This window comes from Rhizobium sp. BK313, assembly GCF_014193655.1.
Taxonomy (GTDB): Bacteria; Pseudomonadota; Alphaproteobacteria; order Rhizobiales; family Rhizobiaceae; genus Rhizobium.
On record NZ_JACHZQ010000003.1, the window covers coordinates 563,617 to 620,535 of the forward strand.

Annotated in this window: 58 protein-coding genes (2 of these 58 cut by a window edge); 45 read left to right on the forward strand and 13 right to left on the reverse strand. The window is 59.3% G+C overall.

The window, feature by feature from the left end; genetic code table 11:
• The 3 genes from secD to ybaL form a co-directional block, all read right to left on the reverse strand.
• Window positions 1-329, reverse strand: the 5' portion of a protein-coding gene (gene secD, locus FHT86_RS19145) for a protein translocase subunit SecD (protein ID WP_133708401.1). It extends 2,230 nt beyond the left edge of the window; 329 of the gene's 2,559 nt are visible here — the first part of the coding sequence; the start codon lies at window positions 327-329; the stop codon falls past the left edge of the window.
• Window positions 330-422: 93 nt separating this feature from the next.
• On the reverse strand, window positions 423-842 hold the full coding sequence (locus tag FHT86_RS19150; RefSeq protein WP_133708402.1) for a hypothetical protein: 420 nt from the start codon (window positions 840-842) through the stop codon (window positions 423-425).
• A gap of 15 nt (window positions 843-857) precedes the next feature.
• Window positions 858-2,705, reverse strand: a complete 1,848-nt coding sequence (gene ybaL, locus FHT86_RS19155) for a YbaL family putative K(+) efflux transporter (protein ID WP_133708403.1) — start codon at window positions 2,703-2,705, stop codon at window positions 858-860.
• A 102-nt stretch (window positions 2,706-2,807) separates the two neighbouring features.
• Between ybaL and FHT86_RS19160 the strand changes: the two genes are divergently transcribed.
• On the forward strand, window positions 2,808-3,053 hold the full coding sequence (locus tag FHT86_RS19160) for a helix-turn-helix transcriptional regulator (RefSeq protein ID WP_133708404.1): 246 nt from the start codon (window positions 2,808-2,810) through the stop codon (window positions 3,051-3,053).
• Here FHT86_RS19160 and FHT86_RS19165 read toward each other — a convergent pair.
• Window positions 3,050-4,546, reverse strand: a complete 1,497-nt coding sequence (locus FHT86_RS19165) for an ArnT family glycosyltransferase (RefSeq protein ID WP_133708405.1) — start codon at window positions 4,544-4,546, stop codon at window positions 3,050-3,052. The genes FHT86_RS19160 and FHT86_RS19165 overlap by 4 nt on opposite strands.
• Window positions 4,547-5,276: 730 nt before the next feature.
• Here FHT86_RS19165 and FHT86_RS19170 point away from each other — a divergent pair.
• The 13 genes from FHT86_RS19170 (at window position 5,277) to visR (ending at window position 17,613) form a co-directional block, all read left to right on the forward strand.
• Window positions 5,277-6,920, forward strand: coding sequence for a globin-coupled sensor protein (locus FHT86_RS19170; protein WP_133708406.1), 1,644 nt, complete (start codon window positions 5,277-5,279; stop codon window positions 6,918-6,920).
• A 62-nt stretch (window positions 6,921-6,982) separates the two neighbouring features.
• Complete coding sequence (locus FHT86_RS19175; protein ID WP_133708407.1) at window positions 6,983-7,279, forward strand: STAS domain-containing protein; 297 nt, start codon at window positions 6,983-6,985, stop codon at window positions 7,277-7,279.
• Window positions 7,276-7,641, forward strand: a complete 366-nt coding sequence (cheY1, locus tag FHT86_RS19180) for a chemotaxis response regulator CheY1 (protein WP_028751177.1) — start codon at window positions 7,276-7,278, stop codon at window positions 7,639-7,641. The genes FHT86_RS19175 and cheY1 overlap by 4 nt, the downstream gene beginning before the upstream one ends.
• Before the next feature lie 15 nt (window positions 7,642-7,656).
• Window positions 7,657-9,975: a chemotaxis protein CheA gene (locus FHT86_RS19185; RefSeq protein WP_133708408.1), complete on the forward strand. Its 2,319-nt coding sequence runs from the start codon at window positions 7,657-7,659 to the stop codon at window positions 9,973-9,975.
• A 4-nt stretch (window positions 9,976-9,979) separates the two neighbouring features.
• Window positions 9,980-10,447: a chemotaxis protein CheW gene (locus tag FHT86_RS19190; protein WP_133708409.1), complete on the forward strand. Its 468-nt coding sequence runs from the start codon at window positions 9,980-9,982 to the stop codon at window positions 10,445-10,447.
• Entirely contained in the window at window positions 10,444-11,352 is a 909-nt protein-coding gene (cheR, locus tag FHT86_RS19195) for a protein-glutamate O-methyltransferase CheR (RefSeq protein WP_133708410.1), read from the forward strand. The genes FHT86_RS19190 and cheR overlap by 4 nt, the downstream gene beginning before the upstream one ends.
• Window positions 11,349-12,392: a protein-glutamate O-methylesterase CheB gene (cheB, locus tag FHT86_RS19200; RefSeq protein WP_133708411.1), complete on the forward strand. Its 1,044-nt coding sequence runs from the start codon at window positions 11,349-11,351 to the stop codon at window positions 12,390-12,392. The genes cheR and cheB overlap by 4 nt, the downstream gene beginning before the upstream one ends.
• A complete protein-coding gene (locus FHT86_RS19205; protein ID WP_004128537.1) occupies window positions 12,392-12,781 on the forward strand; it encodes a response regulator in 390 nt (129 codons plus the stop codon). Before cheB ends, FHT86_RS19205 begins: the two co-directional genes overlap by 1 nt.
• Window positions 12,778-13,332, forward strand: a complete 555-nt coding sequence (gene cheD / locus FHT86_RS19210; RefSeq protein WP_133708412.1) for a chemoreceptor glutamine deamidase CheD — start codon at window positions 12,778-12,780, stop codon at window positions 13,330-13,332. Before FHT86_RS19205 ends, cheD begins: the two co-directional genes overlap by 4 nt.
• Before the next feature lie 17 nt (window positions 13,333-13,349).
• Window positions 13,350-13,739, forward strand: a complete 390-nt coding sequence (locus FHT86_RS19215) for a hypothetical protein (protein WP_133708413.1) — start codon at window positions 13,350-13,352, stop codon at window positions 13,737-13,739.
• 165 nt (window positions 13,740-13,904) lie between these two features.
• Complete coding sequence (gene fliF / locus FHT86_RS19220; RefSeq protein WP_133708414.1) at window positions 13,905-15,584, forward strand: flagellar basal-body MS-ring/collar protein FliF; 1,680 nt, start codon at window positions 13,905-13,907, stop codon at window positions 15,582-15,584.
• A gap of 533 nt (window positions 15,585-16,117) precedes the next feature.
• Window positions 16,118-16,855 carry a transcriptional regulator VisN gene (visN, locus tag FHT86_RS19225; protein ID WP_133708415.1) on the forward strand — a complete coding sequence of 246 codons (738 nt, stop codon included), beginning with the start codon at window positions 16,118-16,120 and terminating at the stop codon, window positions 16,853-16,855.
• A gap of 11 nt (window positions 16,856-16,866) precedes the next feature.
• A complete protein-coding gene (gene visR, locus FHT86_RS19230) occupies window positions 16,867-17,613 on the forward strand; it encodes a transcriptional regulator VisR (protein WP_133708416.1) in 747 nt (248 codons plus the stop codon).
• A gap of 158 nt (window positions 17,614-17,771) precedes the next feature.
• Here visR and FHT86_RS19235 read toward each other — a convergent pair whose 3' ends face one another.
• The 6 genes from FHT86_RS19235 to motA form a co-directional block, all read right to left on the reverse strand.
• Window positions 17,772-18,209, reverse strand: a complete 438-nt coding sequence (locus FHT86_RS19235; RefSeq protein ID WP_133708417.1) for a hypothetical protein — start codon at window positions 18,207-18,209, stop codon at window positions 17,772-17,774.
• A 5-nt stretch (window positions 18,210-18,214) separates the two neighbouring features.
• A complete protein-coding gene (gene flhB / locus FHT86_RS19240) occupies window positions 18,215-19,294 on the reverse strand; it encodes a flagellar biosynthesis protein FlhB (protein WP_133708418.1) in 1,080 nt (359 codons plus the stop codon).
• A gap of 93 nt (window positions 19,295-19,387) precedes the next feature.
• Window positions 19,388-20,431, reverse strand: coding sequence for a flagellar motor switch protein FliG (fliG, locus tag FHT86_RS19245; protein ID WP_133708419.1), 1,044 nt, complete (start codon window positions 20,429-20,431; stop codon window positions 19,388-19,390).
• Between the two features lie 49 nt (window positions 20,432-20,480).
• On the reverse strand, window positions 20,481-21,002 hold the full coding sequence (fliN, locus tag FHT86_RS19250; protein WP_133708420.1) for a flagellar motor switch protein FliN: 522 nt from the start codon (window positions 21,000-21,002) through the stop codon (window positions 20,481-20,483).
• Between the two features lie 66 nt (window positions 21,003-21,068).
• The gene (locus FHT86_RS19255) at window positions 21,069-22,010 is read right to left on the reverse strand and encodes a FliM/FliN family flagellar motor switch protein (protein ID WP_133708421.1); all 942 of its coding nucleotides are present in this window, start codon (window positions 22,008-22,010) and stop codon (window positions 21,069-21,071) included.
• A 5-nt stretch (window positions 22,011-22,015) separates the two neighbouring features.
• Window positions 22,016-22,888 (reverse strand): flagellar motor stator protein MotA, encoded by an 873-nt coding sequence (gene motA, locus FHT86_RS19260; RefSeq protein ID WP_133708422.1) that lies wholly within the window; start codon window positions 22,886-22,888, stop codon window positions 22,016-22,018.
• 229 nt (window positions 22,889-23,117) lie between these two features.
• Between motA and flgF the strand changes: the two genes are divergently transcribed.
• The 13 genes from flgF to fliP all read left to right on the forward strand — a co-directional run bounded on the left by flgF (window position 23,118) and on the right by fliP (window position 32,277).
• The gene (gene flgF, locus FHT86_RS19265) at window positions 23,118-23,852 is read left to right on the forward strand and encodes a flagellar basal-body rod protein FlgF (protein WP_133708423.1); all 735 of its coding nucleotides are present in this window, start codon (window positions 23,118-23,120) and stop codon (window positions 23,850-23,852) included.
• A 12-nt stretch (window positions 23,853-23,864) separates the two neighbouring features.
• Window positions 23,865-25,253, forward strand: coding sequence for a flagellar protein export ATPase FliI (gene fliI, locus FHT86_RS19270; protein WP_133708424.1), 1,389 nt, complete (start codon window positions 23,865-23,867; stop codon window positions 25,251-25,253).
• Window positions 25,254-25,354: 101 nt separating this feature from the next.
• Window positions 25,355-25,900: a flagellar protein gene (locus FHT86_RS19275; RefSeq protein WP_133708425.1), complete on the forward strand. Its 546-nt coding sequence runs from the start codon at window positions 25,355-25,357 to the stop codon at window positions 25,898-25,900.
• A gap of 118 nt (window positions 25,901-26,018) precedes the next feature.
• Window positions 26,019-26,411: a flagellar basal body rod protein FlgB gene (gene flgB / locus FHT86_RS19280; protein ID WP_133708426.1), complete on the forward strand. Its 393-nt coding sequence runs from the start codon at window positions 26,019-26,021 to the stop codon at window positions 26,409-26,411.
• A gap of 16 nt (window positions 26,412-26,427) precedes the next feature.
• Window positions 26,428-26,847, forward strand: coding sequence for a flagellar basal body rod protein FlgC (gene flgC, locus FHT86_RS19285; protein WP_133708427.1), 420 nt, complete (start codon window positions 26,428-26,430; stop codon window positions 26,845-26,847).
• Entirely contained in the window at window positions 26,844-27,194 is a 351-nt protein-coding gene (locus FHT86_RS19290) for a flagellar hook-basal body complex protein FliE (RefSeq protein ID WP_133708428.1), read from the forward strand. The genes flgC and FHT86_RS19290 overlap by 4 nt, the downstream gene beginning before the upstream one ends.
• Before the next feature lie 104 nt (window positions 27,195-27,298).
• The gene (gene flgG / locus FHT86_RS19295) at window positions 27,299-28,087 is read left to right on the forward strand and encodes a flagellar basal-body rod protein FlgG (protein WP_133708429.1); all 789 of its coding nucleotides are present in this window, start codon (window positions 27,299-27,301) and stop codon (window positions 28,085-28,087) included.
• 33 nt (window positions 28,088-28,120) lie between these two features.
• A complete protein-coding gene (flgA, locus tag FHT86_RS19300) occupies window positions 28,121-28,606 on the forward strand; it encodes a flagellar basal body P-ring formation chaperone FlgA (RefSeq protein WP_409527601.1) in 486 nt (161 codons plus the stop codon).
• Window positions 28,603-29,721 (forward strand): flagellar basal body P-ring protein FlgI, encoded by a 1,119-nt coding sequence (locus FHT86_RS19305; RefSeq protein ID WP_133708431.1) that lies wholly within the window; start codon window positions 28,603-28,605, stop codon window positions 29,719-29,721. The genes flgA and FHT86_RS19305 overlap by 4 nt, the downstream gene beginning before the upstream one ends.
• Window positions 29,718-30,269, forward strand: a complete 552-nt coding sequence (locus FHT86_RS19310; protein ID WP_133708432.1) for a MotE family protein — start codon at window positions 29,718-29,720, stop codon at window positions 30,267-30,269. Before FHT86_RS19305 ends, FHT86_RS19310 begins: the two co-directional genes overlap by 4 nt.
• Entirely contained in the window at window positions 30,266-30,979 is a 714-nt protein-coding gene (gene flgH, locus FHT86_RS19315) for a flagellar basal body L-ring protein FlgH (protein ID WP_133708433.1), read from the forward strand. Before FHT86_RS19310 ends, flgH begins: the two co-directional genes overlap by 4 nt.
• Window positions 30,980-31,024: 45 nt before the next feature.
• Window positions 31,025-31,522 (forward strand): flagellar basal body-associated FliL family protein, encoded by a 498-nt coding sequence (locus FHT86_RS19320; protein ID WP_133708434.1) that lies wholly within the window; start codon window positions 31,025-31,027, stop codon window positions 31,520-31,522.
• Entirely contained in the window at window positions 31,519-32,277 is a 759-nt protein-coding gene (fliP, locus tag FHT86_RS19325) for a flagellar type III secretion system pore protein FliP (RefSeq protein WP_133708435.1), read from the forward strand. Before FHT86_RS19320 ends, fliP begins: the two co-directional genes overlap by 4 nt.
• 57 nt (window positions 32,278-32,334) lie before the next feature.
• On the opposite strand, the gene FHT86_RS19330 is transcribed toward fliP, so the two are convergent.
• Entirely contained in the window at window positions 32,335-34,278 is a 1,944-nt protein-coding gene (locus FHT86_RS19330) for a CDC27 family protein (protein WP_133708436.1), read from the reverse strand.
• A gap of 333 nt (window positions 34,279-34,611) precedes the next feature.
• Between FHT86_RS19330 and FHT86_RS19335 the strand changes: the two genes are divergently transcribed.
• A complete protein-coding gene (locus FHT86_RS19335; RefSeq protein WP_133708437.1) occupies window positions 34,612-35,526 on the forward strand; it encodes a flagellin in 915 nt (304 codons plus the stop codon).
• 259 nt (window positions 35,527-35,785) lie between these two features.
• The gene (locus tag FHT86_RS19340; RefSeq protein ID WP_133708438.1) at window positions 35,786-36,694 is read left to right on the forward strand and encodes a flagellin; all 909 of its coding nucleotides are present in this window, start codon (window positions 35,786-35,788) and stop codon (window positions 36,692-36,694) included.
• Between the two features lie 139 nt (window positions 36,695-36,833).
• On the opposite strand, the gene FHT86_RS19345 is transcribed toward FHT86_RS19340, so the two are convergent.
• Together FHT86_RS19345 and FHT86_RS19350 are read right to left on the reverse strand one after the other, a co-directional pair.
• Window positions 36,834-38,081: a RimK family alpha-L-glutamate ligase gene (locus FHT86_RS19345; protein ID WP_133708439.1), complete on the reverse strand. Its 1,248-nt coding sequence runs from the start codon at window positions 38,079-38,081 to the stop codon at window positions 36,834-36,836.
• On the reverse strand, window positions 38,075-39,562 hold the full coding sequence (locus FHT86_RS19350; RefSeq protein WP_133708440.1) for a pyridoxal-dependent decarboxylase: 1,488 nt from the start codon (window positions 39,560-39,562) through the stop codon (window positions 38,075-38,077). Before FHT86_RS19350 ends, FHT86_RS19345 begins: the two co-directional genes overlap by 7 nt.
• Window positions 39,563-39,972: 410 nt before the next feature.
• On the opposite strand from FHT86_RS19350, the gene FHT86_RS19355 reads away from it, so the two are divergent.
• From FHT86_RS19355 to flhA, 16 genes are all read left to right on the forward strand, one after another.
• Window positions 39,973-40,893: a flagellin gene (locus tag FHT86_RS19355; protein ID WP_133708441.1), complete on the forward strand. Its 921-nt coding sequence runs from the start codon at window positions 39,973-39,975 to the stop codon at window positions 40,891-40,893.
• Window positions 40,894-41,157: 264 nt separating this feature from the next.
• Window positions 41,158-42,135 (forward strand): flagellin, encoded by a 978-nt coding sequence (locus FHT86_RS19360; RefSeq protein WP_133708442.1) that lies wholly within the window; start codon window positions 41,158-41,160, stop codon window positions 42,133-42,135.
• Window positions 42,136-42,384: 249 nt separating this feature from the next.
• Window positions 42,385-43,017: a hypothetical protein gene (locus FHT86_RS19365; RefSeq protein WP_133708443.1), complete on the forward strand. Its 633-nt coding sequence runs from the start codon at window positions 42,385-42,387 to the stop codon at window positions 43,015-43,017.
• Window positions 43,014-44,534, forward strand: coding sequence for a MotB family protein (locus tag FHT86_RS19370; RefSeq protein WP_133708444.1), 1,521 nt, complete (start codon window positions 43,014-43,016; stop codon window positions 44,532-44,534). Before FHT86_RS19365 ends, FHT86_RS19370 begins: the two co-directional genes overlap by 4 nt.
• A gap of 3 nt (window positions 44,535-44,537) precedes the next feature.
• The gene (gene motC, locus FHT86_RS19375) at window positions 44,538-45,842 is read left to right on the forward strand and encodes a chemotaxis protein MotC (RefSeq protein ID WP_133708445.1); all 1,305 of its coding nucleotides are present in this window, start codon (window positions 44,538-44,540) and stop codon (window positions 45,840-45,842) included.
• Between the two features lie 2 nt (window positions 45,843-45,844).
• Window positions 45,845-47,497, forward strand: a complete 1,653-nt coding sequence (locus tag FHT86_RS19380) for a flagellar hook-length control protein FliK (RefSeq protein WP_133708446.1) — start codon at window positions 45,845-45,847, stop codon at window positions 47,495-47,497.
• Window positions 47,445-48,032 carry a transglycosylase SLT domain-containing protein gene (locus tag FHT86_RS19385; protein WP_133708447.1) on the forward strand — a complete coding sequence of 196 codons (588 nt, stop codon included), beginning with the start codon at window positions 47,445-47,447 and terminating at the stop codon, window positions 48,030-48,032. The genes FHT86_RS19380 and FHT86_RS19385 overlap by 53 nt, the downstream gene beginning before the upstream one ends.
• Before the next feature lie 280 nt (window positions 48,033-48,312).
• A complete protein-coding gene (rem, locus tag FHT86_RS19390) occupies window positions 48,313-48,984 on the forward strand; it encodes a transcriptional activator Rem (RefSeq protein ID WP_133708448.1) in 672 nt (223 codons plus the stop codon).
• Window positions 48,985-49,273: 289 nt separating this feature from the next.
• Window positions 49,274-50,587 (forward strand): flagellar hook protein FlgE, encoded by a 1,314-nt coding sequence (locus FHT86_RS19395; protein WP_133708449.1) that lies wholly within the window; start codon window positions 49,274-49,276, stop codon window positions 50,585-50,587.
• 27 nt (window positions 50,588-50,614) lie between these two features.
• Entirely contained in the window at window positions 50,615-52,114 is a 1,500-nt protein-coding gene (gene flgK, locus FHT86_RS19400; protein ID WP_133708450.1) for a flagellar hook-associated protein FlgK, read from the forward strand.
• Between the two features lie 3 nt (window positions 52,115-52,117).
• Window positions 52,118-53,176 carry a flagellar hook-associated family protein gene (locus FHT86_RS19405; protein ID WP_133708451.1) on the forward strand — a complete coding sequence of 353 codons (1,059 nt, stop codon included), beginning with the start codon at window positions 52,118-52,120 and terminating at the stop codon, window positions 53,174-53,176.
• A 37-nt stretch (window positions 53,177-53,213) separates the two neighbouring features.
• A complete protein-coding gene (gene flaF / locus FHT86_RS19410; RefSeq protein WP_133708452.1) occupies window positions 53,214-53,561 on the forward strand; it encodes a flagellar biosynthesis regulator FlaF in 348 nt (115 codons plus the stop codon).
• A complete protein-coding gene (flbT, locus tag FHT86_RS19415; RefSeq protein ID WP_133708453.1) occupies window positions 53,558-54,007 on the forward strand; it encodes a flagellar biosynthesis repressor FlbT in 450 nt (149 codons plus the stop codon). Before flaF ends, flbT begins: the two co-directional genes overlap by 4 nt.
• Window positions 53,998-54,507 carry a flagellar hook assembly protein FlgD gene (gene flgD / locus FHT86_RS19420; protein WP_133708454.1) on the forward strand — a complete coding sequence of 170 codons (510 nt, stop codon included), beginning with the start codon at window positions 53,998-54,000 and terminating at the stop codon, window positions 54,505-54,507. Before flbT ends, flgD begins: the two co-directional genes overlap by 10 nt.
• A 31-nt stretch (window positions 54,508-54,538) precedes the next feature.
• The gene (gene fliQ, locus FHT86_RS19425) at window positions 54,539-54,805 is read left to right on the forward strand and encodes a flagellar biosynthesis protein FliQ (protein WP_028751226.1); all 267 of its coding nucleotides are present in this window, start codon (window positions 54,539-54,541) and stop codon (window positions 54,803-54,805) included.
• Window positions 54,806-54,965: 160 nt separating this feature from the next.
• Window positions 54,966-56,919: the 5' portion of a flagellar biosynthesis protein FlhA gene (gene flhA / locus FHT86_RS19430; protein WP_133708455.1), read on the forward strand. Its footprint extends 134 nt past the window's final position; the window shows 1,954 of its 2,088 coding nt (coding positions 1-1,954); the start codon lies at window positions 54,966-54,968; its stop codon lies beyond the right edge, outside the window.

A 56,919-nucleotide genomic window follows, 5' to 3' on the forward strand; every position in this document is an offset into this window, starting at 1 on the left:
TCGCTGCTTTGCGACGGATCGGTCAGCGTCACGATGACCTGGTCGCCGTTACGAACGATCGAGCGGGTCTGGATGTTCTTGTCGCGCAGGACGCGACGCGAATCCTGCAGCAGCGTCTGCAGCCGTCCGTTGGTCAGATCCTTCTCGTCCACTTCGAGAACCAGATAGGAGCCGCCGCGAAGGTCCAGGCCGAGGGAAACCTGGCTATGCGGGAGCCAGGACGGGATCTTGGAAAGAACCGACTGCGGAAGCGCGTTCGGCAGGGCAATGAGGAGGCCAAGCACGATGATCACAGAATAGAGGACCACCAGCCATGGTGAGGTGCGCATGGGTATTATCCTTGGAAATACACTAATGCCAGCGGAGCCTGCCGCTGGCGGACGTGGGTCATGTCGGAGATGCGCCGGCGGCGCGCGAACCGGTTAAGCGAAAGCAGCCGGCGGGGCGCGCGCGCGATAGGCACCAAAAGCGAAGAATTCGTGCTGCGTGACTTCGCCGCTGTCGCTCGGCTGCCACGGATTGATTAGAAGTCCCGGCGACGGAAGGGTCGTAAGCGTTGCCGGTCCGATATCATGCCAGGTGGCTTTCGCCGTGACCGTGCGGTCGGCAACGACAATGCCGCGCACCGGATCGCGCAAGGCGAGATAGAGCGGTTGGCTGTCCTTGCCGGAGGAAAAGGCCTCAGCGTCTGCCCGTGCGGCAAGATTGATGCCGCCGCCGAGCGCCAGTCCGAGATAGGCGAAGAAAGCGACGAACAGCGAGGCGACCACGCGCATTCCGGCGCGGCGCGTCCTGCTATCGTTCTCTTCGCTGTCGGCGGCGCCGAATTCGAACGGGTTCAACGGTTATAAAGGCCTTCATTCCTTTGCCGGATCGGAAACCGGCGGCTCGCTTATACTATCAGGACGTTCCGCGTCTTCATAGTGTGGCCTGTCATGATGCACTTGCGCCAGCCGGTCAACCATGCCCATCGCAATTTCCCGCTCTCCCATGATGACGGTGTCGGCGCCATATTGCTTCAATACGTCCACTTCCGCGTCAGAATGGGCACGGGCGACGATCAGGATCGAAGGGTTTGTTGCGCGCGCCCGCTCGGCGGCACTGCAGGCTTCGAAGGTATTGGGAATGGCGATGAGTAGGCTGCGGGCACCGGTTATATTAGCATAACCGAGGATCTCTGCGGACGCCGCATTGCCGTAGATCGCCTCGATGCCCGCCTGCTTGAGTTCGCCTATGCGCTTTTCGGAATCCTCGATGACGATGAAGGGCGTGCCGGAGGATATGAGGTTCTCGCCGACGATACTGCCGACACGTCCGTAGCCGATCAAAACGGCATGGTCGGAGAGCATTGTCGAGCGTGGCTCCTCATCACTGCTGGTCTCAGCGGGATGGTCGATTTGGCTGTGCGGCGGCTCGCTTGCCGCCGCGGGTTGTTCGGCCTGCGGCTCGGTGCCTTCCGTTTCGACATGACGCCTTGCGTCCAGCCCCTTGCGCATCCAGTCGCAGGCGATGAATACGAGGGGGTTGAGGATGATCGAAATGATCGCGCCGCCGAGGATCAGATCGCGGCCCTCGCCGGGCAGCATACCGAGATCGAAGCCGAGCGCAGCGAGGATGAAAGAGAATTCACCGATCTGCGCCAGGCTGGCGGAGATCGTGAGCGCGGTGCTCATCGGCTTGCGGAAGGCGAGCACGATGAAGAAGGCGGCGACCGATTTGCCGATGACGATGATGAATACGGTCGCCAGCAGCGGCAGCGGATTGTCGATCAGGATGTTCGGATCGAACAACATGCCGACCGAGACGAAGAACAGCACGGCGAAAGCATCGCGGAGCGGCAGGCTTTCCTGTGCGGCCCGATGGCTGAGCTCGCTTTCCGACAGGATCATGCCGGCGAAGAAGGCGCCGAGCGCCAGCGACACGCCGAAGAGTTTCGCGGCCCCGAAAGCGACGCCGAGCGCAATCGCGAGGACACCGAGGCGGAAGAGTTCGCGCGAGCCGGTATGGGCGATGCGGTGCAGGATCCAGGGAATGATCCGTCGGCCGACGACCAGCATCAGCCCGACGAAGGCAGCGACCTTCAGCAACGTCATGCCGATGATACCGGTGATGCCGAGATCGAGGCCGAGCAACCGGTTGAGGCCCGCCGACAGCGGCTCGGCAGTACCATGACCATCGCCGGAAATGCTGGCGGCCGCGGGAATGAGGACAAGAGCCAGCACCATGGCCAGGTCTTCGACGATCAGCCAGCCGACCGCGATCTTGCCGCGCTCGCTCTCGATCAGCCGACGCTCCTGCAAGGCTTTCAAAAGGACGACCGTCGACGCGACTGAGAGCGCAAGGCCGAAGACCAGACTGCCGCCGAGCGGCCAGCCCATCAGCGCGCCGAGCCCCCAGCCGAGCAGGGTGGCGAAGCCGATCTGAACGATCGCGCCGGGAACGGCGATGCCGCGCACCGACAACAGATCTTTCAGCGAAAAATGCAGGCCCACGCCGAACATTAATAGGATGACGCCGATTTCGGCGAGCTCTGGCGCCAGGCTCTGGTCGGCGACGAAGCCCGGCGTATGCGGGCCTGCGAGCACGCCAGCGATGAGATAACCGACGAGCGGCGGCAGTTTGAATCGGTTGGCGATGGCGCCGAAGATGAATGCCAGCACAAGGCCCATGACGATGGTCGAAATCAAAGGCGTGTCGTGTGGCATTACCGTCTCCTCGATACTGGAAATCCCATGCTATCTATGACATATTTGGCTTATGTTGACCAATATGGGTGATTTTATATCGTGAATCAAGGCGGCAAACCAATGATTCTCACCCCCGCGCTCTGCCGCGCGGCGCGCGGGCTGCTCGACTGGACGCAGTCGGATATAGCTGAAAAAGCTGGTGTATCACGGAGCACGATCCGCGACTACGAGGGCGGCCATCACGACATTCATCGGGCGACCGAGGCGCAACTGCGCCTGGCCTTCGAAGAGGGTGGGGTCGCCTTCGTTGCAATGCCCGAGTTTGGTTGGGGTGTCTGTCTGCGCCCGGCTTCTGACCGCGGCTAAGGTTTGGGCGCCAGGCAGCTTGCTGAAAGAAGGTAGGCGTAGAGCGCCCTGCCTTTCATATTGCCGAAATCCGGCGACCAACTCTTGATGAGTTCCGACCGGCCCGCGGCGCAATTGAACGGTTCGTCGTCGATAAAAAGCACATCGCCAGTCACGGTAGGTGGCAGCGAAAAATTCTGCTCGTAGTAGCTCTTCGGGAAACCGCCGGAGTTGCGGGCGTAGATGTGATAGGGCTTGCCCTTCAGCGTATAGAACAGATCGGCGAGAATATCACGGTTGTCGGCAACGATGGTCGAGGTATTCGCTTGGACGGCGATATCGGCGATCTCCAGGCTGATGGCGCTGCGGCCGACATAGCGCTGCATCACAAGATTCCCGTTCGGCAGCTTGATGTCATAGGCAAACACGGTCAGGACCGGCAACAGGAAGGCAACGACGGAGCCGATGATCAGCGAGATGATCAGGCCCTTCTTTGTTAGGCGGTAGAGCAGCCAGACGGCGAGGACGGTGCCGGCGGCATAGGCGGTGACCGCCCAATTGGCATAGGCCTTGGCAAACAGCGCCTGCAGCGTGATCAGCGCCACGACCGGGATGGACAGCCAGACGAGCAGCTTCTCCCTGTCGTCGCTTTGCCCGCGGATCATCCGCCATGCGGCCCAGAGCATGGCATAGAAAATGATAGGCCCGACGACGCCGAATTGCGCGCCGACGAATCCGAGCGCGCCGAGCAGATGCTTCACCAGCCCGCCGCCGTTTCCGTCGCCGTTCCAATGGGCAATGCTTTCGGTATGGCGCACCGTCGCCGCATCATGGGCGAAATTCCACCAAAGGTTCGGGGCGACGACGATGGCGCCGGCGATGGCGGCGATGATCACGTCGCGCCAGGCAATGCGTGCCGAACGCAGGGTCAGCATGGCGACCCCGACGCCCGGCAGCAGAAAAAGCACTGAATATTTCGTCAGAAAGGCGATGCCGAGGCTGACGCCGAGGATCAGCGCCTCGATGATCGAGGACCGCTTGGTGAGGCCGAGAAAAGCCCAGATCGCAATGGTGACGAACAGAATCTGGATCGTGTCGGTCGACACGAGTACGGCCGAAAGCGAGGCAGCCGGCAGGGTGACGAAAATGACGCCGACCCAGGGCTCGATCTCTCTCCCAACGTCCCCCACAATCAGTCGTCGCGTCGTGCGCATCAGCATCAGCGCGGTAGCAAGATGGAAGAGCGGCGCGGAAACGCGGATCCAGAAGGTCGAGTCCGAACCGGAAATCGCGTTGAAGAAACGGATCACCCAGGCGATGACAGGCGGCTTGGAATAATAGCCGAAGTCGAGGTTCTGACCCCAGAACCAATATTGCGCCTCGTCGACGAACAGGTCGGTTCTGTTGAAGATCAGCATCACCACGCGCCAAAGCGTGACGCCGAAGATGACTGCAAGACCAAGCCGCAGCGAAAGTCTTTGGTGGCTCGTTTCGGAATAGGTCGTATCGGACATCAACAGGTCGATCTCGGTGCCGGGTCGTGAGGCTTCATACGGAACTATCGAGCTCGACGCTAGCTCTCGCCCAGAGAGAAAGACGGTGGAACGCGCGGCCCGATGCCGCGCAGGTAAAGCATTTTTACAAGGGATTTGTGTCGCCTATGGCCGTCTGAGGGAAATCCTCAGAGCACGCGCGGGGCAACTTTGCTGCGCGCCTCTTCGATGAGGCTTAGAAGCACGAAGGCAGCAAGCGTCATGCCGGCCGTCAGCGAAGCAGTCAAACCAAGAACAATCATTGCTCTCTCCGTATCGACATCAAAGGTGTCTCTACTTGCCGGATTAGAGCATGAAGCTTGCCTGTGACTTGCGGCTATCTGGGTTTTTACTCAAAATGACCGCCGACAGAAATCGAACCCAAAATAGTTTAAATCAAAACGGGATAGCGGACGGGGGTTATTAACCTTCAAGCAAGGAATTAACCATAAACATTGAACTGCACGTCGGAATGGGAAAACTGTCACTCGTTCTCACCAGGCATGAAGCCGCCCCGTCGTACCGGGTCAGATCCGGTATCCATGTCATCAAACGGTCCGAAAACAGACTTTGATGAACGAGCGAGCTTCAGCGTCCCGGTCAACGGACCGGCGGCGGCGTGCGCCTTTCCTCGTCTCCTCATCGCGTCTGAACCGGATCATCAGTGGTTTCGCCGGCGTCGTTTACGTCCGGCAGTTCGGTGGGGACGATTTTGGCGCAGGATTCGCCGTCAGATCAGGCAGGACGGGCGCAGGCGGGCAGCCTTCGCGACCGCTTGCGTTTTGCTGGTCTCGATGCCGAGCAATGCGAAATCGTGCGCCGCAACCGGCCGATGCTCGAAACGCATCTGAAAGCTGGCCTGCGCGATCTCTTTCATCGTCTCCAGACCTTTCCCGACGCCGCCCGCAATTTTACCAGCGAAAGCCAACTCGAGCGCTTGCAGGACCTGCAATCCTCGCATTGGGACGTGCTGACAGACGCTCGTTTCGACAGTCTGTACGCCGAGCGCGTCAAGGTTCTCTCCGATAGCGAAAGCAAGATGGGGCTCGACCCGCGCTGGCACGTCGCCGGTCACGGCGTGGTTCTGGAGCACATTCTTGCCGGCATTGTCGAGGAGATGGGCAGCCGCGCCATCCTGCCCGGCGCCAAACGCCGTGCCCGTGAGTTGAGAGAGCTGATCGCCGCTGCCGTTCGCCTCGTCACGGTTGACGTCGAGATCGCCGTGTCGCTGCGCTTCAACGAACTTCGCCTCAACCATCAGCGGGCGCTTGCCGACCAGCGGAGTGCGGATCATGCCGAAGCTGCTGGTCTTTTTGCCGATGTCATCCGCAGCCTCGCAGAACGCGATCTGACCGTCCGCCTGCCTGCCGATGGTCCGGAGGCCTATGCCGAACTGGCGCAGACGCTGAATGCTGCTCTGGACGACATCCAGCTGCAATTTGCAGGACTGTCCGCCAGTGTGCAGGCGGCCGAAGCCGCAACGGATGTGATCGCCCGCGATTCCCGCTCGTTGGCCCAGAGTTCCACGGAGCAGTCTCGGGGGCTTGCCTTATCGGCAAAGCAACTCGCCGAACTTGCCGATCAGGTTCGCGGCAATGCGGCGAGCACCCGGTCAGCCGAGCGCGCCGCCGCCTCCACCCGTGTTGCAGCTGAAGATAGCGGCCGGGTCGTCGGCCAGGCGATTTCCGCCATGGCCGATATCGAAACCTCGGCAGAAAAGATCGGCCAGATCATCGGTGTCATCGATGAGATCGCGTTCCAGACCAATCTGCTGGCGCTCAACGCAGGTATTGAAGCCGCGCGCGCCGGCGACAGCGGCCGCGGCTTTGCCGTCGTCGCCCAGGAAGTCCGTGCGCTGGCCCAGCGCTCCGCCGATGCCGCCCGCGAAATCAAGGTGCTGGTGACGGGCACCAAGGCGCAGGTCGACGCCGGCGTGCAGATGGTCGGCCGCACGCAGGAAGCGATCGGCAGCATCGTTCGTCAGGTGACCGATATCAACGATGCCATTTCCGGCATCGCGGCCGCCACTGACGAACAGGCCGCCGGCCTGCGCACCGTGACCACGGACATCGGCAGCTTCGGCGAGCGCGCCGCTGCCACCGAAAGCCTCGCCCGTCGCTCGGACGAAGGCGCTGATCATCTTCATACCGTCATTCTCGAACTCGGGCGAACGATCCGTGAATTCCGCCTTGAGCGCGAGCGCCGCCATGCTGTGCCGCGCCAGGTGACTGCTGCGCAACGTTTGCCGATTGCTCGGCGCGAAGAAAACGTCGTCCGGCGTGATGAGAGCAACGTGGCCGAATTGGATTTTTCGCTTCGCAGGGCCGGGCTTGGAGGCGAGCGGAATGCATACTGATATCTCTGTTTTATGCGCATGCGGGCTGTGGGACCCGATTTCAGGCAACAAGGAATAAAGCGATGCCGAGCAGGAAAGGCGAAAAGGCAATCAGTCTGGCCGCAGTGCTGGACCTCAACGAGGCTTCGACGCTTCGCGGCAAGTTGATGGGGCTGCGCGGCAGCAATGTCGTGATCGATGCATCAGGCGTCGAGAGGATCGGGGCCTTGTGCGTTCAGGTCATCATGGCCGCCGCCAAGACTTGGGATGAAGACAAGCTGTCCTTCACCTTTTCGAAGGTGTCGGATGCATTTCAAAAAACGATGCAGTTGATCGGAGTGGACATCGATCACCTGCTTGCCAAGGAGATCCGGCAATGAAGAAAAAAGTACTGACCGTGGATGATTCACGGACCATTCGAAACATGCTTCTCGTCACCCTGAACAATGCCGGCTTCGAGACCATTCAGGCCGAAGACGGCGTCGAGGGCCTCGAGGTTTTGGAAGAAGCCAACCCAGACGTCATCGTCACCGACATCAACATGCCGCGCCTTGACGGCTTCGGCTTCATCGAGGGCGTGCGCCGCAACGACAAGTACCGGGCGATCCCGATCCTGGTGCTGACGACCGAAAGCGACGCCGAAAAGAAGAACCGCGCCCGCCAGGCTGGTGCGACGGGTTGGATCGTCAAGCCCTTCGATCCCGCCAAACTGATCGATGCCATCGAGCGTGTAACCGCTTAAACAGGATCTGTTCCTATGGATATGAACGAAATCAAAGAGATTTTTTTCCAGGAGTGCGAGGAGCAGCTCGCCGAACTGGAATCCGGTCTCCTGAAAATGAATGATGGCGACCGGGATCCGGAAACCGTCAATGCTGTCTTCCGTGCCGTTCATTCCATCAAGGGTGGGGCAGGGGCATTCGGTCTGGACGACCTTGTCTCCTTTGCCCATGTCTTCGAGACCACGCTCGATTGCGTTCGATCCAACAAGCTGGAACCGACCCAGGATGTCCTGAAGGTCATGCTCAAGGCCGCCGACGTTCTGGCGGACCTGACCAACGCCGCCCGTGACGGCGGCAGCGTCGATCAGGCCCGCAGCAAGGGCCTGGTCAAGGAACTGGAAGCGCTGGCCCACGGCGAATTGCCATCGGCATCCGCAGCCGTCGAAGCCGCGCCGAAGCCGGTGAGGGCTGCAGCGCCCGCCCCCGCCCCGACCCCTGTCAAAGCCGCACCCGCTCCCACGGACGATAGCGGCTTTCAGCCGATCCCCTTCAGCTTCGACGATGATTTCGGTGGCGACGAAGCGCCTGTGGCTATGCCGGAGTATGAAGTCAGCTTCAAGCCGCGCTCCGATCTCTACGCCAAGGGCAACGATGCCACGCTGCTGCTGCGCGATCTCTCGCGCCTCGGCGAGATGAGCATCCATTGCAACATGGACGCTCTGCCGGATCTCGATCAGCTCGACCCTGAAGGCGCCTATTTCAAGTGGACGATCTCGGTCAAGACGGACAAGGGCGAAGACGCCATCCGCACTGTCTTCGAATTCGCCGAATGGGATTGCGAGCTCGATGTTCGGCTGGTTGAGGATGCCGCTTCATCTGCAGGCGGTGATGAAGAGTTGCCGATGGTGCCCGTGCCCTTCGATCTCTCCGTTCTCGATGGCGATGGTATCGAACAGGCCGTGGAAGCCGCCGAGGAAGCACCGAAGCCGAAGAATGACGTCGCAGCCGCCGTTGCCGCCGCCGAAACGGCAAGCAACGTCACACAGCTTGCCGCCGTCGCCGCTCGTGTCGAAAAGAAGGAAGCCGCGGCAGCCGCCGCCGCTGCCGCTGCCAGTGCCGCCGCGCAGAACAATGCCGCCGCGGGCGCCGGACAGACCATCCGTGTCGATCTTGACCGTGTCGACCGACTGATCAATCTCGTCGGCGAGCTGGTCATCAACCAGGCGATGCTGTCGCAGAGCGTCATCGAGAATGACAACAACGGTGCATCCTCGATCAATATGGGCCTCGAGGAGCTGCAGCAGCTCACTCGCGAGATCCAGGACAGCGTCATGGCGATCCGCGCGCAGCCGGTGAAGCCGGTCTTCCAGCGCATGTCGCGTATCGTCCGTGAAATTGCCGACATGACGGGCAAGTCGATCCGCCTGGTCACCGAGGGTGAAAACACCGAAGTCGACAAGACGGTCATCGACAAGCTTGCCGAACCGCTGACCCATATGATCCGAAACGCCGTCGACCACGGCGTTGAAACCCCGGAAAAGCGCACTGCACTCGGCAAGAACCCGGAGGGCACGGTTCGCTTGACGGCGAAGCATAGGTCCGGTCGCATCCTGATCGAACTCGCCGACGACGGCGCCGGCATCAATCGCGAAAAAGTTCGCCAGAAAGCGATCGACAACGACCTGATCCCTGCCGATGCCAATCTCTCGGACGAGGAGATCGACAACCTGATCTTCCTGCCGGGCTTCTCGACGGCCGACAAGATCTCCGACATTTCCGGCCGCGGCGTCGGCATGGACGTGGTCAAGCGCTCGATCCAGGCGCTCGGCGGTCGCATCAACATCAGTTCCAAGCCTGGGCAAGGCTCGGTCTTCACCATGAGCCTGCCGCTGACGCTCGCCGTCCTCGATGGCATGGTGGTGACGGTTGCCGGCCAGACGCTGGTCGTGCCGCTGACCGCGATCGTCGAAACCCTGCAACCGGAAGCCGCCGCCATCCATTCCTTCGGCGCCAATCATCGCCTGATCTCGATCCGCAATAGCTTCTGCCCGCTGGTCGATGTCGGCCGCATCCTGAACTTCCGCGCCACGCAGGCCAATCCGGTCGATGGTGTCGCACTGCTGGTGGAATCGGAAGGCGGCGGGCAGCGCGCTCTGATGGTCGATGCCATCCAGGGCCAGCGCCAGGTCGTCATCAAGAGTCTCGAAGCGAACTACACGCATGTTCCCGGCATCGCCGCCGCGACCATCCTCGGTGATGGGCGCGTCGCTCTCATCCTCGACGTTGATGCCGTGGTCGGCGCCTCGCGCGGCCAGTCGTTGAAGGCTGAAATGTCGTACGCAGCAGTGGGTTAAGCCTATGTCCTACGCCGTCAAGAATCTGACCCAGGGTGCCCGTGAGCTGATCGCCTTCCGCATCGGCGATCAGGAGTTCTGCGTCGACATCATGTCGGTCCGCGAAATCCGCGGTTGGACGCCGGCGACAGCCATGCCGCATGCGCCGGCCCATGTCCTTGGCGTCATCAACCTGCGCGGCGCTGTCTTGCCGATCGTCGATCTCTCGGCCCGCCTGGGCATGAAGCGCGCCGAGCCGACCGCACGCCATGTGATCATCGTGGCGCAGGTCAAGCGCAAGGTCGTCGGCCTGCTGGTCGACGCCGTGTCCGATATCCTGACGGTTACCGACGACAACATTCAGCCGACGCCGGAAGTTTCTTCCGACTACGAGCGGCAGTTTGCACGCGGCATCCTGGCGATCGACCGTCGCATGATCTGTCTTATCGAACTCGAAACCCTGTTCCCGGACAGCGAAAGCGAAGCTGCATGAGTATGATGGGAGCGACTGATCTCAAGGCATCCCCGGACGAGGTGCTGGCCAGCGGCGAATATCCGCTGACACGGCGCGATCTCTCCGAAATTGCCGCCATGATCTATTCGGACGCTGGAATTTCTCTCAACGAGACAAAGGCGTCGCTCGTCTATTCGCGGCTGTCGAAGCATATTCGCGCACTCGGTTTGCCGGGCTTTCGCGATTATTGCCTGCTGGTCTCCTCACCGGCGGGAGCTGCGGCACGGCGCGAGATGCTGTCGCATCTGACGACGAATTTCACCCGCTTCTTCCGCGAGAACCACCATTTCGATCATCTGCGCGACGAGGTTCTGCCTGGCCTTCTGGCGCGTGCCAAAAGCGGTGGCCGCGTCCGCATCTGGTCGGCAGCCTGTTCCGACGGGCAGGAACCCTATTCCATCGCGCTTACGGTTCTGTCGCTGCTGCCGAATGCCGCGGATTTCGATTTCAAGATCCTGGCGACAGATATCGATCCGAAGATCCTCGGCCTTGCCCGCGCGGGCGCTTACGATGAGACATCGCTCGAGACGGTCTCACCCGCCATGCGCAAGCAATGGTTTCAGGAGGTCGACATCCAGGGGCGCCGCAAATTCCAGGTCGATGATCGCGTCAAGCGTCTGATCACGTTCAATGAGCTGAACCTGATGGCACAATGGCCGTTCAAGGGCACCTTCGACGTCATCTTCTGCCGCAACGTGGTGATCTATTTCGACGAGCCGACGCAGACGAAGATCTGGTCGCGCTTCGCCGGCCTGCTGCCGGAAAACGGCCATCTCTATATCGGCCATTCCGAGCGGGTCTCCGGCGAGGCCAAGCATCTTTTCGACAATATCGGCATCACCACTTATCGCCGCATTGGCAATTCAATCGGGAGGAAAGTATGAGCGCCCCCGCCCGTGTTCTTGTCGTCGACGACTCGCCGACCATGCGCGGCTTGATCACCGCCGTCCTGCGCTCCGATCCGGAGGTCGACGTCATCGGCCAGGCCGGCGATGCAATGGAAGCGCGCGCCGCGATCAAGGCGCTCAATCCTGATGTCGTGACGCTCGACATCGAGATGCCGAACATGAACGGTCTCGATTTTCTTGAGAAAATCATGACCCTCAGGCCCATGCCGGTCATCATGGTCTCGACCATGACGCATCGCGGCGCCGAGGCGACGCTCGCGGCCCTTGAAATCGGCGCGTTCGATTGCGTAGGCAAGCCTGCTCCTGGCGAGCCGCGTCCCTTCGGTGATCTGGCGGAAAAGGTGAAGGCGGCGGCTCGTTCGCAGCGGCAATATATCAAGCCCGCTGCCGGCCATGCTCCGCCGCCTGCGGTTGCGGATTTCCGCGTCGGCCGCAAGATCGTCGCGATCGGTTCGTCCACCGGTGGCGTCGAAGCCTTGATCGCGGTCCTACAGAAGTTCCCGGCCAACTGCCCGCCGACGGTCATCACCCAGCACATGCCGCCGAGCTTCACCCGCAGCTTTGCCGAACGGCTCAACCGCCTCTGCGCGCCCGTCGTGCAGGAGGCCACGGATGGTGCGCGGCTGGAGATCGGCAAGATCTATCTGGCGCCCGGCGGCGAGCGGCATTTGCAGATCGCCAACGTGTCGGCGCCGCATTGCCGTCTGATCGAGCGCGGGCCAGTTAATGGTCATCGTCCTTCCGTCGACGTGCTCTTCGATTCGGTCGCCGAGCTCGCGGGCCGCAACGCCGTCGGCGTGATCCTGACCGGTATGGGGCGCGACGGCGCCGCCGGCCTTCTCAAGATGCGCCATGCCGGCGCGCGGACCATCGGCCAGAACGAAAAGACCTGCGTAGTCTACGGGATGCCGAGGGTCGCATTCGAACTCGGTGCAGTCGAACAGCAGTTTCCGCTGAACGCCATTGGCGAGGAAATATTGAAAGTAACAGCCGCCCGCAAGGAAGGGAGCGAATAATGTCTCTAGCGGAGAAAATCAAAGTTCTGATCGTCGACGACCAGGTTACCAGCCGCCTGTTGTTGAGCGACGCGCTGACTCAATTGGGCTTCAAGCAGATTACTGCTGCCGGCGACGGTGAGCAGGGCATGAAGATCATGGAGCAGCAGCCGCATCACCTGGTGATCTCTGACTTCAACATGCCGAAGATGGATGGTCTCGGCCTGCTGCAGGCCGTGCGCACCAATCCGACGACGAAGAAGGCAGCCTTTATCATCCTGACGGCGCAAGGTGACCGTGCGCTGGTGCAGAAGGCCGCCCAGCTCGGCGCCAACAACGTTCTCGCCAAGCCCTTCACCATTGAAAAGATGAAAGCGGCGATCGAGGCCGTGTTCGGAGCATTGAAATGATCGTCGAGGGTGCTGCCCGTCGCGTGCACATCATTCAAGGCGAGTACAAGGTCATCAGCGACCCGGACGTGGTGCTGGCGACCATTCTCGGCTCGTGCGTGGCAGCATGCCTGCGCGATCCGATCGCTGGCGTCGGCGGCATGAACCACTTTCTCCTGCCGGGAACGTCGGCTTCGCCGATGAGCGGTGGCGACGCGACGCGCTACGGCGTGCACCTGATGGAGCTTCTCATCAACGGTCTCTTGAAGCAGGGCGCGCGCCGTGACCGGCTGGAGGCGAAGGTTTTTGGCGGCGCGAAGACGATCGCCACCTTCTCCAACGTCGGCGAACAGAACGCTGCCTTTGCCATGCAGTTCCTGAGGGATGAAGGCATTCCGGTCGTCGGCTCCAGCACAGGCGGCGAGCATGGACGCAAGATCGAATATTGGCCGATCTCCGGCCGTGCCCGGCAATATCCGCTGACCGGCGCCGAAACGCAGAAGACCGTGGCTCTGGAACAGCGCCCCGTTGCCGCCCCGAAGCCGGTCGACAATACGATCGAATTTTTCTGATCAACGAGGACTACCTGATGACCACCATCCCGCGTGCCGAAGCATCCGCCATGCAGGAGGCGCTCCCCGCCATCCTCATGCGTATTGTCTCGGAATTGCACGATGTCGCTTACCTGATCGAACGCATCGAACCGCAGTTGCTCGATCTCAGCGGCGTCAACGTGCTGGAATCGCCTGACTCGATGAAGGTCATGCAGGGCATCGATCTGGCCGTACAGAAGACGCGCGGCATTGCCGAATTTATCGACACCATCACCGGCGGCATGCCGGATGGCTGGATGGTCGATGTTGCAACGGCGCTGAGCCTGGTCAAGCTGGCGGAAATGCAGAAGGCGCTTGGCGGCAGTGGTCGTCACGGACACTCTCAGCCCTTGGCCAAGGCCGCCGGCGATTTTGATTTTTTCTGACAGGAAGCGCCGGCGCTTATTATTGTTTTTCTTATATTATCGTGGATAAATTTTTCCGACTTTTTTATTTTCCTGCCCAGACGAAACGCTCGCACAAGTTTCGATTTCTATCTTCGCTGCAGGGCACAAAGCCATCAGGTCTTTGACGAATCGTGCGAGAACAGAATGAATCTGTTAAATCAATTAGTTCCCTTGTTCAGGAATCTGCAGAACCTGGGGAGGACACGCCTGCTGATTATGGCGGGCGTCGGCGTCGTCTCCATGGCGTTGATCCTGTTTGCAGCCCTTTATGTCAACAAGCCTGCCCAGGAGACGCTCTATGTCGGCCTGGATGCAACCGATCTGAACCAGATCAGCATTGCGCTTGCCGAAGCCAACATCAATTTCCAGGTGGGCACGGACGGCACCAGCCTGACCGTGCCGACCGGTATGACCGGCAAGGCGCGCCTGCTTCTCGCCGAACGCGGCCTGCCAAACAGCACCAATGCTGGCTATGAGCTCTTCGACAATGTCGGGTCGCTTGGCCTGACCTCCTTCATGCAGGAAGTGACCCGCGTCCGCGCACTCGAAGGTGAAATCGCTCGAACGATCACCTCGATCTCGGGCATCAGCGCGGCCCGCGTCCACATCGTCATGCAGGATGTCGGCAACTTCCGAAAAGCGGATCAAAAACCCACGGCCTCGGTCATGATCCGAGCGAACGCCGAAGCAGCGCGCAAGTCAGCCCAGGCCATCCGCCATCTCGTCGCCTCCGCCGTTCCCGGCCTGGAGGTCGACGACGTTACGATTCTCGATTCCACCGGTCAGTTGCTTGCCTCGGGTGACGATCCGAGCAATGGCGCGCTGAACCGCAATCTCGGCATCGTGCAGAACGTTCAGGATGAGGTCGAATCGAATATCGACAAGGCGCTTGCGCCCTTCCTCGGCATGGACAATTTCCGCTCCAGCGTGACGGCGCAGCTCAACACCGACAGTCAGCAGGTGCAGGAAACCACCTACGATCCGGATTCGAAGGTTGAGCGTTCGGTGCGCACGACCAAGGAAGCGCAGAAATCACAGCAACGCCAGTCGGATACGGCAGCCACCGTTGAACAGAACATTCCGCAGGCTGCCCCGCAGGCTGGTGGCAACGGGCCGACATCGAACGATCAGTCCGACAAGCGCGAAGAGCAGACCAACTACGAAATCAACAGCAAGACGACGGCTACGACCCGCAACAGCTACAGGGTCGAGAAGCTCTCGGTGGCCGTGGTGGTCAACAAGGGCCGCATCGCCCAGATGGTCGGCCAGCCGGCTGATCAGGCCAAGATCGACGCCTATATCGCCGAGATGCAGAAGATTGTCACGACCGCCGCCGGTGTCGACCCTAGCCGTGGCGACGTGGTGACCGTCAATGCAATGGATTTCCTCGACAACCAGCTGCTCGACGACACCTCTTCGGGCTTCAGCATCATGGACATGCTGAGCCGCAACATGGCCGGCATCATCAATTCGGCTGCTTTCGTTGTGGTTGCCTTCCTCATCGTCTGGATGGGCTTCCGTCCGCTGATCCGCTCGCTCGGTGGCGGTGCAGCCGGTGGCGCGGCCCTGCCGGAGGCGGCAGGCTTGGAATTGCCGGACTTCGCACCTGCCGTGGGCGGACCAGGTGCCGCGCTGATGGACGGCTTCGGCTCGGACTTCGGCTTCGACAGCACCGACGACCTGCTGACGATGGGCGAAGACGCCGGCACCTTCAATCGCCGCGTCAAGGAAGGGCCGGAACGTCGCCTCTCGCGCATGGTGGAAATCAGCGAAGAAAGGGCGGCAAAGATCCTCAGAAAATGGGCCGTCGACAACGCCGCCTGATAACAAGACCGGGAGACATTCCCGGTCTTTTCATGTCATCGGAAAGTGTGCGGCCGCACTCCACCAACCCTGGGTTTTCGCAAATATTTGCTGCAAGTCAGCGTAACGAAATGATGCGATCTGATGTGTTGGCAAGATGTAATCTGGTTGGAAATTTCATTGCTGGGTAGAAAGAATCGACCTACAATCATAGTATCTATTCGGAGTAGCGTCGAAACGGCGCGAATCAGACCATGAAATCCGTGTTTGGTAAATTCAAAGAATTTGGAGATGCCGGTACACGGGGAAATCAGTCTATAGTTTATTGATTGCGTTTTCGGCGATTCGCGCCAATGCGATTGCCGAATTTGAATTTATATATTAGCACCGCGCTCTGCATCCGCCAGGATGCGCATGAGGCGCAGTGACAAGTTGAGTTGGCGCAGACACCTATCTGAAGATCGATATCGATTTTCAAGGTTATGCGCCGGGTCCAGACCGAGCAATGCTCTCGTTGGCGTTTGATCGTCTAACAGCGGCAGGAAATGCAAAAAATGGACATGCAGATATTGCAGGGGAGCAAGGGCGACAAGGATGCGCGATTGGCCGCGTCCGTCAATTCTATGTCGCGCGATCAGCTCATTCAGCAGTTGAGCGCCATTGCCGGCCCGGCCTATCTTCAATCCGGGCTGAGTGTGCTGACGGGCTATGTCGGAGCCTCCCACTATCTTTTGGCCCGATGTGATCTGATCCAGGAGAGCGGGCTTGATTTCGTCGTGTCCTCCGACTGGCCTTTCGATCTGGTTCGGCGTCTTGCTTCCGAACTCACAAGCGGCTACGGCCGCACCGGCGAGCTGGAAAAATGCATGTCGCTGTTTCAGCCGAACTTTGCGTTCCTGCCCGAAGATGTCGAACTGCCGGAAGGTGTCAGCCGCCAATATTGCTCGTTGACCTTCAATGTCGGCCGCACGCGATTCTCGCTGATGCTGCTTGCTCGTGATGGTCTTTTGCTGTCGCCGGAGCGGCTGCGCGATGTGGGACTGCTGTCGGGTTACTTCGCCAGCTTCACACGCTGCGTAGAGGGTAAGTCCGAGCGCGATTTTGATCTTACCGAGCGCGAGCTGGAATGTCTGTTCTGGATTGCAGAAGGCAAGACGAGCGACGAGATCGCCATGATCCTCGGTATCTCGCGCAATACCATCAATAACTATATCACCAGCGTCATGCGGAAGACCGCGACGAAGACCCGATCGGAAGCGATCGCCTTTGCTGTCAGAAACAATCTCGTTTGAAGGCCCAATGAATGCGATATCAGCCGGTTAGGACGACGGACGCGCCGAGCGAAGCGAGGCTCGGACGTTCGCATCGGGTGTCCAGTCGCTCCGATCTCTTCCCGAAGCTGGTGTCGATGCAGAAGCTGATCGACGCACAGAATTTCGCAGTCTATCGCCTCAGCGGTTCCGGTCTGCCGAGCAAACAGCGCCTGGTCTGCGAGCTGGAAAATTGGGGCTCAACCAATGCCGGCCTCAACAAGGCGTTCGTCGAAGCCTATGGCGAGCCGATGATCGAGCATATCGAAAAATCGCTGCTGCCATTGATGTGGAACGGCCGTGATAGCGACAGCACGGCTGAGACGCCGGATTTTGCTTCTTTCACCATGCGCTTGAAACCGCATCTCCTGCCTTTTGCCGGCGTCGCCTTTCCGGTGCGCCTTGGATCGGTCGGTAACGGCTATGTCGTGTTCACCGCGAAATTCATGGATCTGGCGAGCGACATGATCGTCGAGTTGCATGGCCGTAGCTGCCAGATCATGATGGATCTCCTGTCGCTCGATGAACGCCGATCGCCGGCGGCCGAAGCGCTGAGCGAACGTGAGATCGCCTGCCTGCAGCTCGCCGGCGATGGCCGGATCAGCGAGGAAATCGCCGAAAAGCTCGGGTTGTCGGTGCATACCGTCAACGCCTATCTCGGCTCGGCCACGATCAAGCTCGACAGCGTTAATCGCATACAGGCGATCGCAAAGGCGATCCGCTTTGGTTACATCAGCTAGAGCAATTCCAGGAAAAGTGCGAAGCGGTTTTCCGTCCGGGATTGCGAAAAAACAAAAAGATAGAGCGGTTCTGCGTTTCCGTGAAAAGCTGAACCGCTCTAACGCCGAGGCTCCTCAGCGGACTTTCATCATGAAACTTGGGACGGTTTGAGCCTTCTTCAGGCTGCGCGCGTCGTTCCGCTGATCGCATAGCGGGCGTCCCGCAAGCTGCGCGCGAGAAGCGCGGTGTTCTCGTCCGGATCGGCCGAGGCCTTCTCGAAGGCAATATGGTTGATCTCGATGCCGGCATGATGTTCGGCAAGCGCAAGCTTGGCATAGACAGTGACGCCGCGCGGCTTGATTTCGAGATCGATGGTGACTTCCGCCGGCCCGCCCCATTCGAGCTTGTAATCGCCGCCGAGCCCGAAATTGACGGTGCCGGGATGGAAATAAAGCTCGGCCGCCGAAGCCACCAGGTCGGCGAGATTGCCGTAGCGTTCGAAGCGCAGCAGCGAAATCAGATCGGCCGCATCGAGGAGCCGCAATTCGCTGGCGACGGGGCTGATAGCCTCGGCGAGAATTTGTTCACGTTGGGCAGAGTAGGGGCATTTTTTCATTCGATTTATCGTACCCGTTTTCTATTCGACTGCGTGGCATAAATCCGATGGATGAGTTCTGCGACGGCCTTGTAAAATACTGACGGGATGACACTATCGACCGAGACTTGCGCAAACATGGAGCGCGCGAGCGGCGGATCTTCGAAGACGGGGATGCCGTTTGCCTCGGCAATCTCTCTAATTTTGAGCGCGATAAGGTCTTGCCCCTTGGCAACGACGACAGGCGCGTCGTTTTCCTCCCGGACATAACGCAGCGCTACGGCAAAATGGGTCGGATTGGCGATGACCAGTGTGGCACGCGGTACCTGCTTCATCATGCGCCGGCGCGCGCGGTCGCGCGCGACCGAGCGCTGACGCGATTTGACGATCGGGTCGCCCTGGGCCTGCTTGAATTCGTCCTTGACCTCCTGCTTGGTCATTTTCAGCTGGTCGACCCAATGATACCGGGTCCACAGCACGTCGCCGATACCGACGACAGCGGTTGCCAGCAGCACGATGGTGAGAATTCTCTGGATGATGGTCGACAACCGCACAAAGATTGTCTGCGGATCGGAAACCAGCGAATCGATCGCATGGAAGAACTGTCCGCGCAGCACAAAGAACATGATGATGCCGACCACCACGATCTTGGCAAGCGACTTGGCGAATTCGACGAGCCCTGAGGTGCTGAAGATGCGTTTCCAGCCGGACACCGGTGATATGCGGGAAAACTGTGGCTGGATGCGGTCGAGAACGGGTGTCGGCAGGTTCTGGAACAGCGAGGAGCCAATGCCGAAGATGAAGAACAACGCGACGGCGGGCAGAAGCAAATTGGCGACTTCCCAACCGATGCGGATGAATAGCGATATGACGTCCGGCCCTGTCTCAAGCTGCCACTGATCGGGCTTTTCGAAGAGGTCGCGGAGCACCTCGCCCATGCGTCCTATGCGATCCGGCAAGAAGAAGGTGACGTAGATGACGGTCGCCAGCATCGACGCGAAGAGCGTCGCCTCCCTGGAGTGAGGCACATTGCCCTTCTCCATCGTGTCGCGGAGTTTTTTCTCCGTCGGTTTTTCTGTTTTACTGTCCTTGTCTTCGTCAGCCAAAGCAGCCGTCCTTCATGAAACGGAAAGAGGCCGCGCATCATGCACGGCCTTGTTCTGAACAGTCTAAGACGTTTTAAGTGAGTCGCGCTGAGGTCACGCGGCTTCCTCCACAGGCGTCTTGTCTTTTGCCTTAAGTTCGATCTGACCGGAATTGGAAAGCCGGATGGCTTCCTGGGCGATGGCGCGCCGCGCGATGGCGATTTCGCGCGGGTTGATGCCGTTGTTGCCCATCTGCAGGTCGGATTCGATCATGCGGCGTTGGCGCGGGCTGATCGAACTGAGCACGATCTCGCGAATCTCGGAGTTCGAGCCGCGTAGCGCCATGGTGAGAATGTCGGCCGCGATATCGTTGAGCAGCATGACACGGCTCGGCTGCGGCATGAGCGTAAGGTCGTCGAAGAGGAAGATCTTCGGGCGCACCTTGTCGACCGATTCCTTGTTGAGCGTTTCCAGCGATGTGAGCAGCGTGTCGACCTGCGGCTTGTCGAGCTCGTTCATCAGCTCCGCCACCTTGGTCGAGCCGGAAGCGTTGCGTTCTGCATCGATTTCCGCCATCAGCCCCAGCACGCGGTTTTCGATGATCTGCGCCGCTTTCGGGCTGACATCCTTGAGGTTGACCGTGCGGTTCATAATGTCGGCGCGCTGCGCCTCCGGCAACTGCAGCAGCACCTTGGCACCGAAGGAGGATGGCATCATCGACAGCATATAGGCGATGGTTTGTGGATGTTCGCGCAGGAAGAACTTGGCTACGAAGGTCGGCTCCGCCTCGCCGAGGCGATCCCAGATCGAGGTCTCGTAAGCCTGGAAGGCCGTGCGCCGGCCGAGAAGGCTGTCGACCTCGTCCGGCGTCAGACCTTCTTCGAGGATGCTCTCGATTGCCTTGGCGTTGTCCATCAGACCAGCGCCTTCGGTGAAGAGATCCTCGAATTCCGCCACGAGTTGCGCCAGTTCGTCCGGCGGAATGAGTCTCAGCGATTGCGCAGAGGCAATGATGAGCTGCAATTCATGCTGCGTGAAATACTTCAGCAGCCGTCCCGCCACTTGCTTTCCCATGGCAAGAAGAACGGCTGCGGCCTTTTCAGCCTGAGTTAACGGTTTCTCGGTAAGGGCACCGCTGAAATCGTCAAAGTCCATCATGGTCTTCGTCTCCGTCCCGAACAGGGAGTGGGCTTATTCTGAACAGGGTTCAGGCTTTTTTCGCTTTCGATACTTCGATGAGCTTGATACCGAACCGGGTGTCGTCATGTTCCAGCACGGTTATTTCGCCCCGGCCGATCCTGCGGCCGTTGACGGTGATTTCGACGGGCTCGCCGATCTTCTTGTCGAGGGCGATGATTGCACCTTCGGTCAGGTTCATCAGACCGGAGACCTGCATGCGGCTGCTGCCAAGCACGATCTGAACGTCGATCGGGATGTCCATGATCAGGTCGAGATTGGCGGTCAGCGCACTCCCTGGAGCGCTGGGCTCCGCAAATGAGGCGCCGCCGAAATCACCCCCGCCAAAAGTCGAGTTCGCGCCGTCGTCTCCAAATTCGCCGCCGAAGGCCGAAAGATCCGTGCCCGGCTCGGCACCGAAATCCGGTACGCCACCGTCGGTGTCCTTCTTCAGCACGCCGCGCAGGCCGTCGATGGCCTCATCCAATGCGGCATCGCTGCTTTCAACTTCCAGCGAATCTTCGCTGCTTTTCTGTGTGGTCTTCCTAGCCATGAAATCACTATTCCAGTTGAAACTTGCTTCAAGCTGCCGTGGGTGCGCTGAGCACCCGCCAGCCGGTCAATTCATCAGGTGTCGAAGAAGCTCGTCATCGGAATTCACATTGTCCTTGACGCGCACCGTGTAATTTTCGCCCGAACGGCCAAATTCGCAGATATAGAGGTCCTTGCTGTTGGCACTGACCTCGACGCGGACATCGCCTGTGTCCATGAAGGGAATGACATCGCCGACGGCGAGCCTGGAAATCGTGTTCAGCGTCAGCGATTGCAGCCGGATGCGGGCCTCGAGCGTCACCTGCGAGCGGCGCACCTGTTCGCTCATTTGCTCCGTCCATGCTTCCGACGCAGCAGATGGGTTCTTCGCCCGCGGTGCACTGACCACAGTCCGCAGCAGCACCTGTTGCGGTACGACAACGATGATTTCCGAAACCGTCTTGCCGAGCGAAATCGTCATCGCGATTGCAGCGGCGAACTCGTCCGTCTGGCCGGCTGGATTCGGGCGGTTCTCGATATTGTGCGGTGCATCCAGGTAAGGCTCAAAGCCACCAGACGCGTTGACTGCCGAGCGCAGCACGTTGGCGATCTTGTCGAACACCATGACGGCGAGATCGAGCTCGATTACCGAAAGCGGCCGCGGAACGGGCGCCTCGATCGTCTCGGGCAGCGCACCCAGCATGTGCTCCATCAACGTCATGATGAAGCCCGTGCCGCAGCCGAGAACGAAATTGGGTGCCCAGTTGCGCAGAGAACCGTTCACAAGGGCGCAGTTGCCGCCGAGGCCGGCGATGAGATCGTTCATCAGCCCCGACTGACAGCCGGCATAGGCGACGGACACGTCCAGGCCAGTCTCGCTCTTGATGATGTCGGGGAGGAATTCGCCGTAGACCTGTCCGAAGGCGGCGGCGAGTTTTCCGACGGTTGCCTGGTCGCCGAGGCCGCCGGTCAGCTTGGCGAAGAGGGCGCGATCCATCGTTTGTACCTTAGCTGCTGATTGCTGGCTCATGATCGTCAGGCCGCCTTGCTCTCACCGCCGGGGTTCATCATTTCCTGCTCGACCGCATCGATGGACGGCCGTTCGTAGGACGAGATTGTCTTGCGGCCGTATTCGAGCGCCACTTGCGGCACGGAGCCGTTCATATAGGCAAGCAACGTCTGCTTGACGATTACGTAGAGGCGATGCTGCTTGCTACGCACGACCTTGATCTGGGACACCAGCGGCGCGCAGACGGAATAGGAAAGGAGAATGCCGAGGAAGGTTCCGACCAACGCCGAGCCGATGAGATGGCCGAGGACTTCAGGCGAATCGTTGATATGGCTCATGGCCTTGATAACGCCGAGAACGGCCGCGACGATACCGATGGCGGGGAAAGAATCGCCCATGATCGTAATCGAGTGATACGGCTTCATCTTATCGTGAAGAATGGTGTTGATTTCCTCGTCCATCAGCGCCTCGATCTCGTGAGAGCGGGCGTTGCCGATGATGATAAGGCGCACATAATCGCAGATGAAGGACGTCAGCTCCTTGTTCTTCAGCACCGTTGGAGCGGCTTGGAAGATCACGGATTCGTCCGGATTGTCGATATGGGCTTCGATCTCGTTGCGTGACTTGGTGCGCAGGTCCCGCATCAGCGCATAGAGCACGCCGAGCACGTCGAGGTAGTTACGCTCCTTGGGGACCGAATGCTTGAAGGCCTCGCCCAGCGCCTTGCCGGAATCCTTCACGACCTTCATCGGATTGGCCATGATGAAGCCGCCGATGCCGGCGCCCGCAATGATGACAAATTCGAAGGGCTGGAACAGTGCGTCCACATGCCCGCCCATCGCCATGAAGCTGCCAATGATGCAGCCGCAGGTCACTACAAATCCGATAATAATATTCATCGCCAGTCCACACCTGAACGTTGCTTCCTCCGATCAGTTAAGAGACCTGCCTTGCGTGAGGCTGTTCGGAGTGCACCGCAACAAGCTTTTCACCGTGTCAGCTTCGCACAAGCCAATGCAGGCAGAGTAACGGGCAAGGGCATCCACGCCCGGCTAACGACATGTTGGAGCGCCGCGATATCTGGCGTTTCCTTTTCCGTTATTCTCCAATGTCCGGAGGGCGTTGAAAATGCAGTCTGGTATCTATGTGGCGCTGTCATCGCAGATGGCGCTCGAGCGGCGTTTGACGACGATCGCCGATAACATGGCCAATGTGAACACCACGGGTTTTCGTGGCACCGAGGTCAAGTTCAATCAAGTGCTCAGCAATACTGAAAACAAGCTCAACGCCAAGGTCGCCTTCGTCTCACAAGGCAATGACTATCTCTCCACCGATAACGGCGAACTGCAGAACACCGGCAATCTCTTCGATTTCGCCGTCAAGGGCGACGCCTGGTTCGGTCTCAATACGCCGGCCGGTCTGGTCCTGACGCGCGACGGCCGCTTCACCATGACCGATAGCGGTGCATTGGTTTCCGAGCGCGGCTATCCGGTGCTCGATCCCGGCGGAGCGCCCATCCAGCTCGACCCGGCCGGTGGAGCGCCGACCGTCTCCTCCGATGGCACAGTCTCGCAAAACGGCAAACAGGCCGGCCAAATCGGGCTTTATAACTCTGATATCAGCAAGGGTTTCCTGCGCTACGACAATAGCGGCGTACTGCCGACGGACCCGCCGCAGCCCGTCGTCGACCGTTCCAATGTCGGTGTCGCCCAGGGCTACCTTGAAAATTCCAACGTCAACGGGATGCGGGAAATGACCGAGCTGATCGAAGTCAGCCGTGCCTTCGACAATATCTCGACGCTTACGAATAACAGTGAAGGTACTCTCACGGATGCGATCAAGACCCTCGGCGGCAGCCAGTAAGAGGGGCGGATCATGTTCGAGGATGGAATGCCGGAAGGCGCGGTGTCGCCGAAACTTTCGTATATGGCCGCTTTGGCGGGGCAATATTTGATGGCCGAAAATACGGTCGCCGATGGTGGCCATGTGCGTACTATCGCAGCCGGGCACTACACCGTCGCCGGCCTTTCCAGACATGTTCGCCTTGGTGAATTCGTGGCCCATCGTTCGGCGACCGGCATTCATCTTGGCGAAGTCGTCCGCGTCGAGCCGGAGCTGACCTATGTCTGTCCGATCGAACCGGGTGAGCCGATCGGCATCCACGACATCGTCATCCGCAAGGGCGCCTTCCGCATTTCGCCATCGGATAGCTGGTGCGGGCGCACGATCAACTCGCTGGGCGAGCCGATCGATGGCCTGGGACCACTGACGGCGGGGACGGATTCGCGCTCGATCTCCAACACCGCGCCGCCGTCGATGACGCGCAAACGCGTCGACACCGGTTTTAAGACCGGTGTGCGTGCGATCGACATCTTCTCGCCGCTCTGCCTTGGCCAGCGTCTCGGCATCTTCGCCGGTTCCGGCGTCGGCAAGTCGACACTGCTGTCGATGTTGGCCCGGGCCAACGCTTTCGACAAAGTCGTGATCGCGCTGGTCGGTGAACGTGGTCGCGAAGTCCGCGAATTCATCGAAGACACGCTCGGTTCTCACATGCAGAAATCGATCGCCGTCGTCGCGACCAGCGACGAGAGCCCGATGCTGCGCAAGATGGCGCCGTTGTCGGCCATCACCATCGCCGAGTATTTCCGCGATCGCGGCGATAATGTGCTGCTGATCGTCGACAGCGTCACCCGCTTCGCCCATGCCATCCGCGAGGTCGCGACCGCGTCCGGCGAGCCGCCGATCGCGCGCGGTTATCCGGCCTCGGTTTTCACCGAACTGCCGCGCCTTCTGGAACGGGCAGGTCCGGGACCGGAAGGGACGGGCACGATCACCGCGATCATCTCCATCCTCGTCGACGGCGACAATCACAACGACCCGATTGCCGATTCCACCCGCGGCATTCTCGACGGCCACATCGTTCTGCAGCGCAGCCTTGCCGAGGAAGGGCGCTATCCGCCGATTGATCCGCTGGCTTCGGTGTCGCGCTTAGCGCGCAAGGCCTGGACGCCGGATCAGGAAAAGCTGGTTTCGCGCCTTAAGGCACTTGTGCATCGCTACGAGGAAACCCGTGACCTGCGCCTGATCGGCGGATACCGCCAGGGCAGCGACGCGGATCTCGACATGGCCGTCCGACAGGTGCCGATCATCTACGAGATACTGAAGCAGACCCCCGGCGAACGGCCCTCGGCCGACGCCTTCACCGATCTCGCGACTGCCTTGAAAAACGGCTCGGTCGCGACCGCCCAACCTAGAGCCAAATGACGTTTCGGTGAAACGCCGTTTCGCTCCAGCTATTTGATTTCGCGTGATCTTGTCCGAAACCGCTTGATATTTTTCGGAAACCGTACTGAGAGAGGCTAGACGTGAGAGAATCCGATGCAGACGAACCGGTCGCTCCGCTGAAGCGCCCGAAGAAGCGGACCTTCACCGATAAGGCCCTGGCCGGCACCGGTCTGGTGCTCGCCGGCGTCTCGGCCTTCTTCCCCTGGTATGTATTTTTGAACCCCGACAAATTCGGCATTCACGTTGCCGAGGGCGATCATACCCGCGATCTGCCGAATTGGCCGGGACGCGAGATCGTCAACGTCTCGCCGCTTGCCATGGTCAACAAGAATCCGAACGAGCCGAAGGACATTGTTCCCGATCCGCTGACGACGGCAACGATCAGCAATATCGGGCGTGAGGACGACAAAGGCCCGCCCGCCGAGGATCAGCCGTTCCCCGGCAAGTCGCCGTTCCATTTGCTGCACGTCGCAAACGGCCGGGCGCTAATCGAGGATGATACCGGCATGTATGTCGTACGCGTCGGCTCGATCCTGCCCGATAACAGCCGTCTGGCGACGATCGAGCAGCGCGAGGGAAAGTGGGTCATCGTCACTTCCACCGGCGACGTCTACGGCCACGACTGACAGCCCGCAATCGCCTGCGTATCAGGCTTTGTAAAGACTTTAGCAAGAACGCATTCCCCGCAAGTCCCACGCAAGATTATCCCTCTAGGGTCCCTGCTGTAAGAACGGAGAGAAGCCTATGCAACCCATTCAGCTCTTTGACCTGGCCTCGCGGCAAGCCGAGTGGCTCCAGGTTCGCCAGGAGGTCGTTGCCGGCAACATCGCCAATGCCAATACCCCGAAGTACCAAGCCAAGGACGTTACGCCGTTTCAAGCCGTTCTCGACAACGAGAATATCGGCATGGCGAAGACCAACCCGGCGCATTTTTCGGGCAATGAATTCAGTGACAGCGGCGACGTGAATGTCGAAGAGGCGTCGCTCAACCAGGAAATCGGCGTCCAGGAGTCGGGTAACACCGTCGGCCTGGAAGACGAACTCGCCAAATCCGGCGACATTCAGCGCGAGTACGGCTTGAACACCGCCCTCGTCAGCTCCTTTCATCGCATGATGTTGATGACCGTAAAACAATAGATGAAGTGAAGATGTTATGGACCCTTTATCAGCCGCATTGAAGATTGCGGGCTCCGGCCTGGAGGCTCAATCGACCCGCCTGCGTGTTGTTTCCGAAAATATTGCCAATGCCCGTTCGACGGGCGACACCCCTGGCTCTGATCCCTATCGCCGCAAGACGGTGACCTTCGGTGCCGAGGTCGATCGCGCCAATAACGTGACCACGGTCGGGGTGAAGAAGATGGGCGAAGACACGAGCAAGTTCATCGAGGAATACGACCCAGACAATCCGGCGGCGGACCCGAAGGGCTATGTCAAAATGCCCAACGTCAACATTCTCGTCGAAATGGCCGATATGCGCGAAGCCAATCGCTCCTACGAGGCCAATCTGCAAACGATCAAGCAGTCGCGCGATCTCATCTCCTCCACCATTGATCTCTTGAAGAATGCACAATGATTGACGCTATCAAGAATGTCGCCTCTCTCTCGGCAGTCCGCGGTCTCGGCAGCATCGCCACGGACCAGAGCTCCTCTTCATCCAACACACTGGCGCCGACGGCGGGAACAACGCTCGGGAACGCCACGGGAACCAGCTTTGCCTCGGTTATGTCCAACGTGGCGAAAGACACCGTCAACACGCTGAAGGAAGCCGAAAACGCCTCCTTTGCCGGCATCAAGGGCACGATGAACACCCGCGAAGTGGTCGACAAGGTCATGCAGGCGGATCAGACGCTGCAGACGGCGATCGCGCTGCGCGACAAGGTCGTCTCCGCCTTTCTCGATATTACGAAAATGCAGATCTAGAACGGGTAGCTTCGCTCCCGCTCCCATTATTTGATTTGGCATGATCTTATTCAAAAGCTGCTTCGCGGCTTTCGGGATCACGCTCTAGCTCGAAGGACCAAGACATGAGAGCGCTCGCTATTGCCGCGACGGGCATGGACGCCCAGCAAACCAATCTTGAAGTGATCGCGAACAATATCGCGAACATCAATACGACGGGCTACAAGCGTTCCCGTGCTGAGTTCTCGGACCTTCTGTACCAGACCGAGCGCGCCAAGGGCATCTCCAATCGGCCGAACCAGGCCGTGGTGCCGGAAGGTGCCAATATCGGTCTCGGCGTCCAGACGACGGCGGTACGCAACATCCAGATCCAGGGCGAACTGTCGCAGACGCAGAACGAGCTCGATGTTGCGCTGGTCGGCCGTGGCTGGTTCCAGATCCAGATGCCGGACGGTACGACGGCCTACACGCGCGCAGGTTCGTTCAACAAGAGCGACACCGGCCAGATCGTCACCGCGGACGGCAACGTCCTCGAGCCGGGCATCACGATCCCGAACAATGCCAGCAACCTCGTCATCAACGAATCCGGGCAGGTCTCGGCAACGATCGGCACTGCGACGACGCCGACCGTTCTCGGCCAGTTGCAGATCGCCAACTTCGTCAACGAAGCCGGCCTGCAACCGATGGGCAGCAATCTCTTCACCCAGACGCCGGCTTCCGGCGATCCGGTTGTCTCCGATCCGAACGAGAACGGCTTCGCCTATATGAAGCAGAACTACCTGGAATCGTCGAACGTCGATCCGGTCAAGGAAATTACCGACCTGATCACCGCACAGCGCGCCTACGAGATGAATTCCAAGGTCATCACCACAGCGGACGACATGGCACAGATCGTCAGCAAAGATCTGAAGTAACGAGAGGACGGGCCGAACATGAGGTTTCGCCGGATGAAAAGCTTAGCAATGGCCTGGCTCGCCGCAGCGAGCCTCTCCGTCACGTTCGTGTCGGCCGCTCCCGCCGGCGCAATGGGTACCGACGCGACCAGCCTTGGGACTGCCGTCGTGCCGACCGAGGTGATCTATCCCGGCGATATCATCAGCAGCGGCCAGCTCGAAGAGGTCGATGTCACCAACCCGAACCTCACCGGCGATTACGCCAAGGCGATCCGTGAGGTGACGGGTATGGTGTCGAAACGCACGCTTCTGCCTGGTCGAACCATCTCGGTTTCCGCGCTCCGCGAACCCTATGCAGTGACGCGCGGCTCCAATGTCCGCCTTGTAATGAACATGGGCAGCATGACGATTACTGCGGCCGGGACGCCACTGGATGACGGCGCGGTCGGCGACAGCGTGCGCGCCCGCAATCTGGACTCTGGCATCATCGTCAACGGCACGGTTCTCGAAAACGGCACGATCCGCGTGGTCGCAAAATGAGAAGCCTTCGTCATTTTCTAGCGGTTTTGCTGGCATTGCCCAGCCTGATTGTCACCAATCCGGCACTGGCGATGCAATCGCGCATCAAGGATATCGCCTCATTGCAGGCTGGCCGCGACAACCAGTTGATTGGTTACGGCCTGATCGTCGGCCTCCAGGGGACCGGCGATGGCCTGCGTTCCTCGCCATTTACCGAACAATCCATGCGCGCGATGCTGCAGAATCTCGGCATTTCGACGCAAGGCGGCCAGTCTGCCGCCAAGAATACCGCCGCCGTCATGGTGACGACCAACCTGCCGCCCTTCGCAAGCCCCGGCAGCCGCATCGATGTCACGGTCAGTTCGCTTGGCGACGCCACGTCGCTTCGCGGCGGCACGCTGATCATGACGTCGCTCAGCGGTGCCGATGGGCAGATCTATGCCGTAGCGCAGGGATCGGTCATTGTCTCGGGTTTCCAGGCGCAAGGGGCGGCAGCCAGCGTTACCGAAGGCACCACGACCTCCGGCCGTGTGCCGGGTGGCGCCATCATCGAACGCGAACTGCCCTCGCGTTTCAAGGACTCCGTCAATCTTGTCCTGCAGTTGCGCAATCCGGATTTCTCCACCTCGATCCGTATCGCTGATACCGTCAATGCCTGGGCGACCTCGCATTTCGGCGGTCCGATCGCGGAGGCCAAGGACTCGCAGGAGGTCGCGATCGACAAGCCGAAGATGGCAGACCTGACGCGGCTGATGGCGGATATCGAAAATCTTGACGTCCAGACCGATACGCCGGCCAAGGTCGTCATCAACGAGCGCACCGGAACGATCGTCATCGGCGCCGATGTCCGCGTCTCGCCGGTCGCCGTCAGCTACGGAACCCTGACGGTGCAGGTCAGCGAGAACCCGCAGGTGATCCAGCCGGAACCCTTCTCGAACGGTCAGACCGCCGTCCAGGACCAGACGGATATCACGGCGAGCAAGAGCGGCGGCCGCGTCGCCGTGCTCGAAGGTCCTGACCTGAAAACGCTGGTCTCCGGGCTGAACAATATCGGCGTCAAGCCCGATGGCATCATCGCAATCCTGCAAGGCATCAAATCGGCCGGCGCGCTGCAAGCGGAGCTCGTTCTTCAATGACATCGATCGTCACCGCCAGAAAAATGCTGACTTCCTGGGGTGTTGTGGCGGTTCCCGCCATGGCCGCATTGCTGCTGTCGGTCTGCGCCGCAGCAGCGCAGGAGGCACCCAAGCCGGTCGTCGATCCGGCGGCCAGTCAGGACGAGATCAAGCAGTTCTGTACCAATATCGCCGATCCTGCCCGCGACCAGCGCTACCTGTTACAGAAGCAGGAACTTGAAAAGCTGCAGGCCGATGTCGATCAGCGCATCGCCACCATGGACCAGCGCAAGGCGGAATATGAAGACTGGCTGAAGCGGCGCGACGATTTCCTGAAAACCGCAGATTCCGGCTTGGTCGACATCTACAAGAACATGAAGCCGGATGCTGCTGCGGCGAGCCTGGACCAGGTCAAGATCACGGTGGCAGCCGCGATCATCATGAAGCTCTCGCCACGCCAGTCGAGCCTCGTTCTGGCGGAGATGGATCCGCAAAAGGCGGCCGTCGTCACCAATATCATCGCTAGCGCGTCCGATCCGAATACATCGAAGTCGAAGGACCCCTCATGAACATGCGTCTTACGGCCACGTGCGCGGTCGTCGTCTTTCTTGCCGGTTGTTCCTCTCAAGCTCTTAAGGAGATTGGCAGGGCGCCAGCCATGAGCCCGATCGGCAGCGGTCTGCAATACGCGTCGACGCCGCAAATGTTGCAGTATCCGAAGCGGCCGCATCAGATAGCTCAGGGCTATTCGCTCTGGAACGACTCGCAGGCGGCTCTCTTCAAGGATGCGCGCGCGCTCAATGTCGGCGATATCCTGACGGTCAATATCCAGATCAACGACAAGGCGAACTGGGACAACGAGACCAATCGCAGTCGCACAAACAAGAGTGACATGAACTGGGACGCCAGTGCTACGATCTTCGGGTGGAAGCCGAGCACGACCGGTAACGCCACCTCTGGCTCCGACACCAGCACAGACGCCAAGGGCAAGATGCAGCGCTCCGAGCAAATCACGCTGCTCGTCGCCGCCGTCGTCACCGGCGTTCTGGAGAACGGCAACCTGATGATCAGCGGCTCGCAGGAAGTGCGCATGAACCAGGAAATCCGCATCCTGAACGTCGCCGGCATCGTCCGGCCGCAAGACGTCACGTCGGATAATACGATCTCCTATGACAAGATCGCCGAAGCGCGCATCTCCTATGGCGGTCGCGGCCGTCTGACGGAAATACAGCAGCCGCCGCGCGGTCAACAGGCGGTCGACCTGCTGTCGCCGCTCTGACGGCCGGGCAGCGCATGGCATATTGTTAACAGGGCGGATAGAGACATGGCAGCAGCGGCAGACGCATCGGCAAAGGGCAAAGGATCGCCGCTGATCATGATGATCCTCGGGCTGTTGATCCTGACGGTCCTCGGCGGTGGCGGCGGCTGGTTCCTCGGCACCATGGTCGCGCCGAAGATCAAGACGGCGACGGCCGCGGTACAGGCCGCCGCGGCGCAGGCGCCCACCGGTGAAAAACAGGCTGCGGCTGCTGCGGAAGCGAACGGCATTATCCAACTCGATCCGATCACGACCAATCTCGCCTATCCGTCGCAAAACTGGGTCAGGCTCGAAATTGCGCTGATGTTTAAGGACAAGCCGGACGCGCAGCTGGCGGAAGCCATCCATCAGGATATCCTCGCCTATGTCCGCACCGTCTCGCTGCAGCAGATCGAGGGGCCGCGCGGCTTCCAATATCTTCGGGATGACATTCAGGAACGTGTTGACCTCCGCTCGGAAGGGCGGGTATCGAAAGTTATGTTCAGAACTTTCGTGATCGAATGATTCGATTATTACTTGCTTTGATTATATTAGTATTTGCTGCATTTTCGCCTGAACTGGCGATGGCGCAGCAATTGCCGCAACAACTCCCGACAGATCTCCTGAACGTCCCGGTGAATGGGTCGGTCGCAGCTTGGATCATTCGCACCTTCGGGCTGTTGACGATCTTATCGATCGCGCCCGGCATCCTCATCATGGTGACGAGCTTTCCGCGCTTCATCATCGCGTTCTCGATCCTGCGTTCGGGCATGGGCCTGGCGACCACGCCGTCGAACATGATCTTGCTCAGCCTGGCGCTGTTCATGACCTTCTACGTCATGTCGCCGACCTTCGATCAGGCTTGGAAGGACGGTGCCCAGCCACTGCTTGCCAATCAGATTTCGGAGACGGATGCGGTCCAGCGCATCGCGGAGCCTTTCCGCACCTTCATGTCCAACAACACGCGCGACAAGGACATCAAGCTCTTCGTCGATCTCGCCCAGGAGCGTGGGCAGACCGTGGTGGTCGACAACAAGATCGATTATCGCGTGCTGATCCCTGCCTTCATGATCTCGGAAATCCGCCGTGGTTTTGAAATCGGCTTCCTGGTCGTTCTGCCGTTTTTGGTCATCGACCTGATCGTTTCGACCATCGTCATGGCGATGGGCATGATGATGCTACCGCCGACATCGATCTCGCTGCCCTTCAAGATCCTTTTCTTTGTGCTGATCGACGGTTGGAACCTGTTGGTCGGCAGCCTCGTGCGCTCTTTCCACTGATCGCTTACCGCCGGCGGGACAGTCATCGGGAACGCAACTCCCGATGACTGTAGATCCTTATTCCGCGGCGATAGACGCCGCATTCTGGCCCTCGACCAGGAACGGCTCGGCGCGCACCGGCAGCGCCGGCACATCCATATGATCTGGCCCGAGGCCTTGTCTGGCGCGTTCGACCATCATTTCGTAGGCCGTCTCCAGGTGATGGGTGAAGCGTTCGGCATCGAAGAGCGGCTTGATATAACGGTTGACGGCCAGTGTATCCTTGAACGTGGCAATACGTTCCGGTTGGCTGGCAAGCTCCACGGCCATATCTTCATAGGCCTGGACATCTGCGGCCACCAATTCCGGCACCCCGATGGCGGTGAGAAGGCTTTCGCTGACGCGCGAAGCGAAGTTCGTGCCCTTCATCGTCAGCACGGGCAAACCGCCCCAGAGCTGTTCCGAGGTGGTCGTATGGCCGTTCACCGGGAAGGTATCGAGACCTAGATCTGCGAGTTGCTGGCGGTCGATGTGATCCTCATAGCGGATACGAGTGGTGAAGACGATGCGCTTCCGGTTGATACCGCGCGCCTCCAGGCGTGCCCAAAGATTGGCCTCGGCGCGTGGACCGTTGCAGAGCAGCCATAGGACGCTGTTCTTGGTGCGCTTCAGGATGTTGCACCAGACATCGATCATGTGCGAGGTGATCTTGCGGTTGCCGTTGAACGAGGCGAAGACGAAGGCATCTTCCGGCAGTTCATGCTCCGCACGGGTTGTCGGCCGCGGCTTCGGGCGATAGAGCGGGTCGTTCGCCTGATAGCATTCGGGCAGGCGGCAAAACTTCTCGTGGAAATGCGGTTTGGAATAATCCGGCAGGACGTAGGGATCGCCGATGATGTAGTCGAGGTCGATGTTGACGGCGGAGCCCGGAAAGCCGAGCCATGCCGTCTGGATCGGCGCGGCCATGTGGTTGAGGATGCGGACGCGGCTATCCTTGGTATGTCCTTTGAGATCGACCAGGATGTCGATCCCACGGGCGCGAATTGTCTCTGCCGCTGCCTGATCGGAGAGGCTGCGGATATCGACCATGGTACCCCATCTCGAATAATCGAAATCTTCCGAGCGCTGTGACGACAAGGGTGAATGGTCGAAGAGGGTAATCTCGAACCGGTCCCTGTCGTGCAGCTCCAAAGTCCGCTGCATGAGCTTCATTGTCGCGTGGCCCGGCCAGAAGTCCGACGAGAGATAGCCAATACGAATCTTGTCGCCCCATGTATGCGGCGCCTTGCGGCGCGCCTCGGCGTGTCCGGCGGGTAGTGGCACCGTGTCGTGTACCGCAAACTTGTTGATCGCTTCGTCGCCGCACCAGTGCAGATGGAAGAAGGGATTGTCCGGCCTGACATAGTCCAGGTTTCCCTTGGCAACCGCCGTCAGAATCGGCGCCATATGTTTGTCGACCGTTGCGAGATCGGACAATTCGCGGGCAAAGATCAAATAAAGTGTGCGAAAGATGATGTTGTCGGGATGCTTCTTGAAAAGCGTGGCGACGATGTGCCGGTTGCCTTCGTCGTAGAGGTCATCGGTCAACAGCTTTGCCGCCATCAGCCGATGTTTGAGCTCCGGTCCCTCGACCAGGACGGTTTTGAAGCCGGCCAGCAAATCCCTTTGCTGACGGCTCAGAAAGATGCTGGAAAGGGCAAAGGCAAGCTCCGGGTCCTTGAACGCCTGAGGCAGGATCAGGCTTCCGATCGAAAGCGTTGCGTCTTCGTCGCCGGTGACGAAATGCAGCAGCAAGGCTTCCCGCAGATAATCTTCGCGGTAAGGCTTCTGTCGGCCTGCCAGTTCATACGACTTCGCCGCGTCCGATTTGAAACCGAGCTTGAGCAGCGTTTTCGCCAGCAGAGCATAGGTCTTCGGCGATGTATCGACATTGAGCAACTCGTTCAGTGTTTCGAGCGCGCGCGTATATTGTCCCTTTTGGTAGAGGCTGGACGCTGTCACAAAGGCGTTTTTCGTATTCACGAGCGAGAACTCCGAGCGAACGTTGAACAGGCCTCGGCAAAGGCCGAGGACCGTCATCATGGGTTTGCGGAATAATCGCCCATGTAGCTTGCCCCAAACCGAAGCGACGGCTGACACCATACCTTTACGCGTTGTTAGCTACGTTACAGTCGGCCGCTTTTACGGGTTCCGTGTTTAAGAAATTCGCAAGTAATGCATGCGACTTTACCTGCGACATGACGGGTTTGGTCCTCTAGGAAATGGGGCCGAGGAGCATGAAGCCGCTCCGTCATCGCCGGTATTCGAAGTCCGGTATGTCCTCCTTTTTGTATTCAGTTTCCAGGGGACACACTCATGACCAGCATCGTAACTAACAATTCCGCTATGGCCGCTCTGCAGACTCTGCGCGGCATCAGCAGCAACCTTCAGAACACGCAGGACGCTGTTTCGTCCGGCTTGCGCATCTCCAAGGCTTCCGATAACGCCGCCTATTGGTCGATCGCCACCACCATGAAGTCCGACGACAGCGCCATCGGCGCCGTTTCCGACGCCCTCGGCCTCGGTGCCGCCAAGGTCGACACGGCATCCACCGCCGTCACCAGCACTCTCGACATCGTTGGTCAGATCAAGGACAAGCTTGTCACCGCCATGGAAGGCTCGGTCGACAAGGGTCAGGTCCAGGAAGAAATCGGCCAGTTGCAGCAGCAGCTGCAGAGCGTTGCTCAGTCCGCCTCGTTCAACGGCGAAAACTGGGTCATGGCTGCAAACGGCGGCTCCGCATCGGTTGTTTCCTCGTTCATCCGCGGCACCAACGGCACCGTTTCGGTCAGCACCACGTCCTACGAGTTCAACTCCGGCGCAACGGGCAACGTTCTGTTCGGCACGCAGGCAGACGGCTCAATCGATACCTCTTCGGGTATCCTCGGCACCACGGACACCAAGGTCGGCGCTTCGGTCTTCAGCCTGGATATCACCAGCATGACCTCCGGCCAGATCTCCAGCGCGCTCAACATGGTTCAGACCGCTCTGAACTCCATGACCAGCATGGGTTCGAAGCTCGGCTCGATCTCCAGCCGCATCGACCTGCAGACGACTTTCGCTTCGTCGCTGTCAGACTCGATCGAATCGGGCGTTGGCAAGCTCGTCGATGCCGACATGGAACAGGAATCGAGCAAGCTCTCTGCTCTGCAGACGCAGCAGCAGCTGGCTATCCAGTCGCTCTCGATCGCCAATTCCTCCACACAGTCGATCCTGTCGCTGTTCCGTTAAGAAGAAGGACTGGCGTCTGACGCCAGCCGAAATTTCTAAACAACAAGTTAACCGCGCCTCTCTAAGGCGCGGTTTTTTTTATATTTTTGGACTGAGGTCGGTTCAGGTTTTTTTAACCATATTGCTGTTTTCTAAGAACCATTGAAACGGCGAGTTAACCATAACCGAATGGGGTTAACAGGCATGATGCTGAGTGCCGTTACCGGTTTTTAGGTCCGGAATGTCCCTTATCTAACCGCTGCCAAAGGGGCAAAATATTATGACGAGCATCCTTACCAACAACGCTGCAATGTCCGCCCTGCAGACACTGCGCGGCATCAACAGCGACTTGCAGACCACTCAGAATGCCGTTTCCTCCGGCCTGCGCATCTCCAAGGCTTCCGATAACGCTGCCTATTGGTCGATCTCCACCACCATGAAGTCTGACGACAGCGCCATCGGCGCCGTTTCCGACGCCCTCGGCCTCGGTGCCGCCAAGGTCGACACGGCAACCACCGCTGTCACCAGCGCCCTCGACATCGTCAGCCAGATCAAGTCCAAGCTTGTTACCGCCATGGAAGGTTCGGTCGACAAGGGTCAGGTCCAGGAAGAAATCGGCCAGCTGCAGCAGCAGCTGCAGAGCGTCGCTCAGTCCGCTTCGTTCAACGGCGAAAACTGGGTCATGGCTGCAAGCGGCGGCTCCGCATCGGTTGTTTCCTCGTTCATCCGCGGCACCAACGGCACCGTTTCGGTCAGCACCACGTCCTACGAATTCAACGCCGGCGCGACGGGCAACGTTCTGTTCGGCACGCAGGCAGACGGCTCGATCGATACTGCTTCGGGTATCCTCGGCACCGTAAGCGGCACCTTCTCGGTGTTCAGCCTCGACATCACCGGCATGACCGGCGGCCAGATCTCCAGCGCGCTCAACATGGTTCAGACCGCTCTGAACTCCATGACCAGCATGGGTTCGCGCCTCGGCTCGATTTCGACCCGTATCGACCTGCAGACGACCTTCGCTTCGTCGCTGTCAGACTCGATCGAATCGGGCGTTGGCAAGCTCGTCGATGCCGACATGGAACAGGAATCGAGCAAGCTTTCTGCTCTGCAGACGCAGCAGCAGCTGGCCGTCCAGTCGCTCTCGATCGCCAACTCCTCCACGCAGAACATCCTGTCGCTCTTCCGTTAAGAAGAGCCAGCGCTCCGCGCCAGCGGAGATTTCCAAACGGCAATTCAACCGCGCCTTCGAAAGAGGCGCGGTTTTGCATTTTTGAGGTCGGCGTCTCTTCGACGACGGCCACACCGCATGAGCGTGCGAGCTATTTGGCTTAGCAGGTAGCTGTCTTGTTCTGCACTGCGGCAACGAAGGCGTCGAACAGCTTGCGCATGGCTACCTGCTTATAGGGGTAGATGACGGCGCTATCCATGTTGTGGACTACCATCGCCACATCGAGTTCAAAGACCAGCAGGCGCCCATCGGGGAGTTCTGCGCAGTCGATGCCGAAATAATCAAGCCCTATGTGACGATATAGAGCCGCGAAACTCTCCTTGTGGCGAATCGCGAAATCCGTATCGAAATTTTCCATCCATGCTTGTTCGACCGCCCGCTTTGCCGGGCTTTGCGCCATGCCGGCGCTGAGGTAGTGCACGATCCAATGCTCGGACAGCGCCATATGGCTGGCGAACGCCTTCCCTTCGATAAATACGACGCGTTGCTTGTTGTATAGCCCGTCCGGGCCGCGGAAATCGATGAAGGGTGCGACATAGAGTTCGGGCGCAGGCTGTGTGGAAAGCCACGCGGACAATCCCGGGATATCGATGATGCGCTCCATTCCGTTGCCGGCATGGGTGCTGATCGGGCGCACGACGAGCGGAAATGAGAGCCCCGGTGCGCATTCATCCAGGGTCTTTGTGCCCGCGCCGACAGCGACCAGATCTTCGCGCGGCACGCGATGAGTGCGCGGCGACAGAATGGAGGGTTCGCTGGCGAGCATTCCGCTTACGCCGTCGCGCGTCAGCCGACTGATCAGTTCCGGATCGTTGTTCATGATCGGGCCGTCAAAATCGAGCAGCAGCTTCTGCATCCGCCCAAGCACAGGGACATTTTCTGTTGATTCGCCGATCGCCATGAACGCGACGTCGTGGTCCGGCAAATCCGAGAGCTCGGTCGTTTCGGGATCCACATGGTGCAGCCAAAGCACGCAGTTGCTGCCCGCCAGCAGGAAATCCAGCGGCGTGTTCGCCATGAAATTGCCCGGCGTAACAAAGGCCAACAACCGAGGTCCCTGTCCATTCCCATGGACGACGCAGAAGTCGCGTTTCAATTCCACCGCGCCCCGCAGGACTTGGTGCGCCTCTTCGGAACGACCAAGGGTCTGCAGGATCGTCGCCAGGTCGAAAATCGCCGCCGCATCCGCGCCATCGGCTCCGACGCGCTGCATCAGCTCGTTCCAAAGCGGTGTGACGTCAGCGCCGGCATAGATGAGCGACACAATTTTCTGCATGCCCAGGATTCTGCTCGCGCCTCCAATTTCATCGGGGGCGCGATCGGCAACGAGGCCGGATGTCATCAGCATTGGAGCAAATCCTGTCGAGAACCGAGTTTCAGAACGCCGTTAATCAGCGCATCGATATCCGCCTGCCGCGTACGGTGGTTTACAATGGCGGCGCGGATCGCAGCCTGACCATTCACATGGGTCAGGGATGGAGCAACACAGCCTTCGGCGTGGAGAAGTTCGACGATCCGAGCGTTGACATCCGGCGGCGCATCGCCGGCAAGGCCCACATAGGCAAAGCAAACAATATTGAGCGCAACCGGCGCGAGGAGCCGCAAGGCAGGTTCCTGCTCGACCCTGCGGGCAAGACCGCGCGCTAGAGCGCAATTGGCGGCCATCGAATTCCCCAAGGCTTTGACGCCATAGGTCTTGAGGGTGAACCAGGTTTTGAGTGCGCGAAAGCCGCGTGACAGGTCCGGGCCGTAGTCGCATGGCCACCAGTCACCGCCGGCCAGGCCGGAGGAAGCGCGGCTGAGATAGGCTGCCTCCGAGGCAAACGTCTGGCGTTGCCATGCGCTGTCCCGAACGAGGAGGAAGCCCGCGTCGTAGGGCACCTGGCCCCATTTGTGGAAATCAAATGCAAGTGAATCGCAGGACTCGATGCCTGTGAACAAATGCGCCAGATCATCGCACAGGATGCCCAGGGCTCCCAGCGCACCATCGACGTGAAAATGAAGGTCGTAGGCGTCGGCGATACCGCGCAAAGCGATGAGGTCGTCGACCGCGCCGGTGTTTACGGTCCCCGCGCTTCCTATGACCAGGAACGGCGTATGCCCTTCCTTCCAATCGCGAATGACGGCACGTTCGAGAGCTGCAATGTCGATCTGCCCGGCGGCATTGGCCGGGATACGCCTCAGTTGATCGCTGCCGATACCGGACATCTCAAACGCGCGCGGTACGCAGCCATGCACTTCGGTCGATGCGTAGGCCACCAGCCGCGGCTCGTTGGAGAGGCCCTGTGTGCGGACACCTGCGCCGAGCTTCCTGCTCCTTGCGAGCAGGACGGCGACAAAATTCGCCTGGGAGGTGCCGGTCAGGAACACGCCGCCGGCAGTGTCCGGAAACGAATATATTTGCTGCGTCCAACGGATGATCTGGCGTTCGACCTCGATCGGCATATGGTCGCGTCCGCCGAGATTGGCGTTGAGGCCGCCGGCCAGCATCTCCGCCAACATACCCGTGGCCGTTCCGCCGCCTTGCACCCAGCCCATAAATCCCGGGTGGATATTACCGCTGCCATAGGGAAGGACACGGTCACGAAATATGGCATGGACATCCGCGAGATCGGTCGGCTCGACAGGCAGCGGCGCGTCGAATAGAGCGCGCGCAGACGACGGTGCTGGTTGCCAGACGGGCTTTTCCGGGAGCGTTTCCAGATAGTCGAGCATGTCGTCCAACATCTGGTGACCCTGTTTGCGTAGGGCTTGCCAGTCGTCAGGGTCAAGGCTTGTCCGTTGGAGAGGTCCATCCCAGGGCAATCCGCTGTCTTGTAAACTTAACATGTCGACCCCGTATCGGCTGAATGTACCGACTCGCAACCACGCCGTTTATGCCCGACAGTTGTCGGATCGTGACAATCTTATGCTGCCCAAGATGGCGCGAAGCTGACCTGATGTGCCGATCGCTCCCTTGAAACGAGGATGTTTTAGACGAATTTCCGCCTCTGCCTGTGCGACGCACAAGTGGAGTTCAGAACGCGATGTGAGTGGCGAACTCGCTTCACGAGATATGGTTTTGTTAACTTTTCGGCTTTGTTGTTAACTTTTTATTAAGCCTAATGTTGTCATCTGCGACTAACGCAACGGTTGGTTAATCTCTCCTAAGAGCCGGTTAACAGGCATGACGCTGATTGCCGTTCCCGGCCGAAGACCGGAATGTCCCTTCCAATCTCAGCCACAAGGGGCACTTCTCCATGACAAGCATTCTGACCAATGACGCGGCAATGTCTGCCCTCCAGACTCTGCGCTCGATCAACAATAATTTGGAAGATACCCAAAACCGGGTCTCCTCGGGCTATCGTGTCGCCAAGGCCTCGGACAATGCCGCCTATTGGTCGATCGCAACTACCATGCGCTCCGATAACAGTGCGCTTTCGGCCGTCTCCGACGCGCTGGGTCTCGGCGCTGCAAAGGTCGACACCGCCTATACGGCAATGGACAATTCCATCAATGTCGTCCAGCAGATCAAGGACAAGCTTGTCGCGGCAACGGAAAACAGCGTCGACAAAGCGGATGTCCAGGAAGAAATATCGCAGCTTCAGCAGCAGCTCGAAAGCATTGCACAGTCCGCATCGTTCTCCGGGCAGAACTGGATGATTGGGGCCAATGGCGCTTCCGCGTCGGTCGTGTCCTCCTTTGTCCGCAACAATGATGGCACGGTCGCGGTCAACAGCACCAGCTACACGTTCGATTCGGGATCGCAAGGCAACGTCATGTTCGGCGCCAACGCTGACGGCACGATCGACACCAGTTCCGGCATCCTCGGCACGACGCAGGATATCAACGGCACCGACTATTCCGTCTTCAGCCTTAACATCACCGATATGACGAGTGGCGACATCGCCAAGTCGATGAACCTGGTGCAATCGGCCCTCAACGCGATGACGAGCACGGCCTCGCAACTGGGTTCGCTGTCGACCCGCATCGACCTGCAGACAAGCTTCGTTTCGACGCTGAGCGACACGATCGACTCCGGCGTCGGCAAGCTTGTCGATGCGAATATGGAAGAGGAATCGAGCAAGCTGTCGGCTCTGCAAACACAGCAACAATTGGCAATCCAGTCGCTGCAGATCGCCAACAACAGTGCGCAGAACGTTCTGGCGCTCTTTAAGTGAGCCTTGACCGGGGCTTACGTTACGAGAGTGCGGCGGCATTTCTTTCTTGCCGCCGCGCACAAGCTTTTGTTAACCTTCCGGGGTAACTGATTTGCAGTATTTGCGCAGAGCCCGGTGTTCGACCGATTTCGTTGGAACCGATTTCAGGGCTTTGTTTTTAGCGACGGGCCGCGTTGGGATCATTCCCGCTGGCGGGCATGAGGCCGATCGTTGCTGCCGGATCGGTCCGGTCTGCCGTTTCCCAATAGAATTACGGATTTTCCGATGAGCAATGTGACGACGAACCCCGCCTCTTTGGCCGCGCTGACCGTATTGCGCGGCGTCAACAAAGATCTTGGTGTGGTGCAGGAACAGGTTTCGTCCGGGTATCGCGTCGAGAACGCGAGTGACAATCCGACCTATTGGTCGATGTCGAAGACGATGCAGTCGGACCAGAGCAGTCTTTCCACCATCTCCGACGCGCTCGGCCTCGGCGCCTCAAAAGTCGACACCGCCTCCACCGCCATGGATTCGGTTGTCGACCTCGTCACCCAGATCCAGGCCAAACTGGTTTCCGCCGAGGAGCCAGGTACCGACAAGTCCGCGGTCAATGCGGACATTCAGCAGCTCAAGGGCCAACTGCAATCGGTTACGCAGTCCGCGTCCTTCTCCGGTGAGAACTGGCTCTACAACACCGATGAGCAACCAGATCTCGAGCAATCCGTCATCAGCAATTTTACGCGTGGTTCGAGCGGCCAAGTCAACCTTGTAACGATCAATTACGATAGTTCGCAAACCCTGATGATCGACACAGCCAAGCCGAGCCGCGGGCTGCTGACGCAGAATGTCGACGCCAGTACGTTCGACACGTCCGGTGAAACGTCGGCGCCCCGCAACTATTATCTCCTGGCCGCGGATTCCGGTACGCCACCCTCCGACGGCACCGAAATTTCCATTTCCGACAGCACGACGGATGATCAACTCACCGATATGATCAATGTGACGAACTCGATCCTGAAATCGGTGACCTCAGCGGATTCGACGCTGGGCGTGATGAAATCCCGTATCGACGACCAGTCGGACTACATTTCCAAGCTCAGCGATGCCATCAAGATCAGCGTCGGCAATCTTGTCGATACCAATATGGAAGAGGCATCGGCGCGTCAAAGTGCGCTTCAGACCGCGCAGCAGATGGGGACTCAGGCGCTGTCGATCGCCAACACTATGGCGAGCAAGGTGCTGATCCTCCTTCAGTCAAACTGATTTCGCCTCGGCGCGGCCAGGATGGCCGCGGCGGCCGCATTCATCCTCGCACAAGTTTGACCCCCTACGGTCCATCGTAATGGCATGGCTGCGCTATTTTCCGGTGACGTTCGACGTCACGCCCGGAAGGCGTGACCGCAGGACGGAAACCGGAAGCGTGATGATCGACGTTTTGAGCATGAAAATTCAAGGGGCCTGTCGAGGCATCAACTCGCGGCTCTCTGCGGATGAAAACGGGAGGATGCCAGCATGAGCGCGACGCTATCCCGATATCTCAAGGACTTCAGCACCGAGCCGCCGCCGTCCTCCGGAATGCCGGATATGCCTTTCGAAGAAACTTCGGTCTTTCCCGAAAGCCCGATGGAGCCGCCGGTCGATATCGAGGCGGAGCGCCGCGACGCCTATGCGCAAGGGCACGAAGCGGCAACGCAGGAATTGATGCAAAGGCATCAGGCGGAACTGGACACGATCGCCGAAACTCATCGAGGCGAGATGGATGCATTGCGCGCCCGATTCGAGGATCGCGCTGCGGAGAAGATTGCCGCCGGATTGAGGGGGCTTGCCACGGTTCTCGGGCAGGCGATCAGCGCGGAGGCGGCCGCTGCGCTTGCGCCGATCATGACAGAAGCGCTGACGGCCAAGGCCGTCGCCGATCTCGCTGAGCGGGTGGCGGCGACGATTCTCGATGGTGCGGCCGGCCCGATTACGGTCAGCGGTCCCCGTCATCTCTTCGAGATGCTGCATGCGCGTATCGGCCAAAATGGCGTTTTGCTGCGCCATGTGGAGGCTCGAGACGTCGATCTTACCGTAACCATCGGAGAGAGCGTTCTCGTGACCCGTATGTCCGCCTGGGCCGCTAGTCTGAAAGAGATTCTGAAATGAGCGATGGCGATCAAAATCAAGGCAAACACGAGATCATCATCGTCAAGCGACATAGCGGCGGTGATCATGAAGGCGGTCATGGCGGCGCATGGAAGATAGCCTATGCGGACTTCATGACGGCAATGATGGCCTTCTTTCTGGTGATGTGGCTGGTGAATGCCGCAAACGAAGAGACGAAGGCCTCGGTCGCATCCTATTTCAACCCGATCAAGCTCGCCGACGAAAAGCCGACGGAGAAGGGCCTGAAGAAGCCCGTCGATCAGGCTGACGGGCAAAAGAATCAGGCGAAGTCGAAGAACAAGGAAGACAATCCGAACGACGGCAAGTCCGCCAACAGCGGCGAGGATCAGACCTCGACTTCCGGCGACCAGACCAACTATTCCGAAGCGGATTTCTTCGAGAATCCCTATTCGGTTCTGGCCGAAATCGCTCAGCAGGTCGGTCAGCAAGCCAATGTCAGCGCCAAGGGTGAGGGCGGTGCTGCCCAGTCAGGTCCCGCCACAGGTGCGGATGGCGGGCAAGCCTATCGCGATCCCTTCGATCCGGATTTCTGGACCAAGCAGGTGCAAGTTTCCAGTGCTTCGAAGAACGCTAACGAAGAACAGTCGGCAAAATCCGACCAGTCGCCGAAGGGCGAAGTGATCGCCCTCTCGAAGGCGACGGCCGCCGATTCCGGTCAGCCGGCCACCCAGCCGCAGACTCCGGAGGAGCAACCGACCGTGAGCGATCAGCAGGCGCCGACGGACCAGCAGAACCCAGGCAAGGAACAACAGAACAAACAGGCTGCCAAGCAGGCGCCGAACCAGCAGACCGCCAACGCTGCCGCCGAGCAAAGCGATGCTTCGACATTCGAAGGCAGCGCCGCGGCGATGCAGAACAAGGACGTTGCGCCGGCGAAAGACCAACAGCAGGACGCCAAGGACCTGCAGCAGGCGATCCAGAAGCAGATCAGCGGTGTTGGCGGTCAGCTCGCCGAAGGCCTTCAGGTCACGCCGGCCGAAGGCGGTCTTCTGGTGACGATTTCCGATCAGACCAATGACCCGATGTTCAACATCGGATCGGCCGTTCCGCGCCAGGAGATGGTGCTGGCGATGGCGAAGATCGGCAAGATTCTTGCGGACCGCAAGGGGTCGATCCTGATCCGCGGCCATACCGATGGGCGTCCTTATATGGTCGATGGCCACAACGACAATTGGCGCCTGTCGCTCGACCGCGCCCAGAGCGCCTATTACATGCTCACCAATGGCGGGCTGGACGAGAAGCGGATAGCACAGGTCTCGGGCTTCGCCGACCGTCGGCTGAAATTGCCTGATGACCCCTTCAACGACGCCAACCGCCGCATCGAGATCCTGATTCAGGGCGCTTCAAGCCAGGCTGCGAAGGATCAGACGGATCCAAACGATCAAAACCCAGCCAAGCCCACGCAAGGCAAGCCGGATCAAGGCAAGCCGAGCCAGGGCAAGCAGGGTCTGGGTAAACAGGGCCAAGGCAAGCCAAGCCAAGGCAAACAAGGATAGTCCATGGCGCGCATCCAGCATCGTCATAGCCTCGCGCTCGCTTTGACCCTCGGCATGTTCATGCCGGGGATCGTACGTGCTGACGGTCCGGACAGCTTGTCGCCCTATAAGATGCTGCGCTCGCTCGAATTCATCCAGGATTCCGTGGTTGCGGGCGATAGCTCGGCTGGTGAGATGCAGCGTTTCATGCTGTCGACCATCGACGAGCGCCTGCGCACCGCCGATACGTCGGTCTTCGACGACAGCCGCAATGTCGATGCAGCGTTGATCTATGCGATGAGCGGCGGCAATCCGGCAACGCTGGAATATCTGATGTCGCGCGACGTCAACGGCAATTTCGACAATCGCGTTGCCGATGTCCTGAGGAAATATTTGAACGGCAAAGGGCTGCTGGTGGTCAACACGCTTGCCGACATTGCCAAGGAATATCGCGACAAGAAAATCGGCCCCTATCTCTCGCTGGTTGCAGCCAATGTTATGTCCGCCAAGAACCCAAAGGCGGCCCTTAAGCTTTATGACTGGGCGCGCCTGACGTCGCCGGGCACTATCGTCGAGGAATCGGCGCTGCGTCGTTCCCTCGCTCTCTGTAGCGACACCGGCATGGTGCCCCAGGGCCTCGACTATGCAGAGCGCTATACGAGGCGCTTCCTGCATTCGCCCTATGCAAGCCAGTTCGCTGACCTCTTCGTGCAGCTCGTGGTTGATCATGACGCTGACGTCAAGCAAGAGGACATTATCGATATCCTGTCCTTCATGGACCCGCCGCGGCAGCGCGAAATCTATCTGCGCATGGCGCGTCGCGCTGCGATCGCCGGCAAGGCCGATCTCGCTGCACTCGCTTCCGGGCGTGCCCAGGCGATATCCAATGACGGCAGCGACGCGTTCGGCGCGCTGGCGAGCTTTTATGGCGGCGTCGCCGGCGTTTCGACGCCCGATTTGGGGGCGGCGGTCCGCAATATAGACCAGATGCCCGCCGGCGAATTAAACGAACAGGATCGCGCCCTGCGCGACGCTGCAAAGATGGTGGCAGACGAGATCCTGCGTGCTCCGGATCCGGCAAGGCTGACGCAAGTCTCACCCCTTAATGTGCCTAATCAAGAAAATACTGAACACGATGCTGCTGTGACGAACCAACCTGGGGCCCAGTCCCCTGGCACGGCGGGTGTTGAGGAGGGAGCCACCGCAAAGGCGGCTCACACCCCGGAGGAAGGGAGGCAGGAGGCCGACTCTTCATTCAACGCATTCGTCACGACGAGCCGCTCGAAGCTTGACGCCATCGACGGCCTGTTGAAGCAGGAAAGTCATTGATCATGATGGATATCGGTATCTCCAGTGCCCCACCCGGGGCCGATCTGGTCGCTATTGGCAAAGGCGGGCGTTCTGCCAAGCAGGATGACAGTGACGGCAAAGGGTTTCTGGACGCACTGACCAGTTCGCTTGGCAACGGGCGCAAATCCGACACGGCCGCCAAGGGCGATGCGGACACAGCCGATGCGGCGACCGGGACTGATACCAAAACAGATGCGGATAAGGTGAAAGGTTCGGCGGGCGATCCAACAGCGATTGCTCCAGCCGAGGATGACAGCACCAACACCGTAAGCGGCATGAGAGATCCGTCGGCAACCAATATCGCCAATCTCGCTGAACTGGCCAAGGGAACCAAGCAGCCTGGGGGAGCTAAGTTTCCGCAGGGGACAGATGCGGCAAATCTTTCGAAATCGCTGATGGGTCTTCAAAATCCGGCCCCGGCAGATCAAGCACCTGCCGATAAGGCTCTGGCGACCAATCCGGCCGGCAATACGGATGCGACCCAAGTCCAGGCCCAGGGCCAGTCTCAGACCTCGGATCAGCTCGATGATATCGCGCAACAATTGGCGGACGCGATTGCCGGCAATCAGCCTGTGCAGAATGATGGCGACGGCAAAGCGCAGACGCCGGTAGTCAAGACCGGTAAGCCTGCGTCAGCCACCGACGATGGTAAGTCCTCGGTGACGCAGGGCGCTCAAGCCAGCGGTGCAGCATCGGACGCGCTGTCGCTTCTGAATGTCCCACAGACGGCCAGCACGGTCGCGGTTGCACCGCAGAGCGTTGCGAATGTGTTTGCCGGTGCCGACGTGAAGACGCAGGCAGAGCCGGATCAGTCTTTGCCGAAACTCGCGAATGTGGCGCTGAAGGACACGTCAGCAAACGCCACGGATACCAACCCGACACCTACGGGTACTGGCGACGATACCACCACGGCACAGACCTTCCGGTTCGTGCGCGCCGACGGACGCGGCGGGTCGCTCGACATGTCGATCAGCAAAGGCAGCGACGACACGGCACAGGTCGACGTCAAGGCATCGGGAAGCGGTAATGCGGAGACTGTCACGGTGCTCGATTCCCGCCGCTATCTCGGTCTTGCAGCCAATTCCAACGCGACGCTTGTCACCGGCGCCCTTGCGGGAGACGGGGAGTGGTCGGGTGCGATGCAGCCGGGTTCCGCTCTCTCCAATGCTGCGAGCTGGACAAGCACCGGCAAGGTCGTCAATACGCTTAAGATCCAACTGCATCCCAACGATCTCGGCGAAGTCACCGCCACCATGCGGCTTTCGGGCGATCAGTTGAGTGTCGATCTCAAAGTGCAGACCAGCGAAGCCTATCGGCAGCTCCACGCCGATCAGAGCCATATGGTCGACGCATTGCGCGCCCAGGGTTATCAGGTAGACTCTATCACTGTGACCCTGGCCTCGAGCGCGGATCAGCAATCGGATAGCGGCAAGCAATCCGGCTTCCAGGGGCAGTCCCAACAGCAATCCTTAATGAATCAGGGGCAGGGTGGGGACGCGCGACCGAAGGGACAGAGCTATTCAGGGCAGCAGGCAAATGGTAATGACGGCAATCGCAGCTCGGGCGAACGCGGCACGGAAGATGGCGCTGCTAGCATTGCTCAGCGCCTGCGCTCTGGCGACGTTTACCTCTGACGCCCTTGCCTCTGCGAACGGAGCTCCGCCTGATACCGGTGCCGCCGGCCTCTGTGAGCGCGAAATCCAGTCTGCTGCGGCGAAATACGGGATACCGGAGGGGATCCTTTATTCGGTCGGCTTGACGGAGACCGGGCGCAAGGGCTCGCTCTATCCCTATGCTCTCAATATAGAAGGTAAGCCGGTCTTTCCATCTTCCGAAAACGCCGCTTTGCAGACCTTCGTCGCAGCGAAACAAAGCGGGGCGAAGCTGATCGACATCGGCTGCATGCAAATCAACCAGTATTTTCACGGCGAAAATTTTGCCTCGGTTGCTGATATGTTCGACCCGCATCGCAATGTCGAATACGCCGCCAAGTTCCTCCGCGACCTTCATGACAGGCATGAAACCTGGACGATGGCGGTAGCAAGATACCATGCCGGCCCAAACAATGACCCCGCCCAGAAGGTCTATGTCTGCCGTGTCATCGCCAATCTGGTTGCCACCGGATACGGAAAATGGACGCCCAATGCGGCGGCTTTTTGCCAGAATTGAACTAACTAAAAGTTGTATTTCGCTCAGCGTGCGTCACCGCTAACCCTTTTGGCATGGTTGACAACATACGAATGCCATGAACTACTTATATTCATAATATACTAACTAACTACTTTTTTATCGGTGTAAATCGAAGAGCACCCACTACATCTAGTGCAAATCGCCCCCCAAATCTTAATCAATTGTTAATTCCCGTCACTCATTTCCGACAGTTGTTCGTGATTCGCGCGATTCGTACCCATAGTCCATCGAAACACCACACTGATTCGGAGGCGGACGAATGATCGTAGTGGTTGATGAGCGTGAGCTCGTTAAGGACGGCTATACTTCTCTCTTTGGGCGCGAGGGCATCCCGTCTACGGGGTTTGACCCCCGGGAATTCGGCGAATGGGTCACGACTGCTGCGGACGGCGATATTGCCGCGGTCGAAGCATTTCTGATCGGACAGGGACAACATGTGCACGAATTGCCTCGGGCGATTCGTGACCGGTCGTTGGCCCCCGTCATTGCTGTCAGTGATCAGCCCTCATTGGAATCGACACTGGCGCTCTTCGACTGCGGCGTCGACGATGTCGTGCGAAAGCCGGTGCATCCGCGTGAAATCCTGGCTAGGGCTGCTGCGATCCGCCGGAGGCTGAAGGCGATCACCAGCTACACCGACATCGGTCAGATCCGAGTCTTCGCCGATGGCCGTGACCCGGAGATCAACGGCGATGTCTTCGCCCTGCCGCGGCGCGAACGGCGCATCCTGGAATATTTGATTTCCAACCGCGGTCGCCGGGTCACCAAGACGCAGATCTTCAACGCGATCTACGGCATCTTCGACGAAGAAGTCGAAGAGAATGTCGTCGAAAGCCATATTTCCAAGCTGCGCAAGAAGTTGCGCAAGAAGCTCGGTTTCGATCCGGTCGATTCCAAGCGCTTCCTTGGCTACTGCATCGATTGGAATTGATGCTTCAATCAGGATTTGGCGTAGCAACGCCCGAACCCCGCGTGTAATTCCCTCCCAGAATTCCTCCCAATTCCCAGAATTATACGCGGGCCCCGAACATCGATCGCGATGTTCGGATGCGAAGGTGTGCCAATTCTTGCTGTTACTGCGCCCCTTAATCGCTTCATAGGACGCGTCGCAGTAATCTTCGAAAAGCTGCTTCATGACGACCGGCTTTTCCTCTTTTCAGACAGCTTCACGCAAGGCCCACCCCCTACTCTCAGCCTTACGAGGAAAACGAGGATTCCAGATGAGCATTTTCGGCAGCATGAAAACCGCGGTTTCAGGGATGAATGCCCAGGCGAACCGTTTGGGCACTGTTTCTGACAACATCGCCAACGCCAACACCACCGGCTACAAGGAAGCATCGACGAGCTTTTCCTCCCTCGTCCTGCCTTCTTCGAACGGCAGCTACAATTCCGGCGGCGTCGAGACGACGGTTCACTACGCGATTTCGCAGCAGGGTGACGTATCCTATACGACGTCGAACACGGACCTCGCGATCCAGGGCAACGGCTTCTTCGTCGTCCAGGGTGCATCGGGACAAACTTTTCTGACTCGCGCGGGTGATTTTTCGCCGGATGATCAGGGCAATCTGGTCAATTCTGCCGGCTTCACGTTGATGGGCTATCCCTATGGTTCCGGCTCGCCATCCGTGGTCGTCAATGGCTTCAGTGGCCTGGTGCCGATCAATGTCAGCCAGAATGGCGTCACTGCAATCGCGTCGTCGCAAGGCTCCCTGGAAGGCAACCTCGATTCCAACTCCGCGCTGCCGGACGCGAGTGACTCGCTGCCTTCCGACAACGCGTCGGACGGCTCGACGACCGCCAACTACAAGAAGACGTCGATCATTGCCTATGACAGTCAGGGCAACGCGATTACCTACGACGTCTACTTCACCAAGACCGCCGACGGCGACCCCGCAGCGGGCACGCCCGATACCTGGGACGTGGCCGTCTTCAATCAAGCTGATGCTGCAACCGGCGATTCGCCGTTCCCCTATTCCTCCGGTCCAGTGACCTCGGGAACGATGAATTTCGATTCGGACGGCAATTTGATCAGCAGCGGCGGCGACGAGGGTACGATTACCGCGAGCTCGCCTCTGACGCTTACCAATGGCAGCCAAACGATCAGCTTGGACATGTCGGGCTTCACTCAGGTTGCCACCGACTTTAACGCGACCGGCAAGATGAACGGCCAGGCGCCGAACCCCGTGACGGACGTTAAGATCGACAAGGACGGCACGGTAACCGCACAGTACAAGGATGGATCCAGCAAGTCGCTTTATCGCGTTCCGCTGGCAACGGTGGCCAGCCCCGACAATCTGACGCTCGAAAGTGGCAACGTCTATTCTGCCAATGGTCAGTCCGGCGTTACGGTCACCGGTTTCCCGCAGACCGGCGGCTTTGGCTATATCCAATCGGGTGCGCTGGAAGAGTCCAACGTCGACCTCGCCAGCGAGCTGACGAACATGATCGAAGCGCAGAAAAGCTACACCGCAAATTCCAAGGTGTTTCAGGCTGGTTCCGACCTTCTGGACGTTCTCGTCAACCTGCAACGTTAATTAGCACGATAGGGTACCGGGCCAGCCATGTCGCTCACAACAGCACTCAATAACGCGCAAGCGATATTCAACAATACCGGCACGCAAAGCAGTGTCGTATCGAACAATATCGCCAATGCCGGCAACGCGGACTACACCCGCCGCCAGGCGATGTTGACGACGGACATGGCTGGCGCGCAGGTCGTACAGATCGCCCGCGCCAACGAACCGTCCTTGCAGAAAGCATTCCTGGGCAGCACGTCGGATGACGCCGCTCAGCAACGCCTGCTGCAGGGCTACGAAGATATTCAATCCGGAACGATCGGCGGCAACGATAACGAGATCGCGCCGTCCACCTACCTTGCTGCCTTGCAAACGGCAATGCAGACCTTCGCCGGTTCGCCGGCCAGCACCACCGCGGCGCAATCTGCCATCAACGCCGCCCAGGACCTTGCAAATTCGCTGAACAACGCCACCACGGCCGTCAACGGAATACGCACGGACGCCGACAACGAAATCAGCTCGGATGTCGATTCGCTGAACAGTCTGCTGCAGCAGTTCCAGCAGGCAAACGATTCGGTCAAGACCGCGACCGCGAACGCCGGTCCCACGTCCTCGGCGCTGTCAGACGCTCTCGACCAGCGCGATTCAGTGCTGAAGCAGATTTCTCAGATCGTCGGCGTCACCACGGTGACACGCGACAACGGCGATATGGCGCTCTACACCACCGGCGGCGCGACGCTATTCGAAACGACAGCGCGCTCGGTAACGTTCACGCCGACGAATTCCTACACGGATGGTACTGTCGGCAACAACGTCTATATCGACGGCGTGGCGCTCGAGCCTGGTCAGGGGGCGGATACGACGGCGCAGGGCAGTCTTCAGGCGGCGCTGCAGGTGCGGGATGATGTCGCTCCGACCTACCAGAAGCAGCTCGATGAAATCGCGCGCGGCTTGGTGACGATGTTTTCGGAGAAGAACCAGGCTGACCCCACCCAACCTGCGCTGCCCGGCCTCTTCACCTGGAGCGGCGGTGACGTGCCCACGGATGCCACCGCCGTCGCCGGCATGGCAGGTACGATTGCGGTCAATCCGAAGCTGATCACGTCGCAGGGTGGCGATCCGACGTTGCTGCGTGACGGCGGCATCAACAACGACCCTTCCGGCACTCCTCCGGACACGAGCTATACCGTCAATACCAGCGGCGATAGCGGCTATTCCGATCTGCTCGACTCCTACGTCACGGGCATGGATACGAAGATGGACTTCGATCCCAACGCCGGCTCCGACACGACGGCAAGCATCATGGATTACGCGTCCGATTCGATCGGCTGGCTGGAAGACCAGCGCAGCTCGGCAACGACGGCAGGGGAAAATACCTCTGCGGCGCTGTCGCGTTCATCGGAGGTCTATTCAAACCAGACCGGTGTCAACCTCGACGAAGAGCTGACGCTGATGATGGACATCGAGCAATCCTACAAGGCGGGAACGAAGATATTGAACGCCGTGAACGAGATGCTTCAATCGGTACTGGATATTGCGAGCTAAGTCATGAAACTTTCCTTCATATCAAGCGCAGCCATTCAGAACGCTATGCGCCAGACGATCCGTCAGGCGCAGAATGAGATGACGGATGCTTCGACCGAGGCGACGACCGGCGTCTATGCCGATATCGGCGTTGCGCTGGGTAGCAACACCGCACTCAGCGTCAACCTCACCCGGGAAGTAACGCGCATCGATTCATTGCTCGGCAGCAACTCGATTGCCGACCAGCGCATGTCGTCGTCGCAGACGGCGCTGGGCGACATGTCGAGCCAGGCACAGAAGCTGATGGACCAACTGGTGGCGCTGCGCGGCAACACCGATGGCAGCAGCGTGTCGCTGACGCAGCAGACGGCAAGTGCGACGCTTTCCAGCTTCGTCTCCGATGCCAATACGATGGTCAACGGGGAATATCTCTTCGCCGGAACCAATACCGACGTGCAGCCGATAAACGACAATACAGCCAACGCAACTGCGACTATCCAGGCGGCGTTGACGCAATATGCCAGCGATAACGGCACGACCGTCGACCAACTCACCGGCGACCAGATGAAGGATTTCATCACCACCACGGTCGAGCCGATGTTCACTTCGGACACCGCTTCTCCGCCTGACAACTGGGCAAGCTGGTCGAACGCTTCGGATCAGAACATGTCGAGCCGCATTAGCAACTCGGAAGTGATCGATTCCTCGACCAACGCCAATGAACCGGGCATGCGCTACCTGGCGCTCGCAACTACCGTCGTCAATTCGTTGATGGATCCGACATTGAACTTGAGCCAGGACGCGTTGAATGCAGTCAATGATCAGGCCACAAGCTATACGCGTCAGGCGATCGACGGGATCAACGATCAGTCGAGTCAGCTCGGCCTGTCGCAATCGCGTCTGACCGATGCCAACACATCGCTGAACGCGCAGAAAGACATCATTAACACTAATATCGGTGATCTTACCGGGGTTGATCCTTATGAGGCCTCGACCAAGGTCAATAGCCTCGAAACTCAGCTTGAGACAGCCTATACTATCGTCTCCAAGATACAGCAGCTGAGCCTTGTAAATTACCTTTGATGATCAAAGGGATGTAATGACCAGGAAGGATGCATGAATGTATCAGTTCTCATATGCGGAAGTCATGCAGGATGCAGTGGCCGACGCCAAAGAGCGAGAACGTCAAGTTCTGGACCGGTCGATAGCTCTTCTCTCCGCGGCCCGTGACAAGGGGAAGTACGGCCGCGAAGCGATCGAGGCGCTGTTCTACACACGACGTGTCTGGATCAGCTTTATCGAGGATCTGAAAAGTCCAGAGAACCAGCTTAACGTCGAACTGCGTGCCAATCTTATCTCCATCGCACTCTGGATCCTGAAGGAATGCGACAGGATCCGGAGGCGGCAGTCGGAAAATTATCAAGGCATCATCGATGTCACCACCATCATCAGGGATGGACTTAAATGAAAAGTACGCTTCGCATATCGCTTAAAGCCGGGGAAAGAATTTTCATCAACGGGGCCGTGCTGCGGGTTGACCGCAAGGTCGCCCTGGAATTCCTGAATGATGTGACCTTCCTGCTTGAGAACCACGTTCTCCAGCCGGAGGATGCGACCACGCCGCTGCGCCAGCTCTATTTCATCGCGCAGATGATCCTCATCAATCCGGAAGGCAAGGAACAATCGACGGCAATGTTCCGCAAGTCGATCGTCATGCTGCTCTCATGCTTCCGTAACGAGGAAGTGCTGGCTGAGCTGAAGCGCATCGACGGCCTCGTGGCTACCGGCCGCGCCTTCGACGCATTGAAGGCGATCCGCGGCCTCTATCCGATCGAAGACAACATTCTTCACAACCAGGAAATGCCGGCAGCGACGATCGAGCACATTCGCCGGGAGATTGCGCCGTGGCGGTAGATCCGGTCAGTCAGATCAGCAGCAACAACAATAGCAGCTCGAGTAATGCTGCAGCGGCATCGGCGAGCGCCAGCCTGAACTATAACGACTTCCTCCAGCTCCTCATCGCCCAGATGAAGACGCAGGACCCGACCGACCCGATGGATGCCAGCCAGCAGATTTCGCAGCTCGCCAGCTTCTCTCAGGTCGAACAACAGATCCAGACGAACTCGCACCTGGAAACGGTGCTGCAGAACCAATGGATTTCGCAGGCATCGGACTATATCGGCAAACAGATCATGAGTGCCGACGGCACGGTGACCGGCACCATCAAGGAAGTAAGCGTCTATTCGGACGGTATTATCGCGGAAACCGATGCAGGCGACAAAGTCCTGCTGCAGGCCGGCGTTACAGTCGCTCCCGCGGGAACGACGATTGATCCGCCGCCAGCGTCGGATAATAGTGACAGTAGCGATTCGTCTAACAACAGCGATAGTACTGACCCGACTAGCGGCTCATGAGGAGCCGGCTGAACTAAAGGATGAAGATATCATGAATGAAGCCGATGCATTGGATATCTTCCAGGCGGCGATCTGGACGGTGCTCGTCTCATCCGGCCCGGCAGTTCTTGCAGCCATGATCGTCGGCCTGGTCATCGCCTTGATCCAGGCGCTGACCCAAGTGCAGGAGGCCACATTGACCTTCGTGCCAAAGATCGTCGCCGTTATGGTGACCGTCGGCATCACGGCGCCCTTCGTCGGCTCGCAGATCTCGATCTTCACCAACCTCGTCTTCTCCCGAATCCAGTCGGGTTTCTAGGACGTGATCCCGAAGAGCGTGAAACGGTTTTCGGGAAGAGATCACGTCCAGCGACAAGCGCGAGGCCATTCTCGCGCAAGCTTCGCCTTTTAATGATCTGACCGAATAGGGCAAACGGGTCAGCCGTTTGCCCCCTCTCATGAAGAGACGGAACCGGTCGATGGCGCAACCACCCGCATTAGCACTTCCCAAAGCCAATCCCAGCGTTCGTGATATCGGGTTTGCCCTCGGTATCATGGTCATCCTCTGCGTGCTGTTCCTGCCGATCCCGCCATTCCTCATCGACATGGGTCTGGCCTTTTCGATCGCGCTCTCGGTGCTGATCCTGATGGTGGCACTGTGGATCAAGAAGCCGCTTGAATTCTCATCCTTCCCGACCATCCTGCTGATCGCCACCATGACGCGTCTGTCGCTGAACATTGCGACGACACGCGTCATCCTCTCGCATGGCTATGAGGGGCATGATGCGGCTGGCGGTGTGATTGCGGGCTTTTCCAGTCTGGTGATGTCCGGCGATTTCGTCATCGGTCTGATCGTCTTCATGATCCTGATCACCATCAATTTCATCGTCATCACCAAGGGTGCGACGCGTATCGCTGAAGTCGGCGCGCGTTTCACCCTCGATGCTATTCCCGGCAAGCAGATGGCGATTGACGCCGATCTGTCGGCCGGCCTGATCGACGAAAAGGAAGCACAGCGGCGGCGCAAGGAACTGGAAGAGGAAAGCTCTTTCTTCGGCGCCATGGACGGTGCCTCGAAATTCGTGCGCGGCGATGCCGTCGCCGGCCTGCTCATCACCTGCATCAATATCTTCGGCGGCATCATTATCGGTTATTTCCGCCATGGCATGCAGATCGGCCAGGCGGCTGACGTTTTCGTCAAGCTCTCAGTCGGTGACGGTCTGGTGTCGCAGATGCCGGCGCTCATCGTCTCGCTCGCTGCCGGCCTTCTCGTTTCGCGCGGCGGCACCGCCGGCTCCACCGATCAGGCGGTTATCAATCAGCTGAGCGGCTATCCTCGCGCGCTCGCCGTCTCTGCGATCCTCATGGGCATCCTGGCCGTCATGCCGGGCATGCCATTCGTTCCCTTCCTCCTCCTCGGCGGCCTGATGGCAACCGGCGCCTGGCTCATTCCTCGGCAGGTCGAAGCTGAAAATAAGCTTCGTCGCGACGCTGAGGAAAAGAAGGTGATGCAGACGAAGGAAATGGAGAAGGATTCGGTCAAGTCGGTTCTGACGACCTCGGAAATCGAACTGGCGCTTGGCAAGATCGTTTCGACCCGGCTGCTCGGGGCGCATCAGGAGCTGGCTTTCCGTGTCGGCAAGATGCGCAAGAAATTCGCGACGCAATACGGTTTCGTGGTGCCGGAAATCAAGGTGACCGACGACATCGCCATTGCCGACAAGTCCTATCAGATCCGTATCCATGGCACGACTGTCGCTTCCAACATTCTACGGGTCGGCGAAGTGCTCGTCGTGACCGGCTCAGGCCGCAAGCCGACCGTTCCGGGCGACGAGATCCGCGAGCCCGCCTTCGGCATGCCCGCCGTCTCCGTCCTTGAAGCCTTTACCGAGGATTTGAAGCGCGAAGGCTTCCAGCCGATCGACAATGTCTCCGTGGTGTTGACCCACATGAGCGAAGTCATCCGCAACAACTTGCCGGCACTGCTCTCCTATAAGGACGTGAAGATCCTGATCGATCGCCTCGATCCGGAATACAAGAAACTCGCTGACGAGATCTGCTCGTCACATATGTCCTATTCTGGCTTGCAGGCCGTGCTGAAGCTCCTGCTTGCCGAGCGCGTCTCGATCCGCAACCTGCATCTTATTCTGGAAGCAGTGGCCGAACTCGCGCCGCATGTACGCAAGACCGAACAGATCGTCGAACATGTGCGCGTGCGCATGGCGCAGCAGCTCTGCGGCGACCTGGCCGATAACGGCGTGCTGCGCGTTCTGCGCCTCGGCAGCAAATGGGACCTGATCTTCCATCAGGCGCTGAAGCGTGACCAGAAGGGCGAAATCGTCGAGTTCGACATCGATCCGCGCAACCTCGAAGAATTCAGCGAGCAGGCGGGCAAAGTTATCCGTGAATACATGGACCGCGGCATGCCCTTCG

Bases quoted from the DNA above. Each gene is read 5' to 3' on its own strand.
- ybaL (WP_133708403.1), bottom strand. From the start codon at position 2,705: ATGCCACACGACACGCCTTTGATTTCGACCATCGTCATGGGCCTTGTG.
- FHT86_RS19160 (WP_133708404.1), top strand. From the start codon at position 2,808: ATGATTCTCACCCCCGCGCTCTGCCGCGCGGCGCGCGGGCTGCTCGAC.
- FHT86_RS19165 (WP_133708405.1), bottom strand. From the start codon at position 4,546: ATGTCCGATACGACCTATTCCGAAACGAGCCACCAAAGACTTTCGCTG.
- FHT86_RS19175 (WP_133708407.1), top strand. From the start codon at position 6,983: ATGCCGAGCAGGAAAGGCGAAAAGGCAATCAGTCTGGCCGCAGTGCTG.
- cheY1 (WP_028751177.1), top strand. From the start codon at position 7,276: ATGAAGAAAAAAGTACTGACCGTGGATGATTCACGGACCATTCGAAAC.
- FHT86_RS19185 (WP_133708408.1), top strand. From the start codon at position 7,657: ATGGATATGAACGAAATCAAAGAGATTTTTTTCCAGGAGTGCGAGGAG.
- FHT86_RS19190 (WP_133708409.1), top strand. From the start codon at position 9,980: ATGTCCTACGCCGTCAAGAATCTGACCCAGGGTGCCCGTGAGCTGATC.
- cheR (WP_133708410.1), top strand. From the start codon at position 10,444: ATGAGTATGATGGGAGCGACTGATCTCAAGGCATCCCCGGACGAGGTG.
- cheB (WP_133708411.1), top strand. From the start codon at position 11,349: ATGAGCGCCCCCGCCCGTGTTCTTGTCGTCGACGACTCGCCGACCATG.
- FHT86_RS19205 (WP_004128537.1), top strand. From the start codon at position 12,392: ATGTCTCTAGCGGAGAAAATCAAAGTTCTGATCGTCGACGACCAGGTT.
- cheD (WP_133708412.1), top strand. From the start codon at position 12,778: ATGATCGTCGAGGGTGCTGCCCGTCGCGTGCACATCATTCAAGGCGAG.
- FHT86_RS19215 (WP_133708413.1), top strand. From the start codon at position 13,350: ATGACCACCATCCCGCGTGCCGAAGCATCCGCCATGCAGGAGGCGCTC.
- fliF (WP_133708414.1), top strand. From the start codon at position 13,905: ATGAATCTGTTAAATCAATTAGTTCCCTTGTTCAGGAATCTGCAGAAC.
- visN (WP_133708415.1), top strand. From the start codon at position 16,118: ATGGACATGCAGATATTGCAGGGGAGCAAGGGCGACAAGGATGCGCGA.
- visR (WP_133708416.1), top strand. From the start codon at position 16,867: ATGCGATATCAGCCGGTTAGGACGACGGACGCGCCGAGCGAAGCGAGG.
- FHT86_RS19235 (WP_133708417.1), bottom strand. From the start codon at position 18,209: ATGAAAAAATGCCCCTACTCTGCCCAACGTGAACAAATTCTCGCCGAG.
- fliG (WP_133708419.1), bottom strand. From the start codon at position 20,431: ATGATGGACTTTGACGATTTCAGCGGTGCCCTTACCGAGAAACCGTTA.
- fliN (WP_133708420.1), bottom strand. From the start codon at position 21,002: ATGGCTAGGAAGACCACACAGAAAAGCAGCGAAGATTCGCTGGAAGTT.
- FHT86_RS19255 (WP_133708421.1), bottom strand. From the start codon at position 22,010: ATGAGCCAGCAATCAGCAGCTAAGGTACAAACGATGGATCGCGCCCTC.
- motA (WP_133708422.1), bottom strand. From the start codon at position 22,888: ATGAATATTATTATCGGATTTGTAGTGACCTGCGGCTGCATCATTGGC.
- flgF (WP_133708423.1), top strand. From the start codon at position 23,118: ATGCAGTCTGGTATCTATGTGGCGCTGTCATCGCAGATGGCGCTCGAG.
- fliI (WP_133708424.1), top strand. From the start codon at position 23,865: ATGTTCGAGGATGGAATGCCGGAAGGCGCGGTGTCGCCGAAACTTTCG.
- flgB (WP_133708426.1), top strand. From the start codon at position 26,019: ATGCAACCCATTCAGCTCTTTGACCTGGCCTCGCGGCAAGCCGAGTGG.
- flgC (WP_133708427.1), top strand. From the start codon at position 26,428: ATGGACCCTTTATCAGCCGCATTGAAGATTGCGGGCTCCGGCCTGGAG.
- FHT86_RS19290 (WP_133708428.1), top strand. From the start codon at position 26,844: ATGATTGACGCTATCAAGAATGTCGCCTCTCTCTCGGCAGTCCGCGGT.
- flgG (WP_133708429.1), top strand. From the start codon at position 27,299: ATGAGAGCGCTCGCTATTGCCGCGACGGGCATGGACGCCCAGCAAACC.
- flgA (WP_409527601.1), top strand. From the start codon at position 28,121: ATGAAAAGCTTAGCAATGGCCTGGCTCGCCGCAGCGAGCCTCTCCGTC.
- FHT86_RS19305 (WP_133708431.1), top strand. From the start codon at position 28,603: ATGAGAAGCCTTCGTCATTTTCTAGCGGTTTTGCTGGCATTGCCCAGC.
- FHT86_RS19310 (WP_133708432.1), top strand. From the start codon at position 29,718: ATGACATCGATCGTCACCGCCAGAAAAATGCTGACTTCCTGGGGTGTT.
- flgH (WP_133708433.1), top strand. From the start codon at position 30,266: ATGAACATGCGTCTTACGGCCACGTGCGCGGTCGTCGTCTTTCTTGCC.
- FHT86_RS19320 (WP_133708434.1), top strand. From the start codon at position 31,025: ATGGCAGCAGCGGCAGACGCATCGGCAAAGGGCAAAGGATCGCCGCTG.
- fliP (WP_133708435.1), top strand. From the start codon at position 31,519: ATGATTCGATTATTACTTGCTTTGATTATATTAGTATTTGCTGCATTT.
- FHT86_RS19335 (WP_133708437.1), top strand. From the start codon at position 34,612: ATGACCAGCATCGTAACTAACAATTCCGCTATGGCCGCTCTGCAGACT.
- FHT86_RS19340 (WP_133708438.1), top strand. From the start codon at position 35,786: ATGACGAGCATCCTTACCAACAACGCTGCAATGTCCGCCCTGCAGACA.
- FHT86_RS19345 (WP_133708439.1), bottom strand. From the start codon at position 38,081: ATGCTGATGACATCCGGCCTCGTTGCCGATCGCGCCCCCGATGAAATT.
- FHT86_RS19350 (WP_133708440.1), bottom strand. From the start codon at position 39,562: ATGTTAAGTTTACAAGACAGCGGATTGCCCTGGGATGGACCTCTCCAA.
- FHT86_RS19355 (WP_133708441.1), top strand. From the start codon at position 39,973: ATGACAAGCATTCTGACCAATGACGCGGCAATGTCTGCCCTCCAGACT.
- FHT86_RS19360 (WP_133708442.1), top strand. From the start codon at position 41,158: ATGAGCAATGTGACGACGAACCCCGCCTCTTTGGCCGCGCTGACCGTA.
- FHT86_RS19365 (WP_133708443.1), top strand. From the start codon at position 42,385: ATGAGCGCGACGCTATCCCGATATCTCAAGGACTTCAGCACCGAGCCG.
- FHT86_RS19370 (WP_133708444.1), top strand. From the start codon at position 43,014: ATGAGCGATGGCGATCAAAATCAAGGCAAACACGAGATCATCATCGTC.
- motC (WP_133708445.1), top strand. From the start codon at position 44,538: ATGGCGCGCATCCAGCATCGTCATAGCCTCGCGCTCGCTTTGACCCTC.
- FHT86_RS19380 (WP_133708446.1), top strand. From the start codon at position 45,845: ATGATGGATATCGGTATCTCCAGTGCCCCACCCGGGGCCGATCTGGTC.
- FHT86_RS19385 (WP_133708447.1), top strand. From the start codon at position 47,445: ATGGCGCTGCTAGCATTGCTCAGCGCCTGCGCTCTGGCGACGTTTACC.
- rem (WP_133708448.1), top strand. From the start codon at position 48,313: ATGATCGTAGTGGTTGATGAGCGTGAGCTCGTTAAGGACGGCTATACT.
- FHT86_RS19395 (WP_133708449.1), top strand. From the start codon at position 49,274: ATGAGCATTTTCGGCAGCATGAAAACCGCGGTTTCAGGGATGAATGCC.
- flgK (WP_133708450.1), top strand. From the start codon at position 50,615: ATGTCGCTCACAACAGCACTCAATAACGCGCAAGCGATATTCAACAAT.
- FHT86_RS19405 (WP_133708451.1), top strand. From the start codon at position 52,118: ATGAAACTTTCCTTCATATCAAGCGCAGCCATTCAGAACGCTATGCGC.
- flaF (WP_133708452.1), top strand. From the start codon at position 53,214: ATGTATCAGTTCTCATATGCGGAAGTCATGCAGGATGCAGTGGCCGAC.
- flbT (WP_133708453.1), top strand. From the start codon at position 53,558: ATGAAAAGTACGCTTCGCATATCGCTTAAAGCCGGGGAAAGAATTTTC.
- fliQ (WP_028751226.1), top strand. From the start codon at position 54,539: ATGAATGAAGCCGATGCATTGGATATCTTCCAGGCGGCGATCTGGACG.